This window comes from Salinisphaera sp. S4-8, assembly GCF_040361235.1.
GTDB lineage: Bacteria > Pseudomonadota > Gammaproteobacteria > Nevskiales > Salinisphaeraceae > Salinisphaera.
Map to the genome: position 1 here is coordinate 1 of NZ_APNF01000001.1, position 57671 is coordinate 57671.

The 57671-nt window shown below is 63.6% G+C and carries 56 protein-coding genes and 1 tRNA gene (1 of these 57 running past the window's edge); 25 read left to right on the top strand and 32 right to left on the bottom strand.

Features of this window, described 5'->3' with window-relative positions:
• Positions 1-669: 669 nt before the first annotated feature.
• Complete coding sequence (locus S4A8_RS00005) at positions 670-1797, top strand: MBL fold metallo-hydrolase (RefSeq protein WP_353218530.1); 1128 nt, start codon at positions 670-672, stop codon at positions 1795-1797.
• 7 nt (positions 1798-1804) lie between these two features.
• Here the strand turns inward: S4A8_RS00005 and guaB are convergent, their stop codons facing one another.
• A complete protein-coding gene (gene guaB, locus S4A8_RS00010; protein ID WP_353218925.1) occupies positions 1805-3271 on the bottom strand; it encodes an IMP dehydrogenase in 1467 nt (488 codons plus the stop codon).
• A gap of 248 nt (positions 3272-3519) precedes the next feature.
• Here guaB and xseA point away from each other — a divergent pair, with 248 nt between their 5' ends.
• Positions 3520-4890, top strand: a complete 1371-nt coding sequence (gene xseA / locus S4A8_RS00015) for an exodeoxyribonuclease VII large subunit (RefSeq protein ID WP_353218531.1) — start codon at positions 3520-3522, stop codon at positions 4888-4890.
• A gap of 98 nt (positions 4891-4988) precedes the next feature.
• On the top strand, positions 4989-6086 hold the full coding sequence (locus tag S4A8_RS00020; protein WP_353218532.1) for an SH3 domain-containing protein: 1098 nt from the start codon (positions 4989-4991) through the stop codon (positions 6084-6086).
• A gap of 452 nt (positions 6087-6538) precedes the next feature.
• Here the strand turns inward: S4A8_RS00020 and der are convergent, their stop codons facing one another.
• From der to S4A8_RS00090, 14 genes are all read right to left on the bottom strand, one after another.
• Complete coding sequence (gene der, locus S4A8_RS00025) at positions 6539-7885, bottom strand: ribosome biogenesis GTPase Der (protein ID WP_353218533.1); 1347 nt, start codon at positions 7883-7885, stop codon at positions 6539-6541.
• A gap of 56 nt (positions 7886-7941) precedes the next feature.
• Positions 7942-9126, bottom strand: coding sequence for an outer membrane protein assembly factor BamB (gene bamB, locus S4A8_RS00030; RefSeq protein ID WP_353218534.1), 1185 nt, complete (start codon positions 9124-9126; stop codon positions 7942-7944).
• Positions 9123-9791, bottom strand: coding sequence for a YfgM family protein (locus S4A8_RS00035; protein WP_353218535.1), 669 nt, complete (start codon positions 9789-9791; stop codon positions 9123-9125). The genes bamB and S4A8_RS00035 overlap by 4 nt, the downstream gene beginning before the upstream one ends.
• Positions 9792-9866: 75 nt before the next feature.
• Positions 9867-11141: a histidine--tRNA ligase gene (hisS, locus tag S4A8_RS00040; RefSeq protein ID WP_353177324.1), complete on the bottom strand. Its 1275-nt coding sequence runs from the start codon at positions 11139-11141 to the stop codon at positions 9867-9869.
• Positions 11142-11157: 16 nt separating this feature from the next.
• Positions 11158-12198: a helix-turn-helix domain-containing protein gene (locus S4A8_RS00045; RefSeq protein ID WP_353218536.1), complete on the bottom strand. Its 1041-nt coding sequence runs from the start codon at positions 12196-12198 to the stop codon at positions 11158-11160.
• Positions 12198-12920 carry a type IV pilus biogenesis/stability protein PilW gene (gene pilW, locus S4A8_RS00050; RefSeq protein ID WP_353218537.1) on the bottom strand — a complete coding sequence of 241 codons (723 nt, stop codon included), beginning with the start codon at positions 12918-12920 and terminating at the stop codon, positions 12198-12200. Before pilW ends, S4A8_RS00045 begins: the two co-directional genes overlap by 1 nt.
• A gap of 26 nt (positions 12921-12946) precedes the next feature.
• Complete coding sequence (rlmN, locus tag S4A8_RS00055) at positions 12947-14128, bottom strand: dual-specificity RNA methyltransferase RlmN (protein ID WP_353177318.1); 1182 nt, start codon at positions 14126-14128, stop codon at positions 12947-12949.
• A gap of 22 nt (positions 14129-14150) precedes the next feature.
• Positions 14151-14576, bottom strand: a complete 426-nt coding sequence (gene ndk / locus S4A8_RS00060; protein ID WP_353177316.1) for a nucleoside-diphosphate kinase — start codon at positions 14574-14576, stop codon at positions 14151-14153.
• A 132-nt stretch (positions 14577-14708) separates the two neighbouring features.
• Entirely contained in the window at positions 14709-15056 is a 348-nt protein-coding gene (locus S4A8_RS00065) for a HesB/IscA family protein (protein ID WP_353177315.1), read from the bottom strand.
• Positions 15057-15084: 28 nt separating this feature from the next.
• Positions 15085-15468: an iron-sulfur cluster assembly scaffold protein gene (locus tag S4A8_RS00070; protein WP_353218538.1), complete on the bottom strand. Its 384-nt coding sequence runs from the start codon at positions 15466-15468 to the stop codon at positions 15085-15087.
• Entirely contained in the window at positions 15465-16631 is a 1167-nt protein-coding gene (locus S4A8_RS00075) for a cysteine desulfurase family protein (RefSeq protein ID WP_353177312.1), read from the bottom strand. Before S4A8_RS00075 ends, S4A8_RS00070 begins: the two co-directional genes overlap by 4 nt.
• The gene (locus tag S4A8_RS00080) at positions 16628-17791 is read right to left on the bottom strand and encodes a cysteine desulfurase family protein (RefSeq protein ID WP_353177311.1); all 1164 of its coding nucleotides are present in this window, start codon (positions 17789-17791) and stop codon (positions 16628-16630) included. The genes S4A8_RS00075 and S4A8_RS00080 overlap by 4 nt, the downstream gene beginning before the upstream one ends.
• Before the next feature lie 39 nt (positions 17792-17830).
• Positions 17831-18556 (bottom strand): serine O-acetyltransferase, encoded by a 726-nt coding sequence (gene cysE / locus S4A8_RS00085; protein ID WP_353218539.1) that lies wholly within the window; start codon positions 18554-18556, stop codon positions 17831-17833.
• Between the two features lie 112 nt (positions 18557-18668).
• A complete protein-coding gene (locus tag S4A8_RS00090) occupies positions 18669-19487 on the bottom strand; it encodes an RNA methyltransferase (protein ID WP_353177307.1) in 819 nt (272 codons plus the stop codon).
• A 100-nt stretch (positions 19488-19587) separates the two neighbouring features.
• Between S4A8_RS00090 and S4A8_RS00095 the strand changes: the two genes are divergently transcribed.
• From S4A8_RS00095 to S4A8_RS00105, 3 genes are read left to right on the top strand one after another with little or no spacing between them, the layout of a single operon-like run.
• The gene (locus S4A8_RS00095) at positions 19588-20379 is read left to right on the top strand and encodes an inositol monophosphatase family protein (protein WP_502950688.1); all 792 of its coding nucleotides are present in this window, start codon (positions 19588-19590) and stop codon (positions 20377-20379) included.
• Positions 20380-20435: 56 nt separating this feature from the next.
• Positions 20436-20792, top strand: a complete 357-nt coding sequence (locus tag S4A8_RS00100) for a DJ-1/PfpI family protein (protein WP_353218541.1) — start codon at positions 20436-20438, stop codon at positions 20790-20792.
• A gap of 51 nt (positions 20793-20843) precedes the next feature.
• A complete protein-coding gene (locus S4A8_RS00105) occupies positions 20844-21074 on the top strand; it encodes a type 1 glutamine amidotransferase family protein (RefSeq protein WP_353218542.1) in 231 nt (76 codons plus the stop codon).
• Between the two features lie 128 nt (positions 21075-21202).
• Here S4A8_RS00105 and S4A8_RS00110 read toward each other — a convergent pair whose 3' ends face one another.
• From S4A8_RS00110 to tgt, 5 genes are all read right to left on the bottom strand, one after another.
• Positions 21203-21706, bottom strand: coding sequence for a GNAT family N-acetyltransferase (locus tag S4A8_RS00110; protein WP_353218543.1), 504 nt, complete (start codon positions 21704-21706; stop codon positions 21203-21205).
• A gap of 636 nt (positions 21707-22342) precedes the next feature.
• Positions 22343-23284 (bottom strand): protein translocase subunit SecF, encoded by a 942-nt coding sequence (secF, locus tag S4A8_RS00115; RefSeq protein WP_353218544.1) that lies wholly within the window; start codon positions 23282-23284, stop codon positions 22343-22345.
• A gap of 45 nt (positions 23285-23329) precedes the next feature.
• A complete protein-coding gene (gene secD / locus S4A8_RS00120; protein WP_353218545.1) occupies positions 23330-25183 on the bottom strand; it encodes a protein translocase subunit SecD in 1854 nt (617 codons plus the stop codon).
• A gap of 70 nt (positions 25184-25253) precedes the next feature.
• Positions 25254-25580: a preprotein translocase subunit YajC gene (yajC, locus tag S4A8_RS00125; protein ID WP_353177297.1), complete on the bottom strand. Its 327-nt coding sequence runs from the start codon at positions 25578-25580 to the stop codon at positions 25254-25256.
• Positions 25581-25692: 112 nt separating this feature from the next.
• On the bottom strand, positions 25693-26829 hold the full coding sequence (tgt, locus tag S4A8_RS00130; protein WP_353218546.1) for a tRNA guanosine(34) transglycosylase Tgt: 1137 nt from the start codon (positions 26827-26829) through the stop codon (positions 25693-25695).
• A gap of 193 nt (positions 26830-27022) precedes the next feature.
• Here tgt and dacB point away from each other — a divergent pair, with 193 nt between their 5' ends.
• The 3 genes from dacB to S4A8_RS00145 all read left to right on the top strand — a co-directional run bounded on the left by dacB (position 27023) and on the right by S4A8_RS00145 (position 29422).
• The gene (dacB, locus tag S4A8_RS00135) at positions 27023-28462 is read left to right on the top strand and encodes a D-alanyl-D-alanine carboxypeptidase/D-alanyl-D-alanine endopeptidase (protein WP_353218547.1); all 1440 of its coding nucleotides are present in this window, start codon (positions 27023-27025) and stop codon (positions 28460-28462) included.
• 65 nt (positions 28463-28527) lie between these two features.
• A tRNA-Leu gene (locus S4A8_RS00140) sits at positions 28528-28614 on the top strand.
• 160 nt (positions 28615-28774) lie between these two features.
• The gene (locus S4A8_RS00145; protein WP_353218548.1) at positions 28775-29422 is read left to right on the top strand and encodes a LysE family translocator; all 648 of its coding nucleotides are present in this window, start codon (positions 28775-28777) and stop codon (positions 29420-29422) included.
• Positions 29423-29457: 35 nt separating this feature from the next.
• On the opposite strand, the gene S4A8_RS00150 is transcribed toward S4A8_RS00145, so the two are convergent.
• Together S4A8_RS00150 and S4A8_RS00155 are read right to left on the bottom strand one after the other, a co-directional pair.
• On the bottom strand, positions 29458-30786 hold the full coding sequence (locus tag S4A8_RS00150; protein WP_353218549.1) for a TrkH family potassium uptake protein: 1329 nt from the start codon (positions 30784-30786) through the stop codon (positions 29458-29460).
• A gap of 95 nt (positions 30787-30881) precedes the next feature.
• Positions 30882-31067, bottom strand: a complete 186-nt coding sequence (locus tag S4A8_RS00155; protein ID WP_353177290.1) for a hypothetical protein — start codon at positions 31065-31067, stop codon at positions 30882-30884.
• A 112-nt stretch (positions 31068-31179) separates the two neighbouring features.
• Between S4A8_RS00155 and S4A8_RS00160 the strand changes: the two genes are divergently transcribed.
• Both S4A8_RS00160 and S4A8_RS00165 read left to right on the top strand, forming a co-directional pair.
• Positions 31180-31599, top strand: coding sequence for an HIT domain-containing protein (locus S4A8_RS00160; RefSeq protein ID WP_353177288.1), 420 nt, complete (start codon positions 31180-31182; stop codon positions 31597-31599).
• A complete protein-coding gene (locus tag S4A8_RS00165; protein WP_353177287.1) occupies positions 31596-31805 on the top strand; it encodes a SlyX family protein in 210 nt (69 codons plus the stop codon). Before S4A8_RS00160 ends, S4A8_RS00165 begins: the two co-directional genes overlap by 4 nt.
• Before the next feature lie 298 nt (positions 31806-32103).
• Here the strand turns inward: S4A8_RS00165 and S4A8_RS00170 are convergent, their stop codons facing one another.
• From S4A8_RS00170 to ppc, 3 genes are all read right to left on the bottom strand, one after another.
• Positions 32104-32511: a hypothetical protein gene (locus tag S4A8_RS00170; protein WP_353177285.1), complete on the bottom strand. Its 408-nt coding sequence runs from the start codon at positions 32509-32511 to the stop codon at positions 32104-32106.
• Between the two features lie 85 nt (positions 32512-32596).
• Positions 32597-33148: a hypothetical protein gene (locus S4A8_RS00175; protein WP_353218550.1), complete on the bottom strand. Its 552-nt coding sequence runs from the start codon at positions 33146-33148 to the stop codon at positions 32597-32599.
• Positions 33149-33183: 35 nt separating this feature from the next.
• Entirely contained in the window at positions 33184-35973 is a 2790-nt protein-coding gene (gene ppc, locus S4A8_RS00180; protein ID WP_353177281.1) for a phosphoenolpyruvate carboxylase, read from the bottom strand.
• A gap of 82 nt (positions 35974-36055) precedes the next feature.
• On the opposite strand from ppc, the gene S4A8_RS00185 reads away from it, so the two are divergent.
• Positions 36056-36655 carry an NUDIX hydrolase gene (locus tag S4A8_RS00185; protein WP_353218551.1) on the top strand — a complete coding sequence of 200 codons (600 nt, stop codon included), beginning with the start codon at positions 36056-36058 and terminating at the stop codon, positions 36653-36655.
• 145 nt (positions 36656-36800) lie between these two features.
• Entirely contained in the window at positions 36801-37124 is a 324-nt protein-coding gene (gene fdxA, locus S4A8_RS00190; RefSeq protein ID WP_353177277.1) for a ferredoxin FdxA, read from the top strand.
• Here the strand turns inward: fdxA and S4A8_RS00195 are convergent, their stop codons facing one another.
• Both S4A8_RS00195 and xerD read right to left on the bottom strand, forming a co-directional pair.
• The gene (locus tag S4A8_RS00195; protein ID WP_353218552.1) at positions 37125-37655 is read right to left on the bottom strand and encodes a class IV adenylate cyclase; all 531 of its coding nucleotides are present in this window, start codon (positions 37653-37655) and stop codon (positions 37125-37127) included.
• Positions 37655-38566, bottom strand: a complete 912-nt coding sequence (gene xerD, locus S4A8_RS00200) for a site-specific tyrosine recombinase XerD (protein WP_353218553.1) — start codon at positions 38564-38566, stop codon at positions 37655-37657. The genes S4A8_RS00195 and xerD overlap by 1 nt, the downstream gene beginning before the upstream one ends.
• Positions 38567-38606: 40 nt before the next feature.
• On the opposite strand from xerD, the gene zapE reads away from it, so the two are divergent.
• Positions 38607-39701, top strand: a complete 1095-nt coding sequence (gene zapE / locus S4A8_RS00205; protein WP_353218554.1) for a cell division protein ZapE — start codon at positions 38607-38609, stop codon at positions 39699-39701.
• Positions 39702-39725: 24 nt separating this feature from the next.
• Here the strand turns inward: zapE and S4A8_RS00210 are convergent, their stop codons facing one another.
• From S4A8_RS00210 to S4A8_RS00220, 3 genes are all read right to left on the bottom strand, one after another.
• Positions 39726-40172, bottom strand: coding sequence for a MaoC family dehydratase (locus S4A8_RS00210; protein WP_353218555.1), 447 nt, complete (start codon positions 40170-40172; stop codon positions 39726-39728).
• Positions 40169-40627, bottom strand: a complete 459-nt coding sequence (locus tag S4A8_RS00215; RefSeq protein WP_353218556.1) for a MaoC family dehydratase — start codon at positions 40625-40627, stop codon at positions 40169-40171. Before S4A8_RS00215 ends, S4A8_RS00210 begins: the two co-directional genes overlap by 4 nt.
• 76 nt (positions 40628-40703) lie before the next feature.
• Positions 40704-41162 (bottom strand): pentapeptide repeat-containing protein, encoded by a 459-nt coding sequence (locus tag S4A8_RS00220; protein ID WP_353177266.1) that lies wholly within the window; start codon positions 41160-41162, stop codon positions 40704-40706.
• 294 nt (positions 41163-41456) lie between these two features.
• Here S4A8_RS00220 and S4A8_RS00225 point away from each other — a divergent pair, with 294 nt between their 5' ends.
• The 5 genes from S4A8_RS00225 to S4A8_RS00245 all read left to right on the top strand — a co-directional run bounded on the left by S4A8_RS00225 (position 41457) and on the right by S4A8_RS00245 (position 46563).
• The gene (locus tag S4A8_RS00225) at positions 41457-43067 is read left to right on the top strand and encodes a long-chain fatty acid--CoA ligase (protein WP_353218557.1); all 1611 of its coding nucleotides are present in this window, start codon (positions 41457-41459) and stop codon (positions 43065-43067) included.
• A gap of 231 nt (positions 43068-43298) precedes the next feature.
• Positions 43299-44264 (top strand): zinc-binding metallopeptidase family protein, encoded by a 966-nt coding sequence (locus tag S4A8_RS00230; protein ID WP_353177263.1) that lies wholly within the window; start codon positions 43299-43301, stop codon positions 44262-44264.
• A gap of 123 nt (positions 44265-44387) precedes the next feature.
• Positions 44388-44789: a metalloregulator ArsR/SmtB family transcription factor gene (locus S4A8_RS00235; RefSeq protein ID WP_353218558.1), complete on the top strand. Its 402-nt coding sequence runs from the start codon at positions 44388-44390 to the stop codon at positions 44787-44789.
• Positions 44786-45199: an arsenate reductase ArsC gene (locus S4A8_RS00240; RefSeq protein ID WP_353218559.1), complete on the top strand. Its 414-nt coding sequence runs from the start codon at positions 44786-44788 to the stop codon at positions 45197-45199. Before S4A8_RS00235 ends, S4A8_RS00240 begins: the two co-directional genes overlap by 4 nt.
• A gap of 68 nt (positions 45200-45267) precedes the next feature.
• The gene (locus S4A8_RS00245; RefSeq protein ID WP_353218560.1) at positions 45268-46563 is read left to right on the top strand and encodes an arsenic transporter; all 1296 of its coding nucleotides are present in this window, start codon (positions 45268-45270) and stop codon (positions 46561-46563) included.
• Positions 46564-46584: 21 nt separating this feature from the next.
• On the opposite strand, the gene S4A8_RS00250 is transcribed toward S4A8_RS00245, so the two are convergent.
• Positions 46585-47406, bottom strand: a complete 822-nt coding sequence (locus tag S4A8_RS00250) for a sulfite exporter TauE/SafE family protein (RefSeq protein ID WP_353218561.1) — start codon at positions 47404-47406, stop codon at positions 46585-46587.
• Positions 47407-48024: 618 nt separating this feature from the next.
• Between S4A8_RS00250 and S4A8_RS00255 the strand changes: the two genes are divergently transcribed.
• Both S4A8_RS00255 and S4A8_RS00260 read left to right on the top strand, forming a co-directional pair.
• Complete coding sequence (locus S4A8_RS00255) at positions 48025-49263, top strand: NAD(P)/FAD-dependent oxidoreductase (protein WP_353218562.1); 1239 nt, start codon at positions 48025-48027, stop codon at positions 49261-49263.
• A gap of 383 nt (positions 49264-49646) precedes the next feature.
• The gene (locus S4A8_RS00260; RefSeq protein WP_353218563.1) at positions 49647-50543 is read left to right on the top strand and encodes a sulfotransferase; all 897 of its coding nucleotides are present in this window, start codon (positions 49647-49649) and stop codon (positions 50541-50543) included.
• Between the two features lie 175 nt (positions 50544-50718).
• Here the strand turns inward: S4A8_RS00260 and S4A8_RS00265 are convergent, their stop codons facing one another.
• Complete coding sequence (locus S4A8_RS00265; RefSeq protein ID WP_353218564.1) at positions 50719-52467, bottom strand: acyl-CoA dehydrogenase; 1749 nt, start codon at positions 52465-52467, stop codon at positions 50719-50721.
• Positions 52468-53062: 595 nt separating this feature from the next.
• On the opposite strand from S4A8_RS00265, the gene S4A8_RS00270 reads away from it, so the two are divergent.
• The 4 genes from S4A8_RS00270 to S4A8_RS00285 all read left to right on the top strand — a co-directional run.
• Positions 53063-54007 carry a lysylphosphatidylglycerol synthase transmembrane domain-containing protein gene (locus S4A8_RS00270; RefSeq protein WP_353218565.1) on the top strand — a complete coding sequence of 315 codons (945 nt, stop codon included), beginning with the start codon at positions 53063-53065 and terminating at the stop codon, positions 54005-54007.
• 40 nt (positions 54008-54047) lie between these two features.
• On the top strand, positions 54048-55508 hold the full coding sequence (locus tag S4A8_RS00275) for a UbiA family prenyltransferase (protein WP_353218566.1): 1461 nt from the start codon (positions 54048-54050) through the stop codon (positions 55506-55508).
• Between the two features lie 35 nt (positions 55509-55543).
• Positions 55544-56872, top strand: coding sequence for an FAD-binding oxidoreductase (locus S4A8_RS00280; protein WP_353218567.1), 1329 nt, complete (start codon positions 55544-55546; stop codon positions 56870-56872).
• 280 nt (positions 56873-57152) lie between these two features.
• Positions 57153-57671, top strand: the 5' portion of a protein-coding gene (locus S4A8_RS00285; protein WP_353218568.1) for an SDR family oxidoreductase. Its footprint extends 219 nt past the window's final position; only the first 519 of its 738 coding nucleotides appear in the window; the start codon lies at positions 57153-57155; its stop codon lies off the right edge, out of view.

The window sequence follows — 57671 nt, forward strand, 5'->3', positions numbered from 1 at the left end:
TGGCGAACAAGAACGCCCGCATTCTCTGGGCGCTGATGTACAGCGGCGACCGCTATCGCGCGGGCTGAGCCATGCGTGTGCACACGATCATCAAAGCCACACACAGCAATAGCCAAGGTCTGTGTATGCACTGACACCCGATCACGCGGTGCTCTGAATCGGTCACCGCCACGTGTCGGCAATCGCGACTGATGAACAACAGGTCAAACCGACGCCCTTGAAACGCCGACTAAGCCACAGGCCTGCGAGGCCGATAGGTCGATTGTGCGCTCGGGCGTACGAATACTCATCAAGGCCCGGCACCCAAGGATGTGCCAACACCGAGGCCGAATATACGGACGCCGCCTGCTCTGTTGATGATCGTGGTTGCTTACCGGAGCGGATCCATATACGGCTTAGGCCGTAAGCCGACACGCCTACCGTTCGAACGCTTGGCCCTGCGTCGAGGCGACCTTTTCGGCGTCGACGCGCCCGCTCTTCCAGATGACGCGCGGCCGATTCCACCTTAGCGGCGATCGACCTCGCAGCCGGTTCAGCGCGGCGGCCGTCCCCATGCTTTGACAAAGCCCGTTCGCTTGGGCCTTATGGTGCCAAAGGCTTTTCGCAAAAGGTTGCCATGCGGTTTCGACGCGCTTTTCCTGCCGAGCCGGCCCGCGGGCGGCGCAGGCGATGAACACCAGTGCTCGACGCGGCAAACAGACACCCCGCTGGCTGACCGGGCCGGCGCGGCAGCGCACCCGCTTCTGCGAGACGCCCGTCTTTCGCAAAGGCCTGTATGCGCTGGGTTCGCACAGCCACGCCTGGATGGTGCCCAACGGGTCCTGGGGCGAGACGAACACCGGGCTGGTGGTCTGCGGCAACCAGACCGTGCTCATCGATACCTGCTGGGACGTCCGCACGACCCAGGCCATGCTCGACGGCGCTTCGGATCTGCTGCGCGATGCGCCCATCGAGCACGTGATCAACAGCCATGCCGATGGCGACCACTGGTGGGGCAATCAGCTGCTGGCGGGCCGCCATATCATCGCCACCGATGCCTGTATCTCTCAAATGGACGAGCTCAAGCCGAACAGCTTGCGTGCTCTGTCCGCAGCCAGCCATGGACTCGAATTCGTGCCCGGCCTGGGGCCGTTTTCCCGCTACATGCGCGGGATGTTCGCGCCCTACGATTTTGCCGGCATACGGCTGACCTACCCCAACGACTCGTTCAGCGGGCGTCATACGCTCACGGTGAGCGGGGTAACGCTCGAACTCATCGAACTCGGCCCGGCCCATACCGAAGGCGACTATGCCGTATTCGTGCCCGACGAGCGCGTGGTGTATGCCGCCGATGTGCTGTTCGTGGGCGCTACGCCGCTGGCCTGGGCAGGGCCGATCGCGAACGTGACGGCCGGCCTCGAACGCCTGCTGGCACTCGAGGCCGATGTGTTCGTGCCGGGCCACGGGGCAATCGCGGACCGGGCCGACGTGCAGCAGGCACTCGATTACTGGGATTTCATTCAGAACGCGCTGTACGCGGAGAAGCAACGGGGCCGGTCGCCGCTCGAAGCGGCTCAGGCCGTGGCCGCAAGCGACACCTTCAAGCGCCAGCCGTTCGCCGGTTGGGACTCGCCGGAGCGCATCGTGACCAACGCCTTCACCCTGTATCGCGACTGGGGCGTGGCGTTACGCGATCTGCCCGAACCGCTGGGCCGGCTGAATATCCTGCGTCGCCAGGCCGATCTGGCCCGGGCCATGCCGGGCGCCTGCCCGGCCTGCATGCATGGCGCCATGAAGGCGGCCTCACGACAGGCGTGAAGCCGCCTTAGTCCACGCGGTAGTTGGGCGCTTCCTTGACGATATGCACGTCGTGGACGTGCGATTCCTTCACGCCCGCCGCGGTGATCTGTACGAAACTCGGCTGGGTGCGCATCTCGCTGATGTTGTGGCAGCCGGTATAGCCCATGGCGGCGCGCAGCCCGCCAATCAGCTGGTGGACGATGCCGCCCACCGGGCCCTTGTAGGGCACGCGGCCTTCGATGCCTTCGGGCACGAGCTTCTGAATTTCTTCGGACGGGTCCTGGAAGTAGCGATCGGCCGAGCCGGAATCACCGCTCATCGCGCCCAGCGAGCCCATGCCGCGATAGGCCTTGTACGAGCGGCCCTGGTAGAGCTCGATATCGCCCGGCGCTTCTTCGGTGCCGGCGAACATACCGCCGATCATCACCGCATAGGCGCCGGCGGCGATCGCCTTGGCCAGATCGCCCGAATAGCGAATACCGCCATCGGCGATCAACGGCACATCCGTGCCTTCGAGCGCGGCCGCAACATTGGCCACCGCCGAAATCTGCGGCACGCCGATACCGGCCACGATACGCGTGGTACAGATCGAACCGGGGCCGATACCCACCTTGACCGCATCCACGCCGGCTTCGACCAGCGCTTTGGCGCCCTCGGCCGTGCCCACATTGCCGCCAATGATCTGCAGGTCACCAAAGCGCTGCTTGAGCTGGCGCACGGTATCCAGCACGCCGGAGGAATGGCCGTGGGCGGTATCCACCACCACGACGTCCACACCGGCTTCGGCCAGTGCCTGAACACGGGCAAAGGTTTCCGGGCCGGGGCCGACCGCCGCGCCTACGCGCAGGCTGCCCTGGGCATCCTTGCAGGCGTTGGGGAAGTCGGAGGACTTCTGGATGTCCTTGACGGTGATCATGCCGCGCAGCTCGAAGTCGTCGTTGACCACGAGCACCTTCTCGATGCGGTGCTGATGGAACAGCCCGAGGATTTCCTCGCGGTCCGCGCCTTCGCGCACGGTGACGAGTTTTTCCTTGGGCGTCATCACGCTGGTGACCGGCGCATCGAAACGGGTCTCGAAGCGAAGATCCCGGCTGGTGACAATACCCACCGGCACGCCCGCGTCGACCACCGGCACGCCGGAAATCCGGCTGCGACGGGTGAGTTCGAGTACTTCGCGGATGGTGGCATCGGGACCGACCGTGATCGGGTCCGAGATCACGCCGGATTCGTATTTCTTGACCGTTCGTACGTGCTGGGCCTGCACTTCCGGGGGCATCGATTTATGGATGATGCCAATACCGCCTTCCTGGGCCAGCGCGATCGCCAGACCTGCCTCGGTGACCGTATCCATCGCCGCCGACACCAGCGGCAGGTTGAGCGTGATGGTGCGGGTCAGACGCGTGGACAGGTCGACGTGGCGCGGCAGAACGTCGGAATAGGCGGGCTGGAGCAGGACGTCGTCGAACGTGAGGGCTTGCTCGCTGATTCTCAGGGACATAGGCTCGCCGGCAGTGGGCGGCTTTACGTGAGCCGTATCGCCGCCGCAAAGACCGCGGATTATAAAGCAAGACCCGCGCCTTTCATACACGCCAGGCACAGGCCGGGCCATGCTTTCGCGCCGGGTGGCATGGCGTACCGTCTGCGCGGGTCTGCTGCAGCGATTTTGCGCGATTGGCTTGCGCACAATGAACTGGCGCCGCCCTGCGCGGTCCATGCACCAACCGGGATGAACGATATTTCATGAGCCGCCCAGCCTCCGATTCGCGCATCGTTTTCAGCGTCAGCGAGCTGAACGCTTCCGTGCGTCAACTGCTCGAACACAGCTACGGCCTGCTCTGGGTGGAAGGCGAAATCTCCAATCTCGCGCGCCCGCGCTCGGGGCATATGTATTTCAGCCTCAAGGACGGCGATGCGCAGGTACGCGCAGCGCTGTTTCGCAACAAGGCACGGCTGATGCGTACGCCGCTGGCCGATGGCGATCTGGTGCGTGTACGCGCGCGTGTCAGCCTGTATGCGGCGCGTGGCGATTATCAGCTCATCGTCGAACATGTCGAACCCGCCGGCGACGGCGCGCTGCGTCGCGCCTTCGAACAGCTCAAGGCCAAACTGGATGCCGAAGGGCTGTTCGCGGCCGAGCGCAAGCGCGCCCTGCCCGCCACGCCCGCGCGTATCGGTGTCATCACCTCCGCCACCGGGGCGGCGATTCGTGACGTGCTGAGCGTGATCGCACGGCGCTTTCCGCTCGGCGCGGTACGTGTCTACCCGGTGCCGGTACAGGGCGACGCGGCGCCGCCGGCTATCGTTGATGCGCTGACCCGTGCCAGCGCACGCGCCGATTGCGACGTGTTGCTGCTGGTGCGCGGCGGCGGTTCGCTCGAGGACCTGTGGGCCTTTAACGACGAAAACGTCGCCCGCGCGATCGTGGCCAGCCGAATTCCGGTGATTTCGGGTGTGGGCCACGAAGTGGATGTGACCATCGCCGACTTCGCAGCCGATGTCCGTGCCGCCACGCCGTCGGCCGCGGCCGAGCTTGTCTGTCCGGATCTGAGCGCCTGGCAACAGACACTGCCGCGCCTGGCCGCGCAGCTCGAGCGCCGTATGGGCCTGCGGCTATCACAATCGCATCAGACACTGGCGACGCTGCAGGCGCGCCTGGCCCGCCAGCACCCACGCCGGCGTTTAGAAGTGCCGATGCAGCGTCTGGACGTGGCCGACCAGCGGCTGCAGCGCGCCCTGCACCAGCGCCTGGGGCGGGCGCGTGAGCGGCTCGTTGCACTGACCCAGCGCTTGCAGCGCGCTTCGCCGCAGCGCCAGCTTTCCAACCTGCAGAGCGCGCACGAAGCGCGTGTCAACCGCCTGCAGCGTGCCATGCAAAGACAGCTCGAACAGGCGGATTTACGCCTGCGCAATGCCGCCCGCGGCCTGCACGCGGTCAGCCCGTTACAAACGCTCGAACGCGGGTATGCTATCGCTCGCGACGACCATAACCATGTGCTGCGATCGGCCGATACACTCACCACGGGCGATGCCGTCCACGTGGTTCTGGCCAAAGGCCGGCTGGACTGCGAGGTGCGCGAAATCCATACCGGCTCGGAGGAACACGCACCCTGAGCCATGCCGCAGGGCCGGCGGCGCGTGACGCGAGGGGTACGCAAGCCGGCCGTACGACCACCACAACCCGACACACTAGATAAAGGGGTTCTCGATTTATGCTGCTACCTTCGCAGGCCGCGATTCGCGGCCGCTCCACCGTCGTCGCCGCGTTCGCGGCGGCATTGCTGCTACTGGGCGGCTGTGCCGGCCCGCGTATTGTCACGCCCGAACCACCGCCGATTCCCGACGGCGGCGCGGCCGTGCCCGAACAGAATGAAATCGTGCTCACCGACGGCACGCAACTCGTTGCCGACGCGCCCTGGGGCCGTATCAAGATCGAGGCCGGTCCGGGCCTGCGTCGTGTCTATACCTGGCGCGGCAATCGCCGTGGCGTAGTGCTCGAGCCGCGCGAAGAACGCTTTGCCGGCAGCATGGGCATCCATTTCGAAGGCACGCCCCCCGTGTGGGCGCCAGCCGACGGAATTACCAAGGTCGATCTCGAAGAAGGCCAGCGCCGCTTCGAAAATGTCGACGATGCCATGATCTGGATGCAGATCCGGCGCCTGCGCTACAGCTATACCAACGACGGTCTGGTCGTCGGCTGGAAACCCAATGGCGATACGCTGGAGGTCGAACTCTGGCAGTTTTATATCGACGGCAAGAAGCCCACCAGTCTGCCAGGCGCCGAAGACAGCCGGATCGCCCTCGGGCCGGTCGAAGTGGTGCCCCAGAAGATGACACCCCATCTGGTGTTCTCGGACGGCCATACCGAGCCCTATACCACCGAAACCGCGGCCAAGCATTCCGGCGCCCGCGCCGAGCGCACAGCCAGTACGGCCAGTACGGCGGCCATCTCCTGTAATTGGTTCCAGCGCACCTTTACCGATTGCAGTGAGCGAGCTGAAGCGGCGGCGAAAGCAAAAGCCCAGGCCGAAGCCGAGGCAAAAGCAAAAGCCGAGGCCGAGGCGGCAGCCGAAGCCGAGCGCGCTGCGGCGGCCGACGCGAAAACCCCGCCGCCGCCCGAGTATCCGTCGGCGACGATCAGCGGTAAGACGGTCAATATCCGCGCGGGATCGAGCACGAATTCCAAGGTGCTGTTCCAGGCCAAGGAAGGCGACGCGGTTGAAATCCTGAAAGCGGATAAAGGCTGGCGTTACGTGAAATTCGAAGACGACCGTAAAGGCTGGGTGGCTGACTTCCTGCTCAAGAAATAGCCAGAAAGTCATCGCACCGCCGCCAGCGCATCAGCCTGGCTGGCAGAAAAACCCGCGTCGCATGACGCGGGTTTTTTTTGCCAATGATCTGCGGGTCGAATCGTGCGTGAATGGGCGATTCGAATGCGTCGTGCGATGAGCCGACGCCCAGCGGGCGCTGGTGCACTTAGCAGTCTTAGCAGCCGCGCGCGTTATACCAACGCATCAGGCGCATCAACAGCGCCTTTCGACTGAGGCTTGTCGTCGATCCGCAGGCCGCGACTGCACGCAGCGACAGGCCCACACCATGCCCAAGCTGCGCAGCGCGAAGAGCCCTGTTAGCTCAAACGTGCCCGCCGCGGCATGCGCCGTATGCACGAGCGGTTTACTGTCTGGTTTGCGTCGGCAGAAATAGCTAGGCGTGCTGCCGCGGGCCGGTCGCGCACATGATTCACGCGCGCTTGAAGCGCCCGTCAGGAGCGTTTTCGTTTGCTGCCGCGTTGTACGTAGGGATTGTCGCTGTTCTTGAACACCAGATGGATCGGCGTGCCGAACAGGTCGAACTTTTCCCGGAAACGGCGCATGAGATAGCGCTTGTATTCGTCGGACAAGCGCTGGGTCTGGTTGCCGTGGATGACGATCGTCGGCGGGTTGCGCCCGCCCTGATGGGCATAGCGCAGTTTGATGCGTCGCCCGTGGATCGCCGGCGGCGAATGCGCTTCCACCGCGTCTTCGAGCGTGCGTGACAGCGCGTTCGTACTCAGTTCGGCAAACGCTGCCTTGTGCGAGGCCTGGATGGCGTCCATCAGATCCCGCAGGCCGGAGCCGTGCAGTGCAGAGATGAACAGCAACGGCAGATAATCGAAAGCACCGATACGTTTGACCAGTTCGGCGTGCAGTTTTTCGCGCTGCTTGGCTTCGAGCCCATCCCATTTATTGACCGCGATCACCGCCGCCCGGCCGCGCTCGACCGCCATGTTCAACAAACGAATATCCTGGGTCGACAGGCCGCTGGCGGCATCGAGCATGACGATGACGATCTGCGCGGCCTCCATGGCCTGCATGGCCTTGACCACGCTGACTTTCTCTACATCGTCGTCGATGCGCGCGCGGCGTCGGATACCGGCGGTATCGACGATCACATAGGGCTTGTCGTCGAAACTGAACTCGCTGGCCACGGCATCGCGGGTGGTGCCCGGCGCGTTCTGGGTGAGCATGCGCGTTTCGCCCAGCAGCCGGTTAACCAGCGTCGACTTGCCCGCATTCGGCCGGCCCAGCAGGGCCAGACGAATGGCATCGCGATGATGGGGCAGCACCTGGGCGCGCGGTGCCGGCAGATGATCGAATACATAAGCCAGCAGCAGCGATATGCGATCGCCATGGGTGGCCGACACCGCCCACGGGTCGCCAAACGCCAGCGCATGGAATTCGGCCACCGCGGTCGCACCCACCTGGCCTTCACTTTTGTTGACGACCACATGCACGGGCCGATCGATACGGCGCAACTGTTCGGCAATGGTTTCGTCGCCGGCCATCAGGCCCTGGCGCGCGTCGACCACGAACAGCACCACATCCGCCTCTTCGAGCGCGGCGCGGGTCTGGGCCAGCGCCTGGCTGTCGATATCCTCGTCATCTTGGCCGATACCGCCGGTATCCACCACGATATACCGCCGACCGTCATAGTTGGCGAAGCCGTAGTGGCGATCGCGGGTCACGCCCGGCTGATCGGCCACCAGCGCATCGCGGCTGCGCGTGAGCCGATTGAACAACGTCGACTTGCCCACGTTGGGCCGGCCGACCAGCGCAAGCACCGGCAGCACCGTCGGCGTCGGTGTTTCGCTGATCTGTTCGAAATCGGGTTCGTCGGTAGCGATGACTAGCGCTCGTCGCGGGGCGTAAAGGAAAGCAAGGCGACTTCGCCGTAGGCGCCCACCACGAGCACGCGATCGCCCACCACCAGCGGCTGCGAACGAATCGGCTCATCGAAAGGGCGTCCGCGCGCAATCACGCGGCCGTCATCCGACGACAGCCAGTGCACATAGCCATCGTAGTCGCCAACCACCAGATCACCGGCCAGCAGCGCCGGGCCGCTGAGCTTGCGGTACTTGAGCCCGTCCTGCTGCCAGCGCTCGCCGCCGGTCAGACGATTGATTGCCCAGACCACGCTGTTGCGGTCGACCGTATAGATATTGCGTTCATCCAGGGCCAGCGCATCTTCGGAGGCCACTTCATGGCGCCAGCGCACACGACCCGAGGTGGTCGACAGCGACGCCAGCTGCCCGCCGGCGCTCACCGCATAGAGTTCGTTATCGACCACCAGCGGATTGGCATCGATATCGACGATGCGCTCCAGCTCGGAGCGACCGCTGGGGAACGCCACTGTCTGCGACCAACGCTCTTCGCCCGTGGCGACATCCAGTGCGATCACGTTGCCGTTGTCCAGACCGGCATACACGGTATCGCCCACTAACACGGGCGAGGAGGTACCGCGCAGGGTCAGCGTGGGCACGTTGCGCTCGATCGTCCAACGGCGCTGGCCATTGGCCATGTCGAGGGCGATCAGGCGTCCGTCGAGCGTACGCACGATCGCCACCTGGTCGTTGGCGGCCGGGGCAGACAGGATTTCGCTATCCAGCGAGGCCGTCCATTCGCGTTCACCGGTAGCCGCCGACAACGCGACCACCTGGCCGTCGCGCGAGCCCAGCAACAACAGACCGCGGGCCAGCGACGGCCCGGAGATCAGACGGTCGCCGGTACGCGAGCGCCAGATCTTGCGCCCGGTGGCCAGATCCAGGGCCATGACGTAGCCGTCCTGGTTGCCCACATAGACCCGATCGCCATCGACGACCGGCACGAAACCGCTGACATAATCGCCCGCGCCCTCGCCTGCATCGGTCTTCCAGAGCGTGTCCATGCGATAGGCCGGCGCCTCGAGCGTGGTCAGCGGCGTCGGCTCGGCCACATTGGCGGATCCACCACAGGCGGTAAGCACCGCGCTGCTGGCGGCCAGCACAATCGCGGCCCCCGTGCTACGAAAGAAACGGTTGTGTCGTTGTTTCATGATGAAGCGCTGTTCGAGTCGGTCGGCGCGTCGGCGGCATCGGCCGGCGCGTTGTCGGCAATCTTGGTTTCGAGCGCACGGCTGGCGATATCCGCCGGCAGGCTTTCGAGCGCGATCTGATACGCCTTGTAGGCGCCTTCGCGATCACCGCGGGCAGCTAGAATATCGCCGCGTGCTTCGGCATAAAGCGCGTTGAACGCATCCGGATGCGCTTGATCGAGCAGTGCCAGGGCATCGTCGGGCTTGTCCTGGGTCCATAGCAGGCGCGCCATGCGTACCCGCGCGATATGCGCCACGCCTTCGTTGGCGGCATTTTCGCTGGCCCAGCCCAGCTGTTCGCGGGCCTTGTCGTAGTCCTGCTGCTCGACGTAGATGCCGGCCAGGCGCAAGGCCGCGTCGGCGGCATAGGGTGTACCGGCATAATCGGCTTTAAGCCGTGCCACGGCGTCGAGCGTGCTGTCGTCGACACTATCGCCAGCCAGGCCTTGTTCGACCTGCTGATAGACATCGGCGGCCTGGGTGGCCTGGCGCTGCTGATACCACTGCCAGCCCTGCCAGCCAACGATCACCGCCAGGCCGAGCACCACCCCGATCACCAGCGCCGAGCCGTTGCTCTCCCAGAAGCGTTTGAGGCCGTTCATCTCGTCGTTGTCGAATTCGGACATGCGTTGCGCTTTGCTTTGTTATTGGTCGAAGAACACGAAAAACTACAGACTCCGGATCGCCCGTGTCGTTCCCGGCTAGCCCGCGAGCAGCGCGGCGATCCGCGCGGCCGCGCCATCGATGGCCACGCGTTCCTGTTCACGGGCATCGGTGAGCGGCTTGATCTGGATTTCGTCGGCGGCGGCTTCATCGTCGCCGAAAATCAGCGCCAGCTGAGCCCCGCTCTTGTCGGCACGCTTGAACTGCGACTTCATGCTGCCGCCGCCGGCATGCACACGCAGGCGCAGATCGGGCAGCGCATCACGGAGCGCCTCAGCCAATGCCGGCACCCGCGCCGCGCTCGTTTCGCCGGTGTGAATGAGATAGACCTGCGGCTTGAGATCGTCCAGCGCCACGTTCTGATCGAGCATGAGCGCGATCAGACGTTCCACCCCGAGGGCAAAGCCCATGGCCGGCGTGGCACTGCCACCCAGCTGTTCGACCAGACCGTCGAAACGCCCGCCCGAGCAGACCGCATCCTGCGCGCCCAGATCGGGGGTGATCCACTCGAACACGGTACGGGTGTAGTAATCCAGCCCGCGTACGAGCCGCGGGTTGATGGTGTACTCGATGCCGAGCGCTTCCAGGCCCTGGCACAGTCCATCAAAATGCTCGGCCGACTCGGCGCCCAGATATTCGCGCAGCGTGGGCGCATTGGCCACCAGATCGGCCATGGCCGGGTTCTTGGTATCGAGAATACGCAACGGGTTGCGATCCAGGCGGCGCTTGCTGTCTTCGTCGAGCGTATCGAAGTGGGCGCTGAAATAGGCATGTAGCGCATCACGATAATCGGCGCGCTCGTCGGGCGTACCAAGGGTGTTGATTTCCAGGCGCATGCCGGTCACGCCCAAAGCCGCGAACAAGCGTGCGGCCATGGCGATCTGTTCGATATCCACATCGGGGCCGGTCTGGCCGAAGGCCTCGACACCGAACTGGTGGAACTGGCGATAGCGCCCCTTTTGCGGGCGCTCGTAGCGAAACATCGGCCCGGTGTACCACAGCCGTTGTGTGGCGTTGTGCAGCAGCCCGTGTTCGATACCGGCACGCACCGCACCCGCCGTGCCTTCCGGACGCAACGACAACGACTCGCCGCCGCGGTCCTCGAAGGTATACATCTCTTTTTCGACGATATCGGTGACTTCGCCTACGGCACGCTTGAACAGACCCGTACGCTCCATGATCGGCAGGCGGATCTGTTCGTAGCCGTAGCCGGCGAACACACGCGCGGCGACCCGCTCGAGCGTGGCCCAGGCGGCGTTGTCGGCCGGGAGGATGTCGTTCATCCCGCGGATGGACTGGATACGCTGGCTCATGAATCGAACGAACTTCTTAGCTGTCGCGGGCTTCGACGGTCAGTCGGGCGGTGCTGTTGCTGGTGGTCTGCGACTTGATATCGACATCCTCGCCGCCGATGGTCATGGAGACCCCCGGCGCATAACCGAGCGTGATCCGGTACGGCGCCTGGCCATCGAATTCGCGGCTGTCGCCGGCGTCGTAGATGCCGGTGAGCAAACGCGAGCCATTGGCATCGCGGATGTCCACCCAGGAGCGATCGGTAAAGGTCACCACCAGATGATTGGCGGCCACCTGCGGCTCGGGTGCCGCGGCCTGTTCGCGCTGGCGCCGCTCGGCCTCGCGGTCGATGCCGAGCGTGTCATTGACGTTACGTCCGCCCATGCGCTGGCCCGTGCTCGCCCCGGCGGCGGCCGCGCCGCTCTGACCGCTGGCGCTATTGCTCGAACCACTGCTGCCCGGCCCGGGCGAAACACGCAGGCTGGTGCCCGAATCGCGCGAACTGCGCGTCGAGCTCACCCCACCGCCGGTGGCGCTGCTGTTGCCGCTGCCGATAGTGGGCCGTTCGCCGCCTTCGGAAATGCCGGCGGTAACGCTGCCGCTGGCCGCGCCGTTTTCGTCGGGCATTTCGGCATCAGGCATGAAGATGAAGATCGCGCCGATCACCGCCAGCAGCACGACCAGACCGATCGCACCGAACGCGCGCCAGTTGGGCGGCGTCACGTCCTGGGGCACGACTTCCACCGCCGCCGGCTGGGCCGTGGGCGAGGATGTCTTCTTGCCGCCCCAGGCAGCGTAGGCAGCCATCATGCGCTCGGTGTCGATATCCAGCACCTTGGCGCACTGGCGATAGTACCCGCCAGCGAAAATGGGCTGCGAGAGCTCGTCGAACTGGTTGTTTTCCAGTGCATGGACGGCCTTCTCGGAAAGCTTCGTCTCTGCGCACAGATCCTCGACGGACCAGTCGTGGGCGAGACGCGCTTCGCGCAGCATTCCACCCGGCGACTGCATGTCCGAACGGCTCCGACCGGCGCGTTCGCCAATGCGTTCTTCGGAAGACTCTGTCGATTCGTTCATCAGCGCGATTGCTCCAGTTGGCGCAGCGACAACGTCGCACTCGGGTCGCGGGCGTTATGGCGCTCGACATAGACCGCAGCAGCGTCACGATCGCCCAGGGCGAGTTCGATGCGTGCCGCCAGCAACAGCTGCTCGGCATCGAGCTGGGCCACGGAATCGGCGCGCTCGTTGAACGCGCGGGCACGTAAAAAGTCGCCCTGTTCGAACATCAGCCGGGCCATGCCGGTCAGCGCGGTCAGTTGATCGGGATCCAGCGCCAGCGCTTGACGATAATGCTGCTCGGCGGCCTCGGCACGGCCCGCACGGTGCAGGCACAGCCCGGCGTTGGCCATGGCATCGGCCCGGCCGGGGTAGCGTTCGTTGCCGGCGGCGCGTTCGAAATAGCGCACCGCGCGGTCGACGTCGCCCTCCTTGCACAGAAACGCGGCATAGCTGTTATAGATGGCCGCGTTGGGTTGTAGCGCCAGCGTCTTTTCGTAGTAGCGACGCGCATCCTCGGTCTCACCGAGGCGATCGTTGACCACGGCCATGCCCCAGTTCGCCGTGGTGTTGCTACTGTCATACTTGAGTGCGCGCTGAAAACGCGACAAGGCGTTTTCGTTATCTTGCTTGCGCAGGAAATCGGCACCGAGGTTCGCGTTGGCCTCGGCCGCGCGCTGATTGTCCACTGCGTTGGCGCCACCGGCACAGCCAGCCAGCGCGACGAGCATGGACAGGAGCACGACAACCGCTCCCCAACGCAGCCTGCTCATACCGGTGTCGCCCGCTTGCTCTCGACCCGGATCGGCACATCACGAAAATGGCGTTTCTGCTTGCTGCGTACGCGGCCCACCAGCTGACCGCAGGCGGCGTCGATATCGTCGCCGCGGGTGCGTCGGACCGTGGTACGCAGACCCTTGTTGTGCAACATGTCCTGAAAACGGCGAATTCGAGCCTCGTCGGGCCGAGTATAGCCGCTGCCATCGAAGGCATTGAACGGAATCAGATTGATCTTGGCCGGCCGATCCGCCAACAGGCGTACCAGCGCACGCGCCTGTTCGGGGTTGTCGTTTACGCCGTTGAGCAGTACGTATTCATAAACCACGTGCGCCCGGCGCTGCTTGTCCTGAACATAGCGATCGCAGGCGCCCATGAGCTCGGCCAGCGGGTACTTGCGATTGATCGGCACGAGTTCGTCGCGCAGTTCGTCGGTTGGCGCATGCAGCGATACCGCCAGAGCCACGTCGACTTCTTCGCGCAGACGATCCATGAACGGCACCATACCCGAAGTCGAGACCGTAACCCGTCGTTTCGACAGGCCAAAGCCGTAATCGTCGAGCAGGATACGAATCGCCGGCACCACCGCGCGGTAGTTGGCCAGCGGCTCACCCATGCCCATGAACACGATATTGGATAACGCCCGTTCGCCGTGGACCAGCCCCTGGGCGCGCAGATCGTGCTCGGCCATCCAGACCTGGCCGACGATCTCGGCGGTGGTCAGGTTGCGATTGAGCCCCTGCTTGCCGGTGGCACAGAAGGAACAATCCAGCGCACAGCCGATTTGCGACGAGATACACAGCGTCGCCCGATCAGCTTCCGGGATGTACACCGCCTCGATGGCGTTGTCCGGATCCAGATCCTCGGTGACCGCGAGCAGCCACTTGCGAGTGCCATCGCTGGCTTTCTGTTCGCGGATCTTGGCCGGCGGGCGAATCTCGGCGATGTCGGGCAGACGCTCACGCAGCGCCTTGGACAAATCCGTCATCGCCGAGAAATCGGTCACGCCGCGGGCATAGATCCACTGCATGACCTGCTTGGCCCGAAACGCCGATTCGCCATGTTCACGAAAAAAGGCCGACATGGCCTCGCGATCCAGGCCGAACAGGTTCACGCGCGCGGTTTTCGCCGGCGTTGTGGCAGTGTCGGTGGTGTCGCTGACGATCGTACTCATGAGCGAATAGCGCGGTTGCGAACTAGCGCGGGCAGAGGCCGTCCTGCCCGAAGAAGAAAGCGATTTCCTGCTCGGCGGTTTCCGGCGCGTCCGAGCCGTGCACGGCGTTGGCGTCGATGGAATCGGCAAAGTCGCCACGGATGGTGCCGGCTTCGGCTTCCTTGGGGTTGGTCGCGCCCATCAGGTCGCGGTTCTTGGCGATGGCGTTTTCGCCTTCCAGCACCTGCACCATGACCGGGCCGGAAATCATGAACGACACCAGGTCGTTGAAAAAGCCACGCTCCGAGTGCACGGCATAGAACTTTTCCGCGTCCTCGCGGGACAGCTGAACCATGCGCGCGCCGATGATGCGCAGATCCGCTTTTTCGAAGCGAGAAAGAATCTCGCCGATCACGTTCTTGGCAACGGCATCGGGCTTGATGATGGACAGGGTGCGCTCAACGGCCATGGGGTCTCCCAATTAAAAACTTCGAAATCGCGTAGAAGATTGATTCACACCAGCAACAGGCTGGCGCGATAGCTAACCTCCCATTGTAGCGTTTCGAAGCGCGGCTTGTCAGGCGCGCGCCGCAGCGCACGACTAGACGGTAAACGACTCGCCGCAGCCGCAGGCGTTCTTGGCATGGGGATTTTCGAACCGGAACATGCGGTTAAGTCCTTCCGAGCGAAAATCCAGCGTGGTGCCCTGCAAGACCGGCATATGCTTGCGATCGACTACCACCTTGGCGCCATGGGCTTCGAAGACCTCGTCCTCGGCGCCAATATCGTCGGCATAGTCCATGGTGTACATATACCCGCTACAACCGGACTTGCGTACACCCACCCGCAAGCCGAGGCCACTGCCACGCTTGGCGAGCTGGCTTTTGATCCGTTCGGCCGCAGCCGCGGTCAGGGTTATCTGCTCGGGTTCGACTAGCGTTTCACTCATGGCGTCATCATCCCAGATAAACGAAGCGTTATTCCAGTGCACGCAACGCATCGGCCAGTGCATCGAGCACCAGCAGCGCGGCGTAGCGCTCGGCCGGGGCCAGCCCCAGCGCCTGTTCCAGATCGCGCCCGTCCAGGCAACGCGCCTGCGCGATCGTGCGCCCGGTGAGCTGCTCGCAGAGCCAGTCCGCACTGGCAATTGCCACCGGCGGGCCGAATGCGGCAAACGCGGCCGTGGCGATACGCGCGGCTGAGGCCTGGCCATCGACCGCGAGGTAGATGGCACAGCGCGCATCGGCGCCGGGCGTATCCGCGCGACCCATACCTTGCCATTGCATAATGACACAATCGGCAAGCGCGTGTCGCGGCGCGAGAAACCGCGCCTGCCAGGCAGGCGTTGGCGTAGCGCTCATGCGGCCTCCGCGATCGCGCGCAGACGCGTCACCTCGTCGATAAAACGCCGCGCGGCCTGATCGATCTGTTCGGGCGTGGTCGCCCCGCCCAGCGAAAAGCGGATACTCGCGCCCGCCTCGCGCGGCGTGCGGCCCATCGCCCGCAAGACGTAGGACGACTGGCCCTTGGCGGCGCTACAGGCCGCGCCCGAGGAAATCGCCAGCGCGGGCGTGCCCTCGGTCAGGCCCAGCAAGAGCGCGTCGCCGTGGATACCGGCCACGCTCACATTCAGAAACGGGGCGGCGGTATAGGCAGGCGCGCCATTGCGTACCACGCTATCGAGTTCGGCAAGCGCGTCCCATAGCCGATCGCGCAGTTCGCCCAGGCGTTGCTGTTCCGGGCGGCGCGTTGCCGCGACATGGGCGGCCGCCGCGCCAAAGCCGGCGATCTGGTGCGTGGCCAACGTACCGGAACGCAGCCCGCGCTGATGGCCGCCGCCATGCAGCTGCGCAGCGAGTCCGGTGCGCGGACGCACATACAGCGCACCGACACCTTTCGGCCCGCCGATCTTGTGAGCCGACAGCGACAGCAGGTCGATAGACATCGCCGCAACGTCGATCTCAAGCCGACCCAGACTCTGGGCGGCATCGACATGCAGGTACACGCCTCGCTCGGCACACAGTGAGCCGATGGCGGCGATATCCTGAATCACGCCGGTTTCGTTGTTCACATGCATGACCGAAACCAGGGTCGCCGCATCGTCGAGCGCGCTGGCCAGCGCATCGAGATCGATACGTCCCTCGGCATCGACCGCAAGCCGTGTAACCCGTGTGCCCTGCTTTTCCAGCCAGGCCAGCGTATCGAGTGTGGCGCTGTGTTCGGTGACCACGCTCACGATATGCGCCGGTGCGCCGGCGAAGGCGCTAACTCCCTTGAGCGCGAGGTTGATCGACTCGGTCGCCCCCGAAGTCCAGACCAGATCCTTGGGACGGGCGTTGATCAACGCGGCGAGCTGGTTCGCGGCGGTTTCGATGCACTGCGCGGCGACACGGCCCGGCCCGTGGGGCGAGGCGGGATTGGCATCGGCGTGCAACAGCGCATGCTGCATGGCCTCGATTACGCCCGGCGCCAGCGGCGCCGTTGCCGCATAGTCGAGATAGATCGCTTCGCCTGACGCGTTCATCCCAAGACAGAGGCGCTGATATTGCCCGGCATCACGCCGCCTCCGTCGGACAGACGGCCCAGGACAAGCAAAAACTGCTGAATGTCTTCCAGCGTATTCTGGGGCCCGAGACTGACCCGGATCGCACCGCGTGCGACCTCCGGCTCGATACCCATCGCCAGCAGCACCGGGCTCGGCTCGCCGGTGCCGGCAGCACAGGCCGACCCGGAGGATACGGCGATGCCCTCGCGATCGAGGAGCATGAGCAGGCCTTCACCGTCGTAGCCGGCCACCGCGAACTGGCTGGTATTGGGCAGCCGATCGGCCGCGGCCGAGAATCGGGTAATACCCGGCATGGCATCGAGCCCGATTTCCAGCTGATCGCGCAGTTCGCGCATATGCGCGATTTCGCCGGCGCGGTGGGCCTTAAGGCGTGCCGCGGCCGCGCCGAAGCCGACAATGCCCGCTACGTTGTAGCTACCCGAACGCAGCCCCTGCTCGTGGCCGCCGCCATGCACGAGCGGCGCCATATCCATATGTTTATCGACAATCAGCGCGCCCACGCCCTGCGGGCCCTGAATCTTGTGTGATGACAGGCTGGCGCAGTGCGCGCCGCTGGCTTGGAAATCGAAATCCAGCTTGCCCATCGCCTGGACGGCATCGGTATGCAGCCAAACGCCCGCGGCGCGCACGACGGCGGCGATCGCGGTCATATCCTGAAGCACGCCGGTTTCATTGTTGGCAACCATGATCGACACCAGCGCCACGTCGCCGGCGTCGAGCTGGCGCTCGAGATCGACGATATCGATACGGCCCTGGTCGTCGACCGCAATGCGATCAATCTGCCATCCGCTAAGTTCGAGCGACTCGGCGGCATCGGTAATCGCCGGATGTTCGATCGGCGAAATAAGCATGCGGGCGGGCTTGCGGGCCGCCGCGACGCCCTTGAGCGCCATGTTGTCGGCCTCGGTGCCGCCCGCGGTGAAAATCACCTGCGACGGATGCGCGTTCACGCACTCGGCTACCTGCGCACGGGCAGCGTCGACGGCCGCCCGCGCTTCGCGCCCGGCCCGATGCAGTGATGAGGCATTGCCGTGGCGCTCGGTCAGCCACGGCCGCATTGCCTCGAATACCTCGGGGTGTAGCGGCGTGGTCGCGTTGTGGTCGAAATAGATCGTCATAACGAAGCTCGTGCGCGCCGTCATCCAGCGCGCCGCTGGTCAGGCCTTATCGGTCTGGGATTCGGCCAGCTGTTCGGACAAGCGCTTGGTCAGCGCTTCCAGTTCGTCCTGGCGGCGTTCGAGCGAATCGATATGGTCGAGCATGGCATCGATGCCCGTGGCCACCGGGTCCGGCATATCCTGGGATACGCCGTAGGTGGAAAAGCCGATTCGATCCGCCGTCTCGCGGCGCCGGTCGGCGGGCGTGGCGTTCTTGCACTTGACCAGTTTCGCCGGCACACCCACGGCAGTGCAGCCGGGCGGTACTTCCTTGACCACCACGGCATTCGAGCCGATGCGTGCCCCGCTGCCCACGGTGAACGGGCCCAGCACCTTCGCCCCGGCACCGACCACCACGTCGTTTTCCAGCGTGGGGTGGCGCTTGCCGGGGTTCCAGCTGGTCCCGCCCAGGGTCACCCCCTGATAGAGCGTGACATCGTCGCCGATGACCGTGGTTTCGCCGATGACCACGCCAAAGCCGTGGTCGATGAAAAACCGCCGGCCAATGGTCACACCGGGGTGAATCTCGATGCCGGTCAGCCAGCGCGAGATATGCGACACAAAGCGCCCCAGCCAGGTCAGCCGGTGGGTCCAGCACCAGTGCGCCACGCGATGCCACCACAGGGCGTGCAGGCCCGGGTATGAAAAAATCACTTCCCAGACGCTGCGCGCAGCCGGATCGCGCTCGAAAATGGTGTGGATGTCCTCACGCATGCGCGAGATCATGAGATGCTCCGCGCCTCGAAGCGCCCGTCGATGGGTCGATGTGGGTGCATGCCGATATCCTCGTGCCGGTCGGGCATTGTTCCTGCGATATGCACTATTTCGGGTTTATCCGCTAAGGATCAAGTCCCCGCTCGTCGGTTGACTCGTTGTTGTTACGCACGGCCCCGCGCAGCGGTTGTCGACGCGGGTCCAGCGAACGCAGTGCACCGCGCAGGATATTGACCTCGATACGATCCGGCGCGGCCCGATTGAACAGCCGCCGCAGCCGGCGCATGAGATGCCCCGGATTGTCGGTATCCAGAAAACCGCTGGCCCCGAGTACCTCCTGCCAGTGGCCGTACAGGCCTTCCATATCCGCAGTGGTGACCGGTTCGTGCGCGGGCTCGGCCTCGGGGGTGTCGCCGGCGGCCATGCGCAGCTCGTAGGCCACTACCTGTACCGCCGCCGCGAGATTGAGCGAGCGATAGGCGGGATTGGTGGGCACCTGCAGGTGCAGCTGGCACAGATCCAGCTCCGCGTTTTCCAGCCCGCTGCGCTCACGCCCGAATACCAGCGCCACGTTCTGATCCCGCGCGAGTTCGATGGCTTTCACCGCCGCGCGGCGCGCATCCACGAGCGGCCAGTGCATATGGCGCCGACGCGCGCTCGCGCCGATCGCCAGCGTACAGTCGCCGATGGCCTGTTCCAGCGTGTCGTACACACGCGCCGCCTCGAGCACGTCGTCTGCGCCCGACGCACGCGCCTGCGCCTCGGGGTCGGGATAGCGTTCGGGGGCCACCAGCGCAAGGTCATGTAGACCCATGACTTTCATCGCCCGCGCGGCCGCACCGATATTGCCGGGATGCTGAGCCCCTACGAGCACGATACGCAGACGCGCCAGGCGGGATTCGTCAAATACCGCGGTTTCGTCCGGGGCAGCCGGCTCGCTCATGTTCGACTCTCGTATCAATACGGCGTGCAGATGGTACGCTACCCGGCTTTTCATGACTCGCCCGCGCGTACGTACGCCGGGTTCGATCAAGGATTTTTCGATGCAACCGTTGACCAACATCGCCGTCACCGCCGCCCGCCGGGCCGGTGGCGTGATTCTGGAGTACTACCGGCGCGGCGATACCGGCGAGGTTACCGCCAAGAGCGGTCGCAACGATTTCGTGACCGAGGCCGATCAGCGCGCCGAGAACACGATCATCGATACCATCAGTCGCGCCTATCCCGACCATGCCTTCATGGCCGAGGAGTCCGGCGAAAGCGGCGAGTCCGATACCGTGTGGATCATCGACCCGATCGACGGCACCGCCAACTTCATGGCCGGCATTCCGCATTTCTGTGTCTCGATCGCCTGTCAGATCAACGGCGTGATCGAACATGCCGTGGTCTACGATCCGGTCAAGGACGAGTTGTTCACCGCCGATCGCGGCGCCGGCGCCAGCCTGGACGGCAAGCGTATTCGCGTGACCCGCACCACGCGCCTGCGCCAGGCGCTGCTGGCCACCGGTTTTGCCTATCGCAAGAAGCAGGACATCGCCACCCACATGCCCGTGTTCAACCGACTGCTGTCGTCGAGCGCGGATATTCGCCGCGCCGGCTCCGCGGCACTCGATCTGGCCTATGTCGCCGCCGGGCGCCTGGATGGCTTCTGGGAAATGGGCCTTGCCCCATGGGACATGGCCGCGGGTCTGCTGCTGGTACGCGGCGCGGGCGGTATTGCCGGTGATATCAAGGATCAGGACCCACTCAAAACGGGCAATGTGATCGCCGCCAATCCCAAGCTCTATCCGCAGCTGATCGAAAAGATCGAACGCACCCCGCAGGGTGGCAGCTAGCTCGATAGTCTCGACGAGCGCATGATCGAACGTCGTTGAACAACACGAGGCGGGCCATGCGTTTCGGCTTTCTCATCTTCGATGGCGTGGAAGAACTGGACCTGCTCGGCCCGTGGGAACTCGTGGGCGTATGGGCCGAGTACTTCGACGGCCCGGGCGAACGTCTGCTCGTGGCCACCCAACCCGGCCCGGTTCGTTGCGCCAAGGGTCTGACGCTCACAGCCGACGTCGGCTTCGCAGATTGCCCGGTGCTCGACGTACTGCTGGTGCCCGGCGGACGCGGTACGCGCCGGGTGGTCGACGAAGCCGCGACCATCGCCTTCATCAGCGAATGTGCGAGCCAATGCCAGGCGCTGCTGTCGGTGTGTACCGGCGCCTTCCTGCTCCACCGGGCCGGCGTGCTCACCGGCTAACCCGCAACCACGCATTGGGCATCGCTCGATCGCCTGCGCGCGCTCGGGGACGTGGCTGTTCAGGAAACACGGTTCACCCACACAGGACACATCTGGACTTCCGCCGGGGTGTCGGCCGGCATGGACATGACGCTGGCCTTCATCGCCGACATCGCTGGCGAACGCACGGCCGGCGAAGTCCAGCGCTGGGCCGAGTATTATCCGGACGATCGGCGTTACGGGGATGCGCATCGGGCCAACGAATTGCCCGCTTATATCAAGGATTTCGAAGACGGCGAGTGAATCAAGCGCTGCGCAGGTTCGTTTGCGCGGCAAACCGTCATCAAATAGTTCCCAACGGTCGCTGCGCGATATCGCCGCGGCCAGGATCCCGAACCAGGCTGCATATGTTCTCGGGACGCACCGCCATTCTAGGACCACTCTTCCGACGTAATCGCATAGCGCTCGTGGTCGCGCCACTCGCCGTCGATCTTCAGATAGCGCGGCGAATAGCCTTCCAATCGAAAACCCAGTGACTTGACCAGACCGACAGAGCGCTCGTTGGCGGGTTGGATATTAGCCTCCAGTCGATGCAAGGCGTGGACGCCAAAACTGCGCGACACCACGACGGTCAAGGCGTTTTTCATAAGACCCTTGCCTTCGTTCGGGCTGGATGCGTAGTACCCGAGGTACGCAGATTGCAATGCGCCGCGCACAATTTCGTTCAGGTTGATACAGCCCACCAGCGTGCCGTTGCTGGCCATGGCCAGATAACTGCGATGCGTATCGCCTGCGTAGCGCTCCAGGTGCTTCGCGTATTTCTCTGGCGTGTCGGGCGGCGAAACCCAGCGCTTCAGGCCGGGTTGGCTGCGCCGGACAGCAGCCAGGAACGCCGACTGGTGCTCTTTGCCCGGGTGAAAGACCTCTATATCCATTTTCGTCACGATGAGCTACACGCGTATTCAGGACGTGTTTCGGTTGGGGAGGCAGCGGTTTACGGCAACTCGTGGCGAAATGTACATCGGGCGTAAAGCCCTAAATCTAACGGTCCGAGCCACGAGTCGCTGGGCACTCACGAGTTCATCGAAACCGAGGTTTCGCACTGCTGTGCGACTCCCTTTCGTTTGCTCGTCCAAACGAAAGGAAGCAAAGGAAAAGGCGCCCAGGTTACGCGTCGGCGCTACGCGCCGAACCACTGCGATGCTCAGGCCGAAGGGTGCGGCAAAAACTCGGGCGGCTTTGACCGCCCTCAAACACCTTGCCGCCCCGGCGCGGTGCGCCGGAAACCCTTCGGCCCTGTGCTTCTCGTTCGCTCCACACGGGGTGCGAATACAGGCGGCTAGCCCGTAGCGCGTCGCCCATACGACTATGTACTTGATACCGGGGCTGTGGCTGCGTTCTTGTCGGCTTACGCTTCGCTAAGCCGACCTACAAAAGCTGCAAGAGCTGCGTTCGCGCCGTGTGGTGGCGGTCGTAATCGGGCGCCTTCATTTGCGCTGTTGGCGTTTATTTGCGGACGTGTCTTGGAAGAACGAAGAGACGCGCGGCCCGGCCGCGACTCGACGCGCAACCTAGCGCGTCACCCGCGACGCCTTCTCGGCATCCTCTTCCTTGGGCGGGAACAGGTCCTGGCTGGTGATCTTGAGACGCAGGGCGAGCGCGCTGGCCACGAAGATCGAGGAATAGGTACCGATGAAGATGCCGATCAGCAGCGCAGTGGCGAAGCCGTGGATGACCTCGCCGCCCAGGAAGAACAGCGCCAGCAGGGTCAGAATGGTCGTGCCGGAGGTCATCAACGTACGCGACAGGGTCTGGTTGATGGAGGCATTGACCACTTCCACGGGCGTGGCCTTGCGCATGCGCCGGAAATTCTCGCGAATACGATCGAACACGACGATCGTGTCGTTGAGCGAGTAACCGATGACCGCGAGCAACGCAGCCAGTACGGTGAGATCGAAATCCAGATGGAACAGCGAGAATACGCCCAGCGTGATCAGCACGTCGTGCACGAGCGCCACTACCGCGCCGGTGGCCAGTTTCCAGTGGAAACGCACGATCACGTAGATGAGGATCGCGATCACCGTATACAGCAGCGCCAGGCCGCCCTTGTTAATCAGTTCGTCGCCGACCTGCGGGCCAACGAATTCCACCCGTCGTAGCTCCGCCGCGCTGTTTTCGGCCTGTAGCGATTGCATGACGCGGGTGCTCACATCCGAGCTATCGGCGCCCTCTTCGCTAGCCAGACGGATCATCACTGCATCGGATGAACCGAAATGCTGGACCGTGGCGCCCGGATAGCCACCGTCGTCGAGCGCGCCGCGAACCTCATCGAGGCCGACCGCCTGCGGATAACCGACCTCGATCACCACGCCGCCGGTGAAATCCACGCCGAACGAGAGTTTTTCCATCGAGAACGATACGAACGACACCAGAATCAGCAACGCTGAAAAAACGATGGCGTACTTGCCGTAGCTGATGAAGTCGATCGAGGTATTGGATTTGATCAGGCGCATTCGAGACTCGACTTGAGAGCAAAACGCAGGCGTGGCTCACGCATGCTAGATCGACAGTTTCTGTAACCGACGCCGACGACCGTAGACGAGATTGGCCATCGCACGGGTGCCGACGATCGCGGTGAACATCGAAGTGAGGATGCCCAGCGACAGGGTCACGGCAAAGCCCTTGATCGGGCCGGTGCCGAAACCGAACAGCACGATGGCGGCGATCAGCGTGGTGACGTTGGCGTCGGCAATCGATGAAAACGCCTTGTCGTAGCCGGACTTGATCGCCGACTGCGGCGTATTGCCGGCATCGAGTTCCTCACGTATTCGCTCGAAGATCAGTACGTTGGCGTCGACCGCCATACCCACGGTCAGCACGATGCCGGCAATACCCGGCAGCGTAAGCGTGGCCTGCAACAACGACAGCAGCGCGACGATGAGTACGAGATTCATCAAAAGGGCTGCGTTGGCGAACAGACCGAAACCGCGGTAATAGACCGCCATGAACACGATCACGAGCAGAAAGCCCACGATGACCGCCAGCCGGCCCTGGGCGATATTGTCGGCACCCAGGCTCGGGCCGATGGTGCGTTCTTCGACGATGTTCACCGGCGCGGCGAGCGCGCCGGCGCGCAGCAGCAGGGCCAGATCGTGGGCTTCGCCGCGTTCCAGGCCGGTGGTCTGGAAACGCTTGCCGAAGGCGCTGCGGATATTGGCCACGCTGATGACTTCTTCGACCTTCTTGCGCTCGCGGACTTCCTCGCCGTTCTCGTAGTGCGTGTCGATCCGGTTTTCGATGAACAGCACCGCCATCGGGTCGCCGACATGCGCCGAGGTGGTATCGAACATCTTGCTGGCGGCCTGACCGTCCAGGGTGACGAACACCGCCGGGCTACCGGTCTGCTGATCGAAACCCGAGGAGGCATCCACCAGCTGGTCGCCCGAGGCAATCACGTCGTCATCGAGCAGGATCGGCCGGCCGTCGCGGGTGTGATACAGCTCGGTGCCCGGCGGAATATTGCCGGTACGCTCGGCGGCCTGGGCATCCTGGCCTTGGGCGACCAGACGATATTCCAGTGTTGCCGTCTTGCCGAGCAACCGCTTGGCTTCGGCGGTGTCCTGAACGCCGGGCAACTCCACGACGATGCGCGAATCGCCCTGGCGCTGAACCAGGGGCTCGGCCACACCCAGCTCGTTGACACGATTACGCAGCGTGGTGAGGTTCTGCTGGAGCGCGAAGTCGGTAATGCGCTTTTGTTCGGTTTCCGTGAGCGTGGCAACAAGCGTGTTGTCGCTATTGGGCGCCTGATTGAAGTTCAGAACGCTGAACTCGCTGCCCAGCGCATCCCGGGCCTTGTCCATGGCCTGGGCATTGGGAAACTGCAGGCGCACCGCATCGCCATCGCGCGAGGCGCGACTGTAGCGAATCGATTCGTCGCGCAGGAAACGCGGAATATCGCGTGCGTAGCGGTCGTAGGTCTCATTGAAGACCGCTTCCATATCCACTTCGAGCAGGAAATGCACGCCGCCGCGCAGATCCAGGCCCAGCGCCATCGGCTCGGCGCCAAGCGCACGCAGCCAGTCCGGCGTGCTGGGCGCGAGGTTGAGCGCGATGGTGTAGTCGTCGCCGAGTTTGCGCTTGAGCACCCCGGCTGCACGCAGCTGGGCTTCGGTGTTCTTGTAGAGCGCGAGTAGACGCCCTTCTTCCAGGGTGATTTCTTCAGGCGCGACATCGGCATCGGTGAGCGTGGTCTTTACCCGCTGCACCAGCGCCGGGGTCGCGGCCTCACCGTCGGCGTCTGAAACCTGAACCGCCGGCTGTTCGCCGTAGATATTGGGCAGCGCATACAGCACACCCGCCGCCAGCACGAACAGCAGCAGGAGATATTTCCATAGTGGATAGCGATTCATAGGGCCCCGATGGACGGTCTACTCATGGCACCGGTGCCTCGTCACACCGGTGCAGCCGCGAAGATACGCGTTACAGCGAGTCCAGCGTGCCCTTGGGCACCACACTCGCCACGGCGTTCTTCTGAATACGGATCTCGACGCCTTCGGACACTTCGACGACGATGAAGTTTTCGCCGACCTGGCGAATCTTGCCGGCCACGCCGCCCGAGGTCACCACTTCGACGCCTTTGTCCAGGCTTTCGAGCAGTTTCTTGTGCTCTTTCTGGCGCTTCATCTGCGGCCGGATGATCATGAAATACATGAACACGAAGAACAGACCGACCATGATCAGCGTGGGAAGAATACCGCCGGCCTGGCCGCCGGACTGCGCATAGGCCGGCGAAATCAGAAAATCCATAGTTTACCTCGATTGAAAACGGGGTCTGGCGCGTGGGCGCGCCCGTTCGAGCGGCGTAGTATGCCACAGCATTCGCCGGTTTCAGGACACACGCGCGCCACAGCGGCCCAGGCTAGCTGCCGTAACCGAAATAGGCCGCCTGCGCAGTCCCCGCGCCCTCGGGGCCGGTAAAGAACTCGCGCATGAAGGCATCGTAACGATCGGCCTCGATCGCGGTGCGGATACGCTGCATGAGTTGCTGGTAGTAATACAGGTTGTGCCAGGTATTGAGCCGCGCGGCTAGAATTTCGCCGCAGCGATACAGATGGTGCAGATAGGCCCGGCTGTAGTTGCGGCAGGTCGGACAGCCACAGTTCGCATCCAGCGGTCCGGTATCGTGCTTGTGCACCGCGTTCTTTATCTTGACCACGCCCTCGGAGGTAAACAGATAGCCGTTGCGGGCGTTGCGCGTGGGCATCACACAATCGAACATGTCGATGCCGAACGATACTGCCGCCACCAGGTCCGAAGGCGTGCCGACGCCCATGAGATAACGCGGATAATCGGCCGGGGTGACCGGCAACACGCCTTCGAGCACCGCGGCCTTGTCGGCCCAGGCCTCGCCGACCGATACGCCGCCGATGGCATAGCCGTCGAAGCCGATATCCACGAGCGCGGCCATCGATTCGGCGCGCAGATCGGCAAACACACTGCCCTGGTTGATACCGAACAACAGGTTGCGGCTATCGCCGTGGGCGCCTCGACAGCGTGCTGCCCAGCGCATGGACAGCTGCATCGACGCCGCCGCATCCTGCTTGGGCACCGGGTAATCGGTGCATTCGTCCAGACACATGACGATATCGGAGTTCAGCGCATGCTGGACTTCGATCGAGCGCTCGGGCGACAGATACTGGCGCGATCCGTCGAGCGGCGAACGAAACGCGACGCCGTCCTCGGTGAGCTTTCGCATCTCGGCCAGACTCCAGACCTGAAAGCCGCCGGAGTCGGTGAGAATCGGTTTGTCCCAGTGCATGAAGCCATGCAGGCCGCCGTGCGCCTCGATAATCTCGGTACCCGGGCGCAGCATCAGATGATAGGTATTACCCAGCACGATCTGTGCGCCCAGGCTTTCGAGCTCCTCCGGCGTCATGCCCTTGACCGTGCCGTAGGTGCCCACGGGCATGAAGGTCGGCGTATCCACCACGCCGTGCGGCAGGGTCAGGCGCGCGCGACGCGCCGCACCGGATTGATTGAGATGTTCTAGGGACATGGCGGCGCAGTTTAGACACGCCAGGCCACGGCGTCGACGGCCAGCGCCACGGTAATCGTGAAATTGAGTCCGTACCCGCGCTGGCTCTACACTGACGCCTTTCGCCGCGCCCGCCAGGGATCAGATGTTCATCGTTCGTAAATCGGCCCCACGCCGGGCCTTGTCCGGCAGGGTGATCGCAACCGCGCTTGCCGTGTCGTTGCTCCTCGCCGCCGTTCCCGGCCAGGCCGCGTCCTATCTCGACTCCTTGCGCGCACTATCGCGTCAGGCCGATGTCAGTGCCATGGTCATTCGCCTGGATGACATGTCGGTCATCGACGAAATCAATGCCGATCAGCGGCTTACGCCAGCCTCTGTCAGCAAGCTCTACGCGGCCGCCGCCGCGCTCGAACAGTTCGGCCCGGCGCATCGCTTTACCAGCCGTTTTACCACCAACGGCAGCGTGTCCGGCAACGCCTTGAACGGCAATCTGATATTCGTGGGCGGCGGCGATCCGGCGCTCGACAACGCGCGCCTGTGGAGCCTGATTAATGGCCTGCGCGAACGCGGCATCTCGCGCGTGAATGGCGATCTGGTCGTCGATGACGGGCTATTCGGCAGCGTGCCCTGCCTGACCAAGGACCGCTGCAAGGCCCAGCGCGTGGCCTCGCATGCCTACAGTGCGCCGCTGTCCTCGGCCGGCGTGAATTTCGCCACGATTCAGACCAATGTCTATGCCGGCGAGCGCGCCGGCGACCCAGCCCGGGTCGAGTTGCTGCCGCGCGGGCTGTCGGGCTATCGCATCGCCAACGATGTGAGCACCGGCCTGCCCGGCACGCGCCCGAGTCTGAGTGTGTGGCGCACCTATGACGGCGGCCAGTCCACGCTGCATCTGCGTGGTTCGTTGCCCATGGGCACCGGGCCCTACAAGATTCATCGCGCGGTCACCGGCCCGGCCCAGGACACCGCGCGCGTGATCGCGGCCATGCTCCACGACATGGGCATCACGGTGACCGGCAATGTGCGCGTGCAGGGCAACATCGGCGGCACCACCACGCTCGCCCACGTGGAAAGCGACACGCTCGCCGAGCAGCTGATTCCGCTGATGGCCTATTCGAACAATTACATGGCGGATACGCTCACCCTCGATCTGGCGGCCGACAGCGGCTACAACCGTCCGCTGACCCTGCCGCTGGCCTCCCAGGCGCTGGAAGCCCTGGCCGATCGGGCGTTGCGTGAAAACTTCCCCATGCAGGCCGGGGCCGGCAGCGGTGCGGTGCTGGATAGCGGCAGCGGCCTGGCGGTGAGCAACAAGCTCTCGGCGCGCGATCTGGTGGCGCTGCTGTCGTATATGTATCGCCAGCCGTCGCTGTTTCCGGCTTTCTACGGCAGCATTCCGGTCCCGCTCTCGGCGCCCTCGCGCACGCTCAAGCAGGGCAATTTCGACTGGCTCACCCGAATCAACGCCAAGACCGGCACCTTGAGCGAACCGGTCACGGTGCGCGCGCTGGCGGGTTATTTCCGGCGGCAAAGTGGCGGCTACGGCGCCTTTGCCTTCGTGATCAACGGTACGTCCTCGCGCCCGTCGCTGAGTTATCGCCAGACCGTGACCGCGTATCAGACCGATATGGAGTCGATTCTGGCCGATTACTGAGCGCGCTCGCACCGCTGCGCATTGGTCACAGGCAGCGACAGCGGTATACTGCGCGCCGATCACCTGCCCGGGTGGCGGAACTGGTAGACGCGCCGGACTCAAAATCCGGTTCTGGCAACAGAGTGCGAGTTCGATTCTCGCCCCGGGCACCATCGCTTACGCACACACGTCTTCGATGTGTGCCGCCCCGATTGGCAGCTTTTGCGCGGCAATCGACGCGCTGGCCTCGAGCCGGCATCACGCCTGGCCGGGCCAATGCATTCCGATTTTTCGGCGCGCCGGGCACACACGGCATATCGGGCGATACCCGGCATGGACATACCCACCGCGATCGCAGGCTTTGCACTGGCTGCCGGGTTGATGACCCTCACGCCCGGCATCGACACCGCGCTGGTCCTGCGTACCGCCGCGGTGGAAACACCGCGCCGGGCACTGTGTGCGGCGTTTGGCATCGTCACCGGGCTATTCGTCTGGGGCCTCGTGACGGCCTTCGGTCTGGGCGCGTTGCTGGCGGTTTCCGAACTCGCCTATCGCACGCTGCAGTTCGTGGGCGCGGCCTATCTGCTATGGCTCGGCGCCGGCATGCTACGGCGCGCGTTCAACGGCACAAACGCGTCGCCCGAACCGGCGGCGACAGCCGGGCGCGCGCCGGCGCGCCAAGCTCGTAGCTGGCTGCTACGCGGACTGGGTTCGAATCTGCTCAACCCCAAGGTCGGCGTGTTCTACGTAAGCTTTCTGCCCCAGTTCATTCCGGATGGCGCCAATGTGATCGCCTTCAGCAGCGTGTTGGCGCTCATTCACGTGGCGCTGACCCTGGCCTGGTTCGTGCTGCTGATCGCCGCGACCCGACCGTTCGCCCGCGCCCTGGCAAGCCAGCGCGTCACGCGCATGCTCGACGGCATCGCGGGCGCGGTGCTGGTGGGTTTCGGCCTGCGGCTGGCGCTGTCACCGACGCGTTGAGCGCGGCCAGGTTTTCGCAACGCGCGCGGGCGGGGCTATACCGCCAGATCAGCAACCGGGCGACCTCGACCTTCATCGCTGTCGGGCCGCGGGAATAACGCCACGCCGACGGTAATCGGGCCAAGACGGCCGATGAACATCATGCCGATCACGATCCACTTGCCCGCGGTACCGAGCTCGCCGGTCGCCCCCAGACTCAGGCCGACCGTGCCGATGGCCGAGGCCGACTCGAACATGAGCACGAGAAAATCCTGGTCCTCGACGAGCATGAGCGCGGCCATGCCCACCACGAAGGCGCCGATATAGAACCCCGCCGCGGCCACCGCCATATGGATACGCCGCGCGCTGATCGTCTCGCCGAGCAGGCGGATGGACTCGCGCCCGGCCAGTGCACCGCGTACCGCGCCGTAGAAGATGGCGACCGTGGTCGATTTGATACCACCGCCGGTGCCCGAGGGCGACGCGCCCATGATCATGGCCACCAGTATCAACAGAATCGAAGCCGAGCCCAGATTGGCGATGGGCACGGTATCGAAACCCACCGTGGTCATGGCCGTCATGACCTGGAAAAACGCCGCCAGCAGCCGTTCCTTGAGCCCCAGTTCCGCCAGATGGGCATCGGTGAGCGCGATCGACACCGTACCGATCAAGGCCAGCCAGAACGTCACGCGCAGAATGATGCGCGAGGTCAGCGACGGCCCACGCCGCCGGCTGACCCAGCGCCACCAGTCGCTCATCACGATGAAGCCGATCGCGCCGAGATAACTCAGGGCCGCGACGACCAGCACAATGCCGGTATTGTCGCTATAGGCTTCCAGGCTGGTATCGAACAGGCTGAAGCCGGCGGTACAGAAGGCGGAAACCGAATGAAAGACACCGTTCCAGATCGCATCCGGCGTGCCGGCGGCGGCGAAAAGCAGGCTCAGCAACACCGCGCCCACACATTCGATGGTCAGGGTGAATATGACCACCGCGCGGATAAACGCGCCCACATTCATATCCCGCGGCAGAATGAAGGCCGTGCGCGCCACGCCCCGGTGCACAGGATCCAGGCGGTGGCGCAGCGCGAGCATTACGAACGAACCCAGCGTCATGTAGCCGATGCCGCCGAGCTGGATCAGGCCGAGAATGACCAGTTCGCCGAAAAAGCTGTAGCTACCCGACGGGCTGATCGACACCAGCCCGGTAGTCGACACCGCCGAGGTCGCGATGAACAGATGATCAAGCCAGTCCAGGCCCGCCTGCGCATGGGCCTGCGGCAGACACAGCAGGGCGAAGCCGCAGGCGACGTAGAAGGCGTAGCCCCACAAAACCAGCGTTACCGGACGACGGCGACGCAAAAACCCGGAAAGACGTAAAGGCAAGATTTGCAAGGAAACGAGTCACTCAAGCAAGCGAACGCCGATAATTGATCACAAACGACGAATGCGCGCTAGCCCGCTTTGCGTGCCACGCAGAATTAGTGCAAATACAACAGGTAATAGCCGCCAAAACCGGCCGCGACCAGCGCCAGCACAATCCAGAAATACTTGTTCGAAACGAACGCGAAAATGAACATCACGACCACGACGGCAAAACCGGCCATGAGCAGGCCTGACCAGCCGCCGCCTTGAATGACATCGATCCAGCCTCTGATTGCGTCCATCGCTTCCCCCGAGTGAAATCCACCCCGGCGAAGGCCGAGGTCTTTCGCCGATCTTATACAATGACGGGCTCGCCGCCGATAGGCGCCATGCCGTAACGACCTGACCGCCGCGATGCAGATTGACGATCAACTACTTGCCGATTGCCATGTCCTCGGCCAACTCGACCATGCCAGCGTGCTATTGCATCGCAACGCGGCCGTCGGCTGGCTGATTCTGGTCGTCGATACCGACGCAATCGACTGGCACCAGCTCGACGATGCGGAACATGCGCGGGTCAGTGCCCAGGTACGCGCCTTGTCGCGTTTCGTGGCTCACGAATTCGAAGCGGACAAGCTCAACGTGGCCACCCTCGGCAATCAGGTCGCCCAGATGCATATCCACATCATCGCCCGCCATCAAAACGACCCCTGCTGGCCGCGCCCGGTCTGGGGTAATCTTGACGAATCCCGCGATTACAGCGCGACCATGATCACCACGCTGCGCGATCGCCTAGTCGGCGAACTCGGCCTCGAGACTGCGGGGCTAGCATGAGCGAATCGAGTATCGAAACCCTGGAAATGCGCATCGCCTACCAGGACGCGACCATCGAACAGCTCAGCGATCTGGTCTATGCCCAGAGCCGCGAAATCGACCGCCTGCACGAGCGCTACCAGCAGCTCGAATCACGTATTGGCGCGCTGGCGGAATCCGAAGGCGGCGCCGTCCAGAACCTGGACGAAACGCCGCCTCACTATTAGTCAGGGAAGCTAGGGCGTGTCGTCATAAGATATGACGTCGCATTGCCCGCATCGGGCGTGTCAGGCAAGGCGCGGGCCGCCGAGCGTGGCCCGCCACGGTCAAGGTCCGCAACGCCGCATCGCGCGTCCGACGCGGGCAACCCGGGGGTCGGCGGCCAAGCCCCGGCAATCCGGCGCCATAGTCGATTTTCAGGGGCTCGCTCACGTGGCATGGCCACGCGACGCTCGCGATGCCTTGTCTTGCCGGCGCTTGGCTGCCGATGCGACGCCGTATCTTATGACGACACGCCCTGGGGCGCTAGAACTGGATACGGCCGCCGCCGCCCTGCTGGCCGCCGCCAAAGCCGCCCTGACCACCGCCGTAGCCGCCCTGGCCCGGCACCTGGATCTGCTGGCTTTGCTGGCGCTGCATTTCCTTGAGTTCTTCGATGGCGCGTTCGGCCGCGGCATTGACCGCGTCCGGGAACTGATCGATCGCAGCGCCCAGAGAATCGGCTTCCAGCTCGAACGACAGCGGCAGACTGCCGGCCGGGGTCATCAGGCTGGCCGAGCCTTCATAGCGCACAGCGCGTGAGCTGTCGTCGTCGCCGTCCTTGGTGACCGGAATCAGACGACGAATACTGCCGACCTTGAGGTCCGTAAAGGACTCTTCGCGATACATGCTGTCGGCATCGACCTTGATCTCGGGCATTTCGTTTTCGGCCATGACGGTTTCCTTGAACGTCAAAAACAATGACGACAAGGATAACAGCGTGCAGCTAGAAGGCTAAGCGCCGGGCCGAACTGCTCGGCTACTTGAGCGCCTCGGCGTTCTGGAAAGCCGAGCTGATGCGTGCCTGCAGCTCCTTCTTGAAGGCATCGCGCAGCTGCTCACGCGCGCGGGTGACGTCCCGACCCTGGACCAGGGTCTGCTGCAGGCCGTTGTAGATAGAAAACGTCTGCAGCCCGCCATCGCCTTCATTGGCGGTGCGCAGCAGTTCCGTGGAAGCAGCCACCGCCGCGGTCACGCCATCGTCTTCTTCCTGCTGATGCACGATATACATGATGCGCAGCACGCGTACGCCGGCCGGCAAGTCCTCGCCGGCCATGCGAATCGTGGCCTGGCGGGCATCGGCCAGGGCCTCGCGGGCGAGCGAGGTGACCAGCTCCTCGGGCAGCATGGAATAACGCGCATCGGCCACCGGCACGATATCGAGATAGACCGGGCGCGGCGGACGTTCGGCGCTAGTCTTGGGGGTCGCATCCTGTGTCTGCGCCTGGGCGAATGCGCTCGTGGCAAAGGCAAACACACACAGCGCCACACCGACCAGCCCGCGCCGGGCAAGCAAAAACCGAAGATTCATGGTCTTGATCTCACTATCGATAACGCGAAAAAACGTCAGCCGGTATTGCGCATGCCGGCGGCGATCGCGTTGATCGAGCGCAATACCGGGTCCAGCCAGATCCGATCGCCGCCTTCACGATAACGCGTGAGCGCGGTGATCTGAATATGGTTGAGCGGGTCGAGATAAGGCCGCCGCCGATCCAGCGAGCGCTTGAGCACCACGTCGTCGTCGAGCAATGCCGTCTCGCCCGTAATCGCGAGTATACGCGCGACCGCACGCTCGTATTCGGCCTTGATGGCATCGAATATGGCGTTATGTTCCGGCGCCAGCTCGGCATAGGCTGCGGCGATGCGCATATCGGCCTTGGACAGCGACATCTGCACGCTATCGATGATGGTGCGGAAATACGGCCAGTCGCGATACAGGGCCACCAGTTCGTCGTTGTCGATGCCGGCCTCGGCAAGCGCGGTGCCTACGCCGAGCCAGCCCGGCAGGGTGTGGCGCGACTGGGCCCAGGCAAATACCCAGGAAATGGCGCGAATCGAGGATTTGCCACGCACCGCCTTGCGATGGCCGGGGCGCGAGCCGATATTCAGCGCACCGATTTCGGCTGTGGGCGTGGCCGCATAGAAGTAATCGAAAAAACCATCGGTATCCTCGGTCAGGCGTCGATAAAAGGCCTCGCCGGTATCCGACAACGCGCCAGCCACCCGCGAATGGTCGGTATCGTCGGTGGCAAAGCCGCTGGCCTTGAGCGTACCGGTGATGCCGAGCGTGAGTTCGTGAATCGCGGTTTCCGGATTGCTGTACTTGGCGAAGATCATTTCGCCCTGCTCGGTGAACTTGATGCGCGAACGCACCGTGCCCGGGGGCTGCGAAACGATTGCCTGATGGGTGGGCCCGCCGCCGCGCCCGACCGTGCCGCCACGGCCATGAAACAGCAGACTGTCGACGTCGTGCTTGTCGCACACCGCCACTGCCAGCTGCTGGGCCTTATAGAGCTGCCAGCGCGAGGCCATGATGCCGCCGTCCTTGCAGGAGTCGGAATAGCCGAGCATGACTTCCTGGCGCCGCTTGCCATCGTCGCCCTGGGCTTCGAGAAACGCACGATAGGCCGGCTGGCCGAGCAGGCCATCGAGTACCGGTTCGATATGTTCGAGATCGGCCACCGTTTCGAACAACGGCGCGATCGCCAGCGGCGGCGTGGCCCCGCCCGGCTCATAGACGCCACTGGCGCGCATGAGCCACAGCAGAGCGAGCATATCCGAGACGTTGTGCGTCATCGAAATCACGTAGCTGCCAAAGGCATCCACGCCCAGCGTGCGGGTGAATTCGCGTACCACGGCCAGGCTGTCGAGCGTATCGCCCACCTCGCCCGAGACATCGACCCGGGCGATATCGGGCACATCCTCGCGCGCCAGTTCCGCAGCCAGCAGTTCGCTGCGGGAGGCGTCGTCGAGCGATTCGTAGTCTTCGCAGATATCCAGCGCGGCAAACAGCTCGTGCAGGCACTGGGTATGGCGGGTGGATTCTTCGCGCAGATCCAGCCGTGCGAGATGGAAACCGAAGGTCTGGACCAGACGCTGCAAGTCCTTGATTTCGTCATCGGCGATCGCCTCGTCGCCATGGCCGGCCAACGATTCGCGCATGACCCGGATTTCGTCGACCAGCTCGGCCGCGCTGGCATAAGCCACCGGGCTGCGCTCGCTGCGTTCGGCACGCAGGCGCAACTCGGTCTGCAACTGGTCGACCATGGCCGCGATACGCTGGCGCATGAGATAGAGCTTGCGCCGATAGGGCTCGGCCGCGAAGCGCTCGGCGCGTACGCCGGTATGCGCGGCGATACGCTGTTCGTCGTCGGCCAGGCGTTGCCAGAAGGCATCACTGGGGTTGCACCAGCGCGCCGAGAACGACAGCCGGCTGGCCAGATGATCGATCCGGCGCAGATATTCGGAGAGCACTTCGCGGGCCTGCATACGCAGCGCATAGCGGGTTTCGCGCGCAGTGACATAGGGGTTGCCGTCGCGGTCGCCGCCGATCCAGGAGCCGAAATCCAGCACCGTCGGCGGCTCGACGCGTTCGCCGTAGGCATTGGACAGCGCGCGTTCGAGGTTGCGATAGATCACCGGCACGCTGGCAAACAGCGAGGCCCGAAAGTAGTACAGGCCGTTGCGAATTTCGTCGGCGACCGTCGGGCGCGAGCCGCGCAGTTCCTCGGTTTTCCAGAGCACCTGAATGTTCTGGCGGATATGTTCTTCGACTTCGGCGTAGCGGCGTTCGTCCGGCTCGTCGAAGGCCAGCTCCCGAAACCATTCGAACAGTCGGCGCAGCGCATCCAGCACCGCCCGTGGCTTGGCCTCGGTGGGATGGGCGGTGAACACCGGCATGAACGACAGCCGCTCGAGGCGCGACAACGCTTCGTCCAGCCCCACGCCTTCGGCGGCCAGATCGGTAAAACTGCGATTGAACGAACCGATCCATTGCGGATTGCCGTCGGCCGCCAGCGCACGCCGGGTGCGGTGGGCATGCAGTTCTTCGAGCAGGTTGGCGAGATTGAAATAGATCGCGAACGCGCGCGTGACCTCGGTCATGGTTTCGGCGGGCAACTCGGCCACGAGCGCCTGCAGTTCGGCGCGTTTTTGCGCATCCTCATTTTCGCGCAGCGCGATATAGCCGCGCCGCAGCGTTTCCACGGTATCGAACACGCCTTCGCGCGCCTGCGAGCGCAGCACATCGCCCAGCAGCACGCCGGCCGCGCGTACCTGCGCTCGCAGGGCTTCATCGTGGGCGGCCACGTCGGTCGCGCTCATGGCCGGGTGTTTTTCATTGATCGACGGATTCATGTCTCAAGCCGTTGCATGGTTCGTGCCGATTCGCAGAATAGCAGCGCATCGATTGCGCCTCGTTGTCTGCTAATCTTGCGCGATGCCCAAGCCCATGACCTACTGCCCCAACTGCGGCGCGCCGACCGAATACAAGATTCCGCCGGGCGACGATCGCAAGCGCAATATCTGCACGGCGACCGGCGAGATCTTCTACGACAACCCGCGCAATGTGGTCGGCTGTATTGTCGAGCACGAGGACAAGATCCTCATGTGCCGCCGCGCGATCGAACCGCGGCTGGGTTTCTGGACGCTGCCGGCCGGCTTTCTCGAACTCGGCGAGACCATCTATCAGGGCGCGGCCCGCGAAACCCGCGAAGAAGCCCAGGCCGAGGTGCGCGACGCCGAGCTGTTCGCGATGATCGATGTCACCCATATCGGTCAGGTACATATCTTCTACCGCGCGCAACTGGCGGGCAGCCACTACGGCGCCGGCCCGGAAAGCCAGTTCGTGACCCTGCAAAGCGAAGACGAGATCGAATGGTCTCAGCTGGCCTTTCCCACCATCCATCGTGCGCTGAGCCACTATTTCGCCGATCGCGCGCGCGGGCGATTCGAACTGCATACCGACGATCTGGGCAGCGACGACTGGCGCCAGATGAATCTCGACCGGGTTGCGCGAACCGCGGCCTCTGGCGGCTGACCCAGATCAAGTAGCCGCGCGGTGATTCGCAGTCTAATGGCCGCGCGACGGCGATACCCACGTACCACGCGTGGGCACAACGCGACATCGGACAGCTGGTAAACTGTCGCGCATCTGAAGTTTTTTGTTACGAGGCCCGACCGCGATGACGTTCGTTGTCACCGAGAACTGCATCAAGTGCAAGTACACCGACTGCGTGGAAGTCTGCCCGGTCGACTGTTTTCACGAGGGGCCGAACTTTCTGGCCATCGATCCGGAAGAGTGCATCGACTGCACGCTTTGCGAGCCGGAATGCCCGGTGGAGGCGATTCTGTCGGAAGACGATCTGCCTGCCGATCAGGCCCACTTCCTCGAACTCAATGCCGAGCTCGCCGCCAAGTGGCCCGTGATCACCGAGATCAAGGACCCGCCGGCCGATGCCGATGAATGGGCCGACAAGCCGGACAAGCTCAAGCTGCTGGAGCGCTAGTTATCCTCCGGTGGCGCCCTCGCCGGCCTCGATGAGATCGATATAGGCGCCGTCGACGAGCGCTTCGTCGTCAATGGCCAGACGCCGCATCAGTTGTTCGGCTTCGGCGCGCCCCTGCGCGATTGATTCCTCGGCACCGAGCACGACCTCCAGTTCCATGTAGTCACCCAACCCGGTCACGTGGTCCAGGTGAATACGCGTGCGCCCGGCCATGAACAGTGTGCGGGTCTTGATTACCTCGCCACGTACGCCATTTGACCTTGCCAGCAGGCGGCGCATGCTCTGCGGGTCGCTGACCGGGCTGCGTTCGTAGTCGCAGGCTTTCGGCCCCGTCGCATCCGGTCGGCGGTAGACGATCAGCTCCGCCGAGGCGTCGGCAAAACATCTCAGTTTGAGCCGACCGTTCGCGCAGTTGAAGAAGATATCGTGCTGCTCGATCCGCCACGGCCCGGCATCGGCGATTTCGGCCACGCGTGTTTTCAGCGCATCGAGATCGGCGACCGCGGCCTTGATTTCGATATTGCGTGCCATCAGCCGCGTGGATGATGTTCGGCATGCAGCGCGGCCAGACGGGCCCGCGCGACGTGGGTATAGATCTGGGTGGTGGACAGATCGGAATGGCCGAGCAGCATCTGGACCGCGCGCAGATCGGCGCCGTGGTTGAGCAGGTGGGTGGCAAAGGCATGACGCAGGGCATGCGGCGATATGTCGTTTCGAATGCCGGCCTGCTCGGCATAGCCGCGAATGCGATACCAGACGTTCTGGCGGGTCATGCCCCCGCCGCGCCCGGTGACGAACAGGGCGTCGCTTTGTCTGGCGCCGAGCAGGATGCCGCGTGCTTCGCGCATATAGTGTTCCAGCCATTCGATCGCTGCCAGGCCCAGCGGCACCAGGCGTTCGCGCCCGCCCTTGCCGGTCACCCGAATCACGCCCTGACGCGTGTTGACCTGCGCACGCGTGGCCCCGACCAGTTCCGACACACGTAGCCCGGCGGCATACATGAGTTCGAGCATGGCGCGATCGCGCAGACCGATATCGCTATCGGTATCGGGGGCCGCCAGTAGCGCTTCGACATCCGCTTCGGTGAGGGTCTTGGGCAGGCGCCGGCCCTGGGCCGGCATATCGATCAGTGCGCTCGGGTCTTCGGCGATCACGTTGGCGCGTAGCTGGTAGCGATAGAACTGGCGCAGGCTCGACAACAGCCGGGCCGCGCTGCGCGGGCTCGAGCCGGGCGTGTTGCGCGCGGCCAGATAGGCCTGCAGATCGGCGCGCTGGACGTCGACGAGCGCTACGCGCCGATCCAGCCATTTCGCGAAATGCGCCAGATCGTTGCGATAGGCGCCCAGCGTGGCATCCGACAGACCCCGCTCGGCCCAGAGGCCGTCGATAAAGGATTCGATCACCCGGGCGGTGTCGTCGTCGAGGGCGTCGATAGCAGCCATGCCGCGTATAATAAACGGATTTTACCGTACGAGAGTTTGCATGGCCGACACCGCTGACAGCGCCGCGGGCCCACGCGCGCGCTACGACGCCGATCTGGCGCGCGACGATTTTCTGCGTGACCCTGCCCAGGAGAAAGCGGTCGACGCGCTGCAGTCGATCCACGACGCCCTGCTCGAAAACCCGACCACCAAACCGCTGTTCGGCAAGCCCAAGCGCAAGCCGGTCACCGGGCTCTATCTGTGGGGCGGCGTCGGTCGTGGCAAAACCTACCTGATGGACAGTTTCTTCGAAAACCTGCCCTTCGAGGAAAAATCGCGGCTGCATTTTCATCGCTTCATGCAGAAGGTGCACGAAGCGCGCAAGAAATATGCACACAAGTCCGACCCGCTCAAGCTCATCGCCAAGGAATGGGCCAGCGACCGCGTGTTGTGCTTCGACGAGTTCTTTGTCTCCGACGTGGCCGATGCCATGATTCTGGCGCGTTTGACCGAAGAACTGTTCGAGCGCGGCGTGACGCTCGTGACCACCTCCAACGTCGCGCCCGACGATCTCTACAAGGACGGCCTGCAGCGCGAGCGCTTCAAACCGGCCATCGAGCGCATCAAGCAATACTGCACGGTCATGCATCTCGACGACGGCACCGACTACCGTCTGGATCGTATCGACGCGGCGGCCACCTATCAGACCCCCACCGGCGAAGCCGCCGATGCGGTGCTCGCCAGCCATTTCGAACGCCTGGCGACCGGGCGCGATACCGAGGGCGGCAACGTCAAGATCCTGGGCCGCAAGATTCCCGTGCGCCGACGCGCCGACAGCGCGGTGTGGTTCGACTTCGAGGATCTGTGTCGCGGCAATCGCTCGGCCAACGACTACATCGAGATGGCGCGCGAATACTCGACCATCATGGTGTCGAACGTGCCCGTATTCGATGACAACGAAAACAACGCCGCCCGGCGCTTCATCAACGCCGTGGACGAATTCTACGACCGACGCGTGAACCTGTTCTGTACCGCCGAGGCCGAGCCGGACGATCTCTACCAGGGCACCCGCCTGGAATTCGAGTTCGAACGCACGGCCAGTCGCCTGCACGAAATGAGTTCCAGCGAATATCTCGGCGAGCCGCATCGCACCTGAGGCGCGGCCAGCTACGACGGTGTGTCAGCCGGGCTCGCGCCGGGCGATCATCGAGGTCGACACAAAGCTCATTACCACGACATCGTCCTGATTACGCGTTTCGACCTCGAACTGCACCAGCCCCATTTCGGGCCGCGATTCGGATACGCGCTTGCTGGCCACACGCACCTGCGCGATGAGTTGATCATCGGGATAGACTGGCTTGCGCCAGCGCAGGTTTTCGAAACCGGGTGAGCCGAGACTGGCCAGCGGCTCGTCGCGGCCGGTCATCATCAGCCGCATGGTCAGCGCTGCGGTATGCCAGCCGGAGGCCGCCAGCCGTCCGAAATAGGTATTCGCCGCGCCTTCGTCGCTCAAATGAAACGGTTGCGGATCGTAGCGTTTGGCAAAGGCGATCATCTCGTCGGCGCTGGCGCTGGTCGGGCCCAGTTCCACCGTGTCGCCGACCGCGAGGTCTTCGTAGTGAATCATGCCGTGGCTCCACTGGTATCGCGGCGGCCGAACAGGCCGTTCGAGGCGATCTCACAGACGACCTCGTCGTGCTGATTGAGCACTTCGAAGCGATTCTTCACCAGGCCCATTTCCGGCCGGCTTTCGAGCACGCGCTTGGATAGCGCCTGCTGGCGCACCGACAACGTATCGCCGGCATAGACGGGTTTGAGCCAGCGCACTTCATCCACGCCCGGCGAGCCCAACGAGGCCGCATCCAGCAGCAGGTGATCGACCAGCAGACGCATGAAAATCGCACAGGTCAAAAGCCCGGGCGCGGTCAGCGCGCCGTAGGGGCTGTCCTTGGCCGCTTCGGGGTCGGTATGAAACGGCAGCGGATCATAGGCCGTGGCGAATTCGATGATCTCAGCCTCGGTCACCTGATAGGCGCCGTAGCGTTCGGTCTCGCCAACCTCGAAATCTTCCCAGTAGCGCATACGTTCGATATCCGTCGATAAGGATCGCCGCACTATAACCAAGCCGCCCGCATCCGGCGACGCGGGCGGCGATGCGCTAGACCCGCTGGCGTGCCAGCTCGCCGTACAGGCCGGTCGCGCCGTTCAGCTCGGCGCCAGAGAAATCGGTGCCCTGCAAGTCGGCCCCGGTAAAGCGCGCGCCCGTGAGCATGGCATCCACGAACACCGCATCGCGCAGATTTGTATTGGACAGATCGGCCCCGGCCAACCATGCCCCATTCAGTTTGGCGCCGATCAGCGACGCCCCTTCCAGGCGCGTGTTTTCCAGCCGGGCGTTGCTCAGATCCGCGGCCGCCAGATTGGCGCCCGACAGATCCATGCCGGACAGGTCCAGATAGCTCAGATCATGGCCGGAAAAATCGGCCGGCTGCTCGGGCGTGGCCGCGTCCAGCTCGGCCTGCATCTCGTCGACCGTCAATTCGCCGGCCATGACACCGCCGGCATGCCCGATTACCAGGGCTGCGGAAAACAATATGGACAGCAGTCGTTTACTCATGGCCCTACCTCTGTTCGTGGGCTAAAGATGCAACGCGTTTTCGCGCGCACCATCGACGCATACACAAGGCTACGCCGGTATGCGTATGTCAGCTGAACAGCAGTGCGTGTTCCGTAACGCCTGCGTTAAAACGCTGTTTCAAGCGGTACGCGAGGCCGCCCGGTACGCCGCATTACCCGGATCGGCGCAGACGGTTTGCTGGTATAAGCCAACAAATATGGACGATCCGGGCATGCCAATGCGATGCTCGTCACCGGCGACTTACAACAAACAGACATGGCTAGAGGAGATCCCATGCAATCCACGATGATGGACCGCCCGCTGCTGCTCGACGACATTCTCGAGCGCGCGGGCACCCAGTTCGGCGATGTGGAAATCGTGACCCACATGCCGGACAAGAGCCTGTTTCGCTATACCTATGCCGATATGGTCAAGCGCGCCAAGCAGCTGGCCCAGGCACTGATCGAAGCCGGCATCAAGAACGGCGACCGGGTCGCGACCTTCTCCTGGAACACACACGCCCATCTGGAAGCCTATTTCGGTATTCCGATTACCGGCGCGGTCCTGCATACGCTCAACCTGCGCCTGCCACCGGACGATGTGGCCTGGATCGTCAACCATGCCGAAGATCGCATTCTGATCATCGACGACGTATTGCTGCCGCTCTACGAAAAATTCGCCGATCAGGTGAATTTCGAAAAGATTATCGTCGTGCCGCTGGCCGGCAAGCCGGTGCCCGACGGCATGATCGGCTACGAAGATTTCCTGGCCGGCGCCCAGGGCGAATTCGAATATCCGGAAAAAAGCGAATACGACGCCTGCGGCATGTGCTACACCTCGGGCACCACCGGCAAGCCCAAGGGCGTCGTCTATTCGCACCGCTCCAGCGTGCTGCATGCCATGGCCTCCGCCACGCCGGATACGCTGAATCTATCGTACAACGACGTGATTCTGCCGGTGGTACCGATGTTCCACGTCAACGCCTGGGGCCTGCCCTATGTATCGACGATGACGGGCGCCAAGCAGGTCTTTCCGGGTCCGCACATGGATGCGGAAAGCCTGCTCAAGGTCTATGAATCCGAACAGGTCAACGTCACGGCCGGCGTGCCGACGATCTGGATGGGCATCATCAACGCGCTGGATGCCGAGCCGAATCGTTGGAAGCTGCATCCGGAAATGCGCATGACCGTGGGCGGCTCGGCCGTGCCGGAAGCCATGATCCGGCGCTTCGACAAATACGGGCTCACCGTGATCCAGGCCTGGGGCATGACCGAAACCTCGCCGCTGGCCTCGGCCGCGCGCCTGAAACCCAAAATCCAGCAGCGCTCCGAAGACGAGCAATACGCGATTCGTGCGACCGCCGGCGCACCGGTGCCGTTCGTGGATACGCGTATCGTGGGCGATGAGGGCCAACCGCTGCCCTGGAACGGCAAGGAAATGGGCGAAATCCAGGTCCGTGGGCCGTGGATCACGGGCAGCTATTACCGGCTCGAAAACAGCGACGAGAAATTCACCGCCGACGGCTGGCTGCGCACCGGCGATATCGCCACCATCGACGAAGACGGCTATATCAACATCACCGACCGCACCAAGGACGTAATCAAGTCCGGTGGCGAGTGGATTTCCTCGGTCCAGCTGGAAAACGCCATCATGGGCCATGAAGACGTGGCCGAAGCGGCCGTCGTGGCCCAACCCGATGAAAAATGGGGCGAACGCCCGCTGGCTGCGGTGGTGGTGCGCGAAGGCCGCGAACTCTCGGCCGAAGACCTGTCCGCTTTCCTGCGCGAGCGCATGGAAAAATGGATGGTGCCGGAAAACTATGTCTTCGTGGACGAGATTCCGCGCACGTCCACGGGCAAATTCAGCAAGCTGGACCTGCGTCGGCAATTGCTCGAAAACGCCTGATCGACCGCTTTGCCGTCATTCATGCCCGGCCTGTGTTACAGGCCGGGCTTTTTTATGATCGTCTTGCGCTGCGTCCCAGCGCAATCAGCGCATCACCGCCATGTACGCCGGCCCGGGGCGGGCGCTGGCGGCCAAGGTGTTTGCCCGCATGACGGTTGACCCACGCAGCCGAACGGCCGAACGTGGGCTGTATGTTCGTTTTTTCTGGCCTCGTTCTGGAGCCCTAGCGCAATGCGTGTATTCGCCAACCCCGTCGGTTCCGGTTCACTCTGGTTCGATAATCTCACCACCGCCGAGGGCACGCCGGTCGCCTACGACCCGCAGGCCCGTGCCTTCGTGCCGATGCCGCCGTTCTGTATCAACCGCGAAGTCATCGGCTGTAACTGGATCGCGCCCGAGCAAGGGGCGTTCTGTCGCTCCTGTGCGATGACCGCGCTCGCGCCCGACCCAGCGATCGACGGTGCGATGGCGAACTGGGCCGAAACCGAAGCCGCCAAGCGCTGGACACTGGATAATCTCGGTCGCTGGCACTGGTTTCGCCCCGAGGACCCGGGCACACGCCCGGTGTTCCACATGCTCGCCGAAGACACCGCCCCGGTGCCCATGGGCCATGCCCAGGGCGTGGTGACGATCAGCGTGACCGAGGCCGACCCGGTGGTCCGTGCGACCCGTAGCCAGGCGCTCCAGGAGCGCTATCGGACCATGATCGGACATATGCGCCACGAGATCGCGCATATGCTGTGGTGGCGGCTGAGTCTGCGCGATGATTTCCTGGATGCATTTCGCGACATGTTCGGCGACGAACGCGCGGATTATCCCACCGCGCTGCAACGCCACTACGAAAACGGCCCGCCGCCGGATTGGTCGCTGCGTTTTCTGACCAGCTATGCATCGGCGCATCCGCATGAAGACTGGGCCGAAACCACTGCCCATCTACTGCACTTGACCGACATCACCGACAGCTTCATGGCCGCCGGGCTGTCCGCGCCCGAGCTGCCCGACCGCGGCTGGGATCCCTATGCAGAGCCGGATTCCGAGCGTCTGATTCATATCGCCGCCTCGCTTGCCATCGGCGTGAATCATGTCAATCGCTCGATGGGGCTGTCGGATCTGTATCCGTTCGCCCTTTCCGAGGCAGCACGGCGCAAGCTCGCGTTCGTACACGGCTGGCTGCGCCGCGGCGCGCAGGGGCTCTAAGCGCCTAGCACGGCGGCGCTGTGTTGGCGCGCTCGCCGTCAGCGCCGGGACAACGGTGTATGAGATTGACGTATTCGCTACTTCGTATATTCTATTTTCCATATATACGAATTTTCGAATACGATGGCTATACCCACCGATGTCCCGCGGGATCAAATCGCGGCCGAGGACTTCTTTCAGGCCCTCGCCGATAACACCCGGCTACGTTGCGTGATGCTTATCGCCCAGCACGGCGAATTGTGCGTTTGCGAGCTGGTACATGCGCTCGATCTGTCCCAACCCAAGATTTCGCGGCACCTGAAACTGCTGCGCGACGCCGGCGTAGTCGATGATCGGCGCGAACGGGTCTGGGTGTATTACCGCATCGGCAAACAACTGCCCGGCTGGGCACGCGAGGTCATTGCGGCCACTGCCCAGGCCAACACCCGAAGCGAACCTTTCATGCGCGATACACAACGGCTGGCCACCATGGCCGATCGACCCGGCGAACGTTGTAGCACCCCGCCCGTGACCGACCCCGCATGAATATTCTCTATGTATGCACCGGCAACAGCTGCCGCTCGCAAATGGCCGAAGGCTGGACCCGTCATCTGGGCGGCAATGAAATTGCCGTACGCTCGGCCGGTCTCGAGGCGCATGGGCTCAATCCGAACGCGGTGGCGGCGATGCAGGCAGCCGGCGTCGACATATCAGCGCAGACATCGTCGATTCTCGCCAGCGCGGATATCGACTGGGCCGATATCGTGGTCACGGTCTGTGGCCATGCCGACGAGCATTGCCCGCTGCTGCCAGCCGGCACACACAAGCACCACTGGGGCCTGGAAGATCCAGCCAAAGCCCAGGGCAGCCGCGCGCAGATCGCCGCGATCTTCGCGGCCAGCCGCGACGCTATCCAACAGCGCGTCGCAGGTCTGCTCGCGGAGCTGACCGACTGAGCCGCCCGGCCCCTTTTCAACGATGCATGCCCCGGGCGTGACGCGCCTGCCTGCGATCCAGGACTGTCATGACGATTCTTGCCGTTCTTATCTTTATTGCCACGCTCACGCTGGTCATCTGGCAGCCACGCGGTCTGGGCATCGGCTGGAGCGCGTCGGCCGGCGCGCTGGTGGCCCTGGCGACTGGCGTGGTCGATATCGGCGATATCGCCACCGTCTGGGGCATCGTCTGGAATGCCACCTTCACCTTTGTGGCCATCATCCTGATCAGTCTGGTGCTCGACGAAGCCGGCTTCTTTGAATGGGCCGCACTGCATGTCGCCCGGCGCGGCGACGGTCGCGGCCCGCGCCTGCTGGTGCTGGTGATGCTGCTGGGCGCGCTGGTTTCCGCCATTTTTGCCAATGACGGGGCTGCGCTCATCCTCACGCCAATCGTATTCGAAATGCTGCTGGCGCTGGGGTTTTCCGCCGGTGCGACCCTGGCCTTCGTCATGGCGGCCGGTTTCATCGCCGACACGGCAAGCCTGCCGCTGGTGATTTCCAACCTGGTGAATATCGTCTCGGCCGATTTCTTCGACCTGGATTTTGGCAGCTATGCCGCGGTGATGGCGCCGGTCTATATCGTCTCCGTCGCGGCTTCGATCGGGATCGTGTTCTGGTATTTCCGACGTGATATCCCGGCGCGCTTCGACCCCGGCCAATTACGCGAGCCGCGTGAGGCGATCAAGGACGCGACCGTATTCAAAGCCGGCTGGTGGGTACTCGGGCTGCTGCTGGTGGGCCTGTTCGCGGCCGAGCTCATCGGCGTGCCGGTGTGTGCGGTCGCCGCGCTCGGTGCGGCCGTCCTGCTCGGGCTTGCCCAGCGCGGCCCCGTGGTCGACAACATGAAAGTGATCCGCGGCGCCCCCTGGGATATCGTCGTGTTCTCGCTGGGCATGTATCTGGTCATCTACGGGCTGCAGAACGTCGGTCTGACCGCCCATCTGGCGGCTATTCTCGATAGGCTCGGCGGACAGTCACTATGGGTAGCGAGCGTCGGCACCGGCTTTCTCGCCGCTTTCCTGTCGTCGGTGATGAACAATATGCCGACCGTGCTGGTAGTCGCACTTTCAATCGATGCCAGCCATGTATCCGGCCTGGCCCAGCAAGCCATGATCTATGCCAACGTGGTCGGCAGCGACCTCGGGCCCAAGATCACCCCGATCGGCAGCCTGGCCACCCTGCTCTGGCTGCATGTACTCGCGCGCAAGGGGCTGACCATCGGCTGGGGCCAGTATTTTCGGATCGGCATCGTACTGACCGTGCCCGTGCTGTTGATCACGCTCAGCGCGCTGGCCGGCTGGCTGGCGCTGATCGCCGGCTGATCGCCCCGGGTGAACGCCCCCTCAAACAATCGTTTTCAGCAGCATGAATACGGCAATACAGATCATCGCCAACGCAAAGACGAACTGCAGCGCGGGCCCGGCCAGATAGCGCGAGAGACTGCGGCCACCGACCATGCCGATCAAGCCGCCAAGGACGAACAACGCGGTCAATGGCCAGTCGATCACACGTCCGGACACGATAGCCGAGGCAAGCCCCGACAGGCCCACGAGTGTGATCACCAGCAGCGATGTGGATACCGCGCGGTGAATGCCCATGGTGGTGATGAGCATTAACGCCGGCACGATGAGAAAGCCGCCGCCCACGCCGAAAAAACCCGACATCACACCGACCACCAGTCCGACCGCGACCAGCGCCGCACTACAGGGTGCATTCAGGCGCAGCCGGCCGTCGCGGCTGTAGCGACAGACCGTACCGGGGTCGTCATCGGCATCGGCCGCCGGGCGGGCGCGCACGACGCGCGTATCATCGCCCGCACGGCGCGCACTCATGAACATGCGCATGGCCACGACGAACATGACCGCCGCGAACAACGCCACGATCACTGTTTCGCTGACCCGGTCGCCCAGATGGACACCCAGCGGCGCACTTACCATGCCGGCGATCGCAAAGATCAACCCGGCACGCAATTCGATGAGCCCGCGCCAGCCCGCCTCGATCGCCCCGAAGGCAGCCGTGAACGCCACTGCGGCCAACGACACGGCAATCGCCGCGGGCGCGGCCAGACCCAGCCCATAAATGAGCAGCGGTACGGCGAATATCGACCCACCACCGCCGGTCAGCCCCAGCGCCAGGCCGATGAACACACCGAATAACACGCTCACAACAGGCGCTCCAATCGTTTGTTCGTAAAGAGCTTTATAACTTTAGCATCTATCTTTATTCTTTAACGAGATTATAGGCGCGTCTTGCGTATGTATGAAACGAAGCGGGCGGTTCGCAAGCAGGTAGTTTGTCCGCCAATGAACGCGAAGACACGCGAATAAGACGAACGATCGATCGCCCGAAGCCGGGGGCTGATATTCGCGACGCAAGCTGAACGGCGCACATCCTCGAGAACCGCATTGACTATTTCGACGTTCCGGCCCGCAGCGTTTTCACGGTTTGCGCGTTGGATATCGACTACGCACCGGCCGATAACACGCCACACAGCCACGCCGCGATAGCACGCGGATCGACGAGCGCTCGCCGCCGGCTTTTCTGCCGCTACGGCGAATGCGGCGCGGCCGGCGGTTTCGTGGCTCGCGTGACATCGACAGTCTCATAGCGGTGCCAAACGCAGAATTCGAGACCGCAAATTGATCTATATCCATTGCAGGGCCGATTTCCCTGATAACATTCCGGCGCTTTAACGCTATTTTTAATAACTTTTTTGAATTATTAAATAACCAAATCACAGGAATGACCGCCCCGCGTCACCCGCTTACCAGAAGATATCTGCCATGACCGAATCCTCGAATGCCCCGGCCAGCCACCACCGCGTCCTCGTTGCCGGCGGCGGAACTGCCGGCTTGTCCGTAGCCTCGGCGTTGCTGCGGCGGCATCCCGAACTCGATGTCAGCGTTATCGAGCCCAGTACCGATCATTACTACCAGCCGGGCTGGACACTGGTCGGCGGTGGCGATATGCCCCGACAACACACCCGGCGTGCCCAGGCCGACGTCATGCCCGAAGGCGCCGAGTGGATACACGACAAGATCGCGCGTTTCGAACCGGATCAGAATCGGGTGGTGCTGGCCAGCGGCGCACAGCACAGCTACGACGTGCTGGTGGTTGCGCTCGGCCTGCAACTGAACTGGGATGCGATCGACGGGCTTGCGGAAACGCTGGGGCGCAACGGCGTGACCTCGAATTATCATTACGACCACGCGCCCTATACCCATGAACTGGCGATGACACTCGCCGGGGGCCGGGCGCTGTTTACCCAACCGGCCATGCCCATCAAGTGCGCCGGCGCGCCGCAGAAGGCGCTCTACCTGACGGCCGACACGCTGCGCCGCCGCGGCGTGAATGCCACCCTCGAGTTCTACAATCAGGGCGCGAGCATGTTTGGCGTGCCGGTCTATGCACGCGAACTCGACAAGGTCATCGCCGGCTACGGAGCGACGCCTTATTTCGGTCACGACCTGATTGCTGTCGATGGCGAGCGTCGCCAGGCCACCTTCGCGACCGCCGAGGGCGAAGTCACACGGGATTTCGATATGCTCCATGTCGTGCCACCGCAGTCGGCGCCGGACGTCGTACGCAGCAGCCCGCTCGCCGGCGCGGCCGGCTGGGTGAGCGTGGATCGCCATAGCCTGTGCCACAACAGCTACGCCAATGTCTTCGCGCTGGGCGACTGCACCGATACACCCAATGCCAAGACCATGGCTGCGGTGCGCCGCCAGGTACCCACGGTGGTCGACGGTGTGCTGCATAAGCTCGACATGGGCGCCGATGCGCCGCGCTACGACGGCTACGGTGCCTGTCCGCTGACCGTCGAACATGGCCGCGTACTGCTTGCGGAATTTCGCTACGACCAGGAAGTGGTATCGAGCTTTCCGCTGGATCCGCGCCAGCCACGGCGCCTGCACTGGCTGTTCAAGCGTCACGTCTTTCCCATCATGTACTGGCAGATGATGCTGCGCGGCCATGACTGGCGCCGGCCGCATCCGCGTGCGTTATCCGAGCTGACGCAATAAACCACCGCACGAGTTCGCGCGCCGCACTGAGCGGCCGCGAAGTTCAAAAAACGGCGGTCAGGCGCCGCTGTTGTTTCTGATGGCGTTGAAAACAGCGGAGCACGGGCGCTGTTCGGGGAACGATCAAGGGCTGCCGGGGATTCGCCTAATCCATTACGGCGGCCCTGCTCGCCCACCAGGCCAATCGAGCATGCGCCCGTGCGACCGATCCATGCCACGGCGATAACCGGATGATTTTGCAAAACGCGAAGACGATTCGCATTTTTTCAAAAGTCACTTGGCCAATTGCAAAGAATTGCGCCCAAAACCGCCCCAAATGACACCCAGAACATGGCGCGATGTTTGCTCTGGTTGTAACCATACAACACCCAGAGGGCGTACAAATGAACCACCGGCCGGATTTCCTTATCGCAGGCGCTGCCAAGTCGGGCACAACCATTCTGCACGAATGGCTTGGCCTTCAGAACGACGTGTTCTTCCCGGTCGTCAAGGAGCCCCACTACTTCTGCTTCAAGGGCCTGAGTGCCGACTCGATCGGCCACGGTGTGGATGCCCAATACGCGGCACAAATGGCCTTCGACCCGCAGGCATACGAGCGGCTCTACGCCAACGCCGCAGCCGGCCAAGTCACCGGGGAAGCCTCGCCGGGCTATCTCTACTTCCCCGGCGTGGCGCGGGAGATTCATGATTTCAACCCGCAGACCAGGATTATCTGCATGCTGCGAAACCCGGTGGACCGGGCCTTTTCGCAGTTCATGCATCACGTACGCGACGGCTATGAAACGTTCCGAGACTTCGCAGCCGCGTTGGAAGTAGAAAACGAGCGCATCGAAAATGACGTCTGGTGGGGCTATCACTACCGCACGGGCGGCTTTTATGCCGAGCGGTTGAAAGAGTTTTTCGACCTCTTCCCCCGTAGCCAGATCAAAGTCGTTCTGTTCGACGACCTGATCCAGCAGCCGCAGGATGTTCTACAGCAGACGTGTGATTTTATCGGCGCGCGCTGCAACAGCTGGCCGGATCCCGGTAAGCAAACGAATGCGGCATCCGGCATGCAGCGTGTAGCACGATTCGCCTGGCAGGCGCGGCTGTCACATCAACATCGCGGGATGGGCCGCTTGATGAAAAAACTCGGCGTACAACCTACCGGTCGTATCTGCGGCATGGCCCCACCGCAACTGACCAGCCCCCTGCGCCAGCGTCTGCTTGAAGGCTATGAGACCGATATACGGACAACCGCGAAGCTGATCGATCGGGATCTGTCTCACTGGCTGCATTGACCGCGGGGTAGCGAAGTACAACGGCCGGCGCGATAGCCCCCCGCGTCGTGACCGCGGCAGCGGGCGGCAGGGCGTCGACGGGCGTGGCCGCTACCGGCCACGCCCATCGAAACATACGACCGTCACCGCGGATACGGCATGGCCACCGTATTCGCAGGCTGGCGCGGGTAAACCGCTACAGGTGCCGCTGCGCATCCACCGAATCGACAACCGCCGGCCCGGCCTGAATCATCGCGGCATACCCGCGTGCCTTGGGCAGGATCTGGTGCACATAGAAACGGGCACAGGCCTGACGGGCTTCGTAGAAATCGGACTCGTCGGTGCCGTTGTCCAGTGCGTTTTTCGCCACGTCCGCGATACGCGCGGCATACCAGCCACCGAACACGGTCCCGCAGAGCATGAGGTAGTTGAAGGCATTGGCCATGGCCGCATCGCGACCGGCTTCCAGCAGCGTATCGGTGGCGGTTTCGAGCAGCTCCAGCGCATCGGACAGTGCCGGGTGTTCGTTCGCACCCTCGGCGCTGCCATCGGCAGTGGCCCGAATATCGGCGATGAGTGCGCGCATGCCGCGACCTTCGTCGCGAATGAGCTTGCGCCCGACCAGGTCGATGGCCTGAATGCCGTTGGTGCCTTCATAGATGGGCGCGATACGCGCATCGCGCAGATACTGCGCCGCGCCGGTTTCTTCCACGAAGCCCATGCCGCCATGCACCTGAATACCGGTATTGGCGATATCCACACCCAGTTCCGTGCCCCAGGCCTTGACCACCGGGATCATGACATCGGCACGGGCCTGGGCGGCGGCGCGTTCTTCTTCGTTATCGCTGCGTTCGGCGATATCCAGGGCACTGGCCGAATCCAGACACATGGCACGCAGTACATCGGTCTGCGCGCGCATGGATAGCAGCATGCGTTTGACGTCGGCATGTTCGACGATGGCGCGCCCGCCCTGCTGGCGATCGCGGGCATATTCGAGCGCGCGCTGATAGGCGCGATCGGCGATGCCCAGGCCCTGTACACCCATGGCATGACGGGCCGCGTTCATCATCGTGAACATATGCGCCAGGCCCTTGTTTTCCTCGCCCACGAGATAGCCGAGCGCGCCCTTGCCATCCTCGCCAAAGCTCATGGTGCAGGTCGGGCAGGCATGAATGCCGAGTTTGTGCTCGACCGAGGCACAGCGCATGTCGTTGCGCTCACCGGGCTGGCCGTTTTCATCGAGAATGAATTTGGGCACCAGAAACAGTGAGATGCCTTTCACACCGGCGGGCGCATCCGGCAGGCGCGCGAGCACGAAATGGATGATGTTATCCGCCATGTCGTGCTCGCCCCAGGTGATATATATCTTCTGGCCGAACAGACGATAGGCGTCGCCATCGGGTTGCGCCTTGGTACGCACCTGGGCGAGATCGGAACCGGCCTGGGGCTCGGTCAGATCCATGCAGCCCGTCCATTCGCCGGTCACGAGCTTGTCGAGATAGGTCTGCTTGAGTTCGTCGTTGCCGTGGTTTTCCAGGGCTTCGACGGCACTGGCCGTCAGCAGCGGGCACAGCGCGAACGACATGTTGGCCGCGTTCCACATTTCCATGGCCGCCGCACCCAGCACCCGTGGCATGCCCATGCCGCCATGATCGGCCGAGCCGGTCAGGCCATTCCAGCCGCCTTCGACATACTGGCTATAGGCCGCACCAAAGCCCTCGGCCGCGACGATGCCGTCTTCGCTCCAGTGCACACCTTCCCGGTCGCCCGACCAGTTGAGCGGCGAGAGGACATCCGAGGCAAAGCGCGCGGCCTCGTCGAGTACGGCAGAGACGGTTTCCGGCTCGTAATCGTCGTAACCGGGTAGATCACGGATACGTTGGTCGTCGAGCACTTCGTTGAGTACGAAGAGCATATCGCGGGTGGGCGCACGGTATTCGGCCATGTTGGATCTCGCGGTTGAAACGAAAAGGTACGACGCGCAAGCCGTCGACCCGGAGGGGCATTCTAGGGAAGCTCTGCACAACCTGTCACGGTCGCGCCGGCGTGCTTTGCGCGTGATTGACAAGGAAGTGAGAGCGTAGCGTGCTCGTTGCACGGTAGCGAACACTGACGCCGATCAAGCGCGCACAAAGCCCCGGCCCGCAAGGGGTTCGGCCTCACAGACGCCGCGGCTGCGTTGCCAAGCTTGACCTGCCAATAAGGCAGGCGCTGCGCTTGGGCGCCTTGCCGCACCGTCTGTGAGGACTCGAACGCGATCCGCGAGAGGTTCTGCAGAGCTTCCCTAAGGGGAAAGCGCCATTACGGGCAGCCTGTCGGGTGTTTTGTATCGGCGCGATCTTGTGCACGACTTGATGCCGGCTGGTCGGTTTGCGCTAAGCTATACGTATTCGAACGTCTGGTTCGAGGCACGAACGGGGATGAAGACAACGCGCGCGTGGAGCGCGTGTTCGGCTGTGCGGGAACACATCTCGCTCGGCCTGTCGCTACCAGTATCCTTGCCCGCCGGTTGATCGGCGGTGTTGCCATGAGGCCGTGCCTTGCCCCGTAAAAGAACCATCATTTTCTCGCTTGGCCTTGCGTTGCTGCTCTACGTCACCCTGGTGGCGGGCATCGACGCCCAACGCACGTTCGCGGCCATGCGCCAGCTCGCGCTGCACTGGTGGCTGGCGATTCTGGCGCTGTCGCTGTTCAACTATGCGCTGCGTTTCGGGCGCTGGCACGGCTATCTGTACTGGCTGGGCGATCGCGTGGGACTGCTGCGCGACGGCGTGATCTATATCGCCGGCTTTGCGCTGACCACCACACCCGGCAAGGCCGGCGAAGGCATGCGATCGCTTTATCTGGCCCGCCACGGCGTGCCCTATGCCCATAGCCTGGCGGCCTTCTTTGCCGAACGCTTCATCGACCTGCTTGCGATCGCATTGCTGGCCACGCTCGTGCTGATCGCGTTTTCCAACTATATCTGGTGGGTGATCGTGCCGCTGGCCGTGCTCGCGGGTCTGCTGGTCGCCATTCGCCAGCGCCGTTTGCTCGTTTATATGCAGCAGCGCAGCGCCAACCCGCAGAGCAAACTCCAGAATGTGATCCACGGCGCGGTTTCGGCGTGGGATCAGGCATTTGCCCTGCTGGGACGCAAACCACTCTATGCCGGACTCGCGGTCGGCCTGGTCGCCTGGGCGGCCGAAGGCGTATCGCTATATGTCATCGCCCACGGCCTGGATATCGAGCTGGCGTTTTTCACTGCCATCGGCATCTATGCCGTGAGCATGCTCGTGGGCGCGCTGTCGTTCATTCCCGGCGGGCTGGGCAGTACCGAAGCCGTGATGGTGCTGCTGCTCAAGCTCTCGGGCGTGGATGCGACCACCGCCCTTGCCATCACCCTGATCGCCCGCGTGGCCACGCTGTGGTTTGCGGTCGTGCTCGGGCTGCTCAGTCTCGCCGCGATCGAACTCGACCGCCGGCGCGCGGTCTTGCCTGGCTAGCTGACGTGCAAAGCGCTCCACTTTACATAGGTTCTTGCGAATGAGTTCCCAGGCTTTTTCCGAATCATCCACCGACATTCCGATTGCCGATATTCCGCTGGTCGTCGATATCGACGGCACGCTGGTGCATTCCGACCTGCTGGTGGAATCGGCATTCGTGCTGGCCAAAAGCTCGCCGCAGAGTCTGGTGAAGCTGCCCGGGTGGCTGCGCGCCGGGCGCGCCACACTGAAGGCCAGAATTGCCGACCGCGCCGACCTGGGCATCGAACACCTGCCCTATAACCAGGCGTTGATCGACTATCTGAAAGAAGAAAAAGCCAAGGGCCGGCAACTGATTCTGGCGACGGCCGCCAACGAGAAATACGCCCATCAGGTCGCCGAACACCTGCAGCTTTTCGACGTGGTGCTCGCCAGCGACGCCCATACCAACCTCTCCGGGGCCGACAAACTGGCCGCGATCCGTAACGAAGTCGGCGATGTGCCCTTCGACTATGCCGGCGATCACGACGTCGACCACGCGATCTGGAAGCATGCGCGCAAGGCGGTGCTGGTCAATGCCAGCGACAAGCTCGAGCGCAGCGCGAACGCAACCTACGACGTCGGCGCGAGCTTTCCGCCGGAAAAGACCACCTGGCGGACCTGGACCAAGGCCCTGCGCGTGCACCAGTGGGCCAAGAACGTGTTGATTTTCGTGCCACTGCTGGCCGCGCATCAGTATGCGGATTTCGGCATGATCAGCATGGCCGTGCTGGCCTTCATCGCCTACAGCCTGCTCGCCTCGAGCGTGTATATCCTCAACGATCTGGTCGATCTCGGCGACGATCGCCAGCACCCGCGCAAGCGCGAGCGCCCGTTCGCCTCGGGGCGTATCCCCATCGCCCAGGGCGTGATGGCCATTCCTGTGCTGCTGGGCGCGGCCATCATGATCGCTGCATTCCTGCCGCCCTTCTTCTGGCTGGTACTGGCCTGTTATTACCTGGTCACACTCGCCTACTCGCTGGGCCTGAAACAGCTCGCGCTGATCGACGTGCTCACGCTCGCCGCGCTGTATACGCTGCGCATCATTGCCGGCGGCGCGGCCACCGGCATTCCGTTGTCGTTCTGGCTGCTGGCGCTGTCGATGTCGATCTTTTTGAGCCTGGCCATGGCCAAGCGCTGCACCGAGCTGCTGGTCATGGAAAAACACAGCGGTGATGCGCCGCTCGGGCGCGGTTATATTGCCGACGACCTGGCCCCGCTGCGCAGTCTGGGCACGGCGGCCGGCTATACCGCGGTGGTGATTCTGGCGCTGTATATCAACAGCCCGGATATCACCAACCACTACGAACATCCGGCCCGTATCTGGCTGCTGTGTCCAGTCGTGCTGTACTGGATCAGCCGGATCTGGCTCAAGACACTACGCGGGCAGATGCATGACGATCCGATCGTGTTCGCTGCCAAGGACAACGGCAGCCGTGTATGCGTGCTGCTCGGGGCGCTGATCATGTTCTCGGCGATCTGATCGATGGGTGCCGCGGTAATCGATAGGCTACGGCCATGAGCGCATCGAGCCATCCATCCTGGGGCCGCTATCCGGCCAGCCACCCGGCCCGCGTTCAGCGCCCGGGCGCGCGGCCGAGCGTATTGCCCGCCTCGGATACGCCGCTACTGGCCTATGGCAATGGCCGCAGCTACGGCGACAGCTGTCTGAACAACGACGGCACGCTGCTGGATATGGGCAACCTCGACCGGTTCATCGCCTTCGATCCGGCCACGGGCGTCATCGAATGCGAGGCGGGCGTACTGCTGGCCGATATTCTCGAACTCGTGGTCCCGCAGGGCTGGTTTCTACCGGTCACACCGGGCACCCAGTTCGTATCGGTAGGGGGCGCGATCGCCAACGATGTCCACGGCAAGAATCATCACATGGCCGGCACCTTCGGCTGTCATGTACGCGAACTGGAGCTGCTGCGCTCGGACGGCAGCACGCTCGTATGCACGCCGGACAACAATCCCGAGTGGTTCGCGGCCACCGTGGGCGGGCTGGGTCTGACCGGCCTGCTCACCCGTGCCACGATCGCGCTCAAGCGTATCGAAGGCCCTTACATGGACGTGGACACGCTGCGCTTTGCCAACCTGGATGAGTTCTTCCACCTGTCCGCAGCCTCGGATCGCGACTACGAATATACGGTCGCGTGGGTGGACTGCAGCGCGCGCGGTGCGAATCTCGGCCGCGGCTGGTTCATGCGGGCCAACCACAAGCCGGCGCTTGGCCAGCAGCCGGACCCGCGCAAGCGCGGCGGGCCGACGTTTCCTTTCGTCACCCCGGTGTCGATGATCAACCCGTTCACCCTGCGCCCGCTCAACACGCTCTATTTCCGGCGCAAGTTCAAGGCGCGCAGCCGCGACACCCAGCACTATCAGCCCTATTTCTATCCGCTGGACGGTATCAAGCACTGGAACCGTGCCTACGGGCCGAACGGTTTCCTGCAGTATCAGTGCGTGGTGCCGCATGCCAATGCGCGCGATGCCGTTGCGGAGCTGCTGGAACGCATCGCCGCCGCAGGCGCGGGGTCGTTCCTGTCGGTGCTCAAGGTATTCGGCGATGTGCCATCGCCCGGGCTGATGTCGTTTCCGCGCCCGGGCGTGACACTGGCGCTGGATTTTCCCAACCGCGGGCGCGAGACGTTCGCGCTGCTCGACGCGCTCGACGACATCGTGCGCGCAGCGGGCGGTGCGGTGTATCCGGCCAAGGATGCGCGCATGAGCGCAGCCGCGTTCGACGAGTATTTCCCCAATCTGGAACGTTTCAAGACCTTTGTGGACCCGGCGTTTTCCTCGAATTTCTGGCGACGCGTAACGGATCAGCACAATCATGGAAAATGAAAAGTCCGCAAATGAACGCCAATGAGCGCAAATACGTACCTTTTACTTACTCATCGACGCCCATCCGCGGCATCTGCGGATCATCGTCTTTTTATGTAGAAATCTCAGTTGATGGCTTGATTGCGCCTGTGGCTAAAAGCCTGCGGCTGTAAAGCATTTTCTTTTGCCTTATTTGCGCGTATTCGCGTTTATTTGCGGACAAAACGCTTCCTTGGACTCAGCCAGCTGAGTGTCTCACCCAATGCACGAACATCTTCGTCTTAAAAGTCGAGCGAGTGATATGCGAAAAATTCTGATCGTCGGCGCGACCTCGACCATCGCCGAACAGACCGCCCGTCGTTTCGCCGCCAGCGGCGATGCGCTGTTTCTGACCGGGCGCAATGAAGCCCGGCTGAAAGCCATCGCCGACGACCTGAAAGTGCGCGGCGCATCCAACGTCGCCACACAGGTCATGGATGCCGACGATCTGTCTGCCCACGCGCCGATGATCGATGCCGCCGAGGCCGCCCTCGGCGGCCTGGATACGGTGCTGGTGGCCTATGGCACCCTGCCCGACCAGCAGGCCTGCGCGGCCGATCCGGCCGCAGCCGTGGCCGCGTGGCATACCAATGCCGTCAGCGTGATTGCCCTACTCACCGATATCGCCAACCGCTTCGAACGCCAGGGCCACGGCACGATCGCCGCGATTTCGTCGGTGGCCGGCGATCGCGGCCGCGCGAGCAACTATGTCTACGGCAGCGCCAAGGCCGGTCTGAATGCGTTCATGGACGGCCTGCGTCATCGCCTGTTCAAGGCCGGC

Coding starts and splice junctions, on each gene's coding strand:
- S4A8_RS00005 (WP_353218530.1), top strand. CDS start 670: ATGAACACCAGTGCTCGACGCGGCAAACAGACACCCCGCTGGCTGACC.
- xseA (WP_353218531.1), top strand. CDS start 3,520: ATGAGCCGCCCAGCCTCCGATTCGCGCATCGTTTTCAGCGTCAGCGAG.
- S4A8_RS00020 (WP_353218532.1), top strand. CDS start 4,989: ATGCTGCTACCTTCGCAGGCCGCGATTCGCGGCCGCTCCACCGTCGTC.
- bamB (WP_353218534.1), bottom strand. CDS start 9,126: ATGAAACAACGACACAACCGTTTCTTTCGTAGCACGGGGGCCGCGATT.
- S4A8_RS00035 (WP_353218535.1), bottom strand. CDS start 9,791: ATGTCCGAATTCGACAACGACGAGATGAACGGCCTCAAACGCTTCTGG.
- hisS (WP_353177324.1), bottom strand. CDS start 11,141: ATGAGCCAGCGTATCCAGTCCATCCGCGGGATGAACGACATCCTCCCG.
- S4A8_RS00045 (WP_353218536.1), bottom strand. CDS start 12,198: ATGAACGAATCGACAGAGTCTTCCGAAGAACGCATTGGCGAACGCGCC.
- rlmN (WP_353177318.1), bottom strand. CDS start 14,128: ATGAGTACGATCGTCAGCGACACCACCGACACTGCCACAACGCCGGCG.
- ndk (WP_353177316.1), bottom strand. CDS start 14,576: ATGGCCGTTGAGCGCACCCTGTCCATCATCAAGCCCGATGCCGTTGCC.
- S4A8_RS00065 (WP_353177315.1), bottom strand. CDS start 15,056: ATGAGTGAAACGCTAGTCGAACCCGAGCAGATAACCCTGACCGCGGCT.
- S4A8_RS00070 (WP_353218538.1), bottom strand. CDS start 15,468: ATGAGCGCTACGCCAACGCCTGCCTGGCAGGCGCGGTTTCTCGCGCCG.
- S4A8_RS00075 (WP_353177312.1), bottom strand. CDS start 16,631: ATGAACGCGTCAGGCGAAGCGATCTATCTCGACTATGCGGCAACGGCG.
- S4A8_RS00080 (WP_353177311.1), bottom strand. CDS start 17,791: ATGACGATCTATTTCGACCACAACGCGACCACGCCGCTACACCCCGAG.
- cysE (WP_353218539.1), bottom strand. CDS start 18,556: ATGATCTCGCGCATGCGTGAGGACATCCACACCATTTTCGAGCGCGAT.
- S4A8_RS00090 (WP_353177307.1), bottom strand. CDS start 19,487: ATGAGCGAGCCGGCTGCCCCGGACGAAACCGCGGTATTTGACGAATCC.
- S4A8_RS00095 (WP_502950688.1), top strand. CDS start 19,588: ATGCAACCGTTGACCAACATCGCCGTCACCGCCGCCCGCCGGGCCGGT.
- S4A8_RS00100 (WP_353218541.1), top strand. CDS start 20,436: ATGCGTTTCGGCTTTCTCATCTTCGATGGCGTGGAAGAACTGGACCTG.
- S4A8_RS00110 (WP_353218543.1), bottom strand. CDS start 21,706: ATGGATATAGAGGTCTTTCACCCGGGCAAAGAGCACCAGTCGGCGTTC.
- secF (WP_353218544.1), bottom strand. CDS start 23,284: ATGCGCCTGATCAAATCCAATACCTCGATCGACTTCATCAGCTACGGC.
- secD (WP_353218545.1), bottom strand. CDS start 25,183: ATGAATCGCTATCCACTATGGAAATATCTCCTGCTGCTGTTCGTGCTG.
- yajC (WP_353177297.1), bottom strand. CDS start 25,580: ATGGATTTTCTGATTTCGCCGGCCTATGCGCAGTCCGGCGGCCAGGCC.
- tgt (WP_353218546.1), bottom strand. CDS start 26,829: ATGTCCCTAGAACATCTCAATCAATCCGGTGCGGCGCGTCGCGCGCGC.
- S4A8_RS00145 (WP_353218548.1), top strand. CDS start 28,775: ATGGACATACCCACCGCGATCGCAGGCTTTGCACTGGCTGCCGGGTTG.
- S4A8_RS00155 (WP_353177290.1), bottom strand. CDS start 31,067: ATGGACGCAATCAGAGGCTGGATCGATGTCATTCAAGGCGGCGGCTGG.
- S4A8_RS00160 (WP_353177288.1), top strand. CDS start 31,180: ATGCAGATTGACGATCAACTACTTGCCGATTGCCATGTCCTCGGCCAA.
- S4A8_RS00165 (WP_353177287.1), top strand. CDS start 31,596: ATGAGCGAATCGAGTATCGAAACCCTGGAAATGCGCATCGCCTACCAG.
- S4A8_RS00170 (WP_353177285.1), bottom strand. CDS start 32,511: ATGGCCGAAAACGAAATGCCCGAGATCAAGGTCGATGCCGACAGCATG.
- S4A8_RS00175 (WP_353218550.1), bottom strand. CDS start 33,148: ATGAATCTTCGGTTTTTGCTTGCCCGGCGCGGGCTGGTCGGTGTGGCG.
- ppc (WP_353177281.1), bottom strand. CDS start 35,973: ATGAATCCGTCGATCAATGAAAAACACCCGGCCATGAGCGCGACCGAC.
- S4A8_RS00185 (WP_353218551.1), top strand. CDS start 36,056: ATGCCCAAGCCCATGACCTACTGCCCCAACTGCGGCGCGCCGACCGAA.
- fdxA (WP_353177277.1), top strand. CDS start 36,801: ATGACGTTCGTTGTCACCGAGAACTGCATCAAGTGCAAGTACACCGAC.
- S4A8_RS00195 (WP_353218552.1), bottom strand. CDS start 37,655: ATGGCACGCAATATCGAAATCAAGGCCGCGGTCGCCGATCTCGATGCG.
- xerD (WP_353218553.1), bottom strand. CDS start 38,566: ATGGCTGCTATCGACGCCCTCGACGACGACACCGCCCGGGTGATCGAA.
- zapE (WP_353218554.1), top strand. CDS start 38,607: ATGGCCGACACCGCTGACAGCGCCGCGGGCCCACGCGCGCGCTACGAC.
- S4A8_RS00210 (WP_353218555.1), bottom strand. CDS start 40,172: ATGATTCACTACGAAGACCTCGCGGTCGGCGACACGGTGGAACTGGGC.
- S4A8_RS00215 (WP_353218556.1), bottom strand. CDS start 40,627: ATGCGCTACTGGGAAGATTTCGAGGTTGGCGAGACCGAACGCTACGGC.
- S4A8_RS00220 (WP_353177266.1), bottom strand. CDS start 41,162: ATGAGTAAACGACTGCTGTCCATATTGTTTTCCGCAGCCCTGGTAATC.
- S4A8_RS00225 (WP_353218557.1), top strand. CDS start 41,457: ATGCAATCCACGATGATGGACCGCCCGCTGCTGCTCGACGACATTCTC.
- S4A8_RS00230 (WP_353177263.1), top strand. CDS start 43,299: ATGCGTGTATTCGCCAACCCCGTCGGTTCCGGTTCACTCTGGTTCGAT.
- S4A8_RS00235 (WP_353218558.1), top strand. CDS start 44,388: ATGGCTATACCCACCGATGTCCCGCGGGATCAAATCGCGGCCGAGGAC.
- S4A8_RS00240 (WP_353218559.1), top strand. CDS start 44,786: ATGAATATTCTCTATGTATGCACCGGCAACAGCTGCCGCTCGCAAATG.
- S4A8_RS00245 (WP_353218560.1), top strand. CDS start 45,268: ATGACGATTCTTGCCGTTCTTATCTTTATTGCCACGCTCACGCTGGTC.
- S4A8_RS00255 (WP_353218562.1), top strand. CDS start 48,025: ATGACCGAATCCTCGAATGCCCCGGCCAGCCACCACCGCGTCCTCGTT.
- S4A8_RS00260 (WP_353218563.1), top strand. CDS start 49,647: ATGAACCACCGGCCGGATTTCCTTATCGCAGGCGCTGCCAAGTCGGGC.
- S4A8_RS00265 (WP_353218564.1), bottom strand. CDS start 52,467: ATGGCCGAATACCGTGCGCCCACCCGCGATATGCTCTTCGTACTCAAC.
- S4A8_RS00275 (WP_353218566.1), top strand. CDS start 54,048: ATGAGTTCCCAGGCTTTTTCCGAATCATCCACCGACATTCCGATTGCC.
- S4A8_RS00280 (WP_353218567.1), top strand. CDS start 55,544: ATGAGCGCATCGAGCCATCCATCCTGGGGCCGCTATCCGGCCAGCCAC.